Here is a 55,263-nt window from a genome sequence, read left to right as displayed (position 1 = left end):
TCGAAGATGCGCTCGGACTACGCGAGCGGCTCGGACCGGGTCGCCGCCTGGCCGTGGTCGGCGCGGGATTCCTCGGGGCTGAGGCGGCCGCCGTGGCCCGCGGGCTCGGATGCGGGGTCGTGCTGTTCGAACCCGCGCCGGTACCGCTGGCCCACGCGGTCGGCGAGCGGGTCGGGCGGATGCTCGCCACGGTCCACGAGGAACACGGCGTGGATCTGCGGACCGGCGTCACCGTCACGTCGGCCGAAGCCCTCGACGCCGACGAGGTGCTGGTCGCGATCGGCTCCCAGCCCAACACCGAGTGGCTGGACGGCAGCGGCCTGCGGATCGACGACGGCGTGGTCTGCGACGAGTACAGCGCGGCGGCCCCCGACATCTACGCCGCCGGCGATGTGGCCCGCTGGCGCAACCCGCTCTTCGGCGTCGACATGCGCGTCGAGCATCGCACCAACGCCACCGAACAGGGCATGGCCGCGGCCCGCAACCTTCTGCGCCCGTACGCCCGCAGGCCGTTCGCGCCGGTCCCGTACTTCTGGTCCGACCAGTACGACCTGAAACTCCACGCCTACGGCCACCTGCGAGCCCACGACGCCGTCGAGATCGTCGACGGTTCACTGGAGGACCGGCGCTTCCTGGCCGCCTACCGCCGGGGCGACCGGCTCGTCGGGGCGCTGGCCGTAGGCCTGCCACCCAAGGCCGTACGCCCGTGGCGGCAGGCCATCGCCGACTCGGCACTGTGGAAGGACGTGACATGACCGACGTCGTGGTGGTAACCGGGGCCGGCGGCATGGGCGTGGCCGTCGCCCGCCGCATCGGCAGCGGCCGCGCGGTGATCCTGGCCGACGCTTTCGCCGAGCCGCTCTCGCAGGCGACCGGGGCCCTGCGCGCCGAGGGCTACGCGGCCGAGGGCATTGTCACCGACATCGCCGACCCGGTTGCGGTGACCGCACTCGCCACCGCGGCGGCCGGCGCGGGCCGGATCGCCGCCGTCGTGCACACGGCCGGGGTGTCTGCGGCCACCGCGACGGTCCAGCAGATCCTGGAGGTCGACCTCGTCGGGACGGCCCACGTGATCGACGCGTTCCTGCCGTTCGTGTCACCGGGAACGTCCGTCGTGTGCATCGCCAGCATGGCCGGGCACCAGGCGCGCGCCGACAACTCGGCCCTGGCGACGGTGCCGGCGGACGAGTTGCTGTCGGTGGCCGGCGTCGGCGACGATCCGATAGCGGCGTACATCCTGGCCAAGCGGGCCAACCAGCTCCGCGTCCAGGCCGCCGCGCTCGCGTACAACCGGCGCGGTGCCCGGATCAACACCGTCAGCCCCGGCGTGGTGTCCACCGCGATGGCCCGCGCCGAAGCCGACTCGCCCAGCGGCGAGCACATGCTGGCAATGCTGGACGCCTGCGGGATCGGCCGCACCGCCACACCGGCCGAGATCGCCGAGGTGGTCGCGTTCCTGACCGGGCCGGGTTCGCTCTACATCACCGGCACCGACATCCTGATCGACGGTGGCCAGGCCGCCTGGCTCCGCTGGCACCAGTGACCGGCTGGTTCTCGGCGAACGCCCGCACCGCCACTTCCGGCGGGTGGCCGGGGTGGCCCCGGGACGCTACGGCCCCGGTCATACCCGCAAGGTATGACCGGGGCGGAACAGGTCTTGGACCCCGTACGGGGGAATGGGGTCCCATGGAGGCATGGCTCTTCTCTGGGTTGGCGTGGCGGCGGTCGTCGTCGCGGCAACGGTGATCACGATCAGGTCGTTCCGGCCCGCCCCGCTGCCCGCACCGCAAGCGTGGAGCGGGCCGCTGCCGCCCGCGTCGCCGCCGGACGGGATGGCGATCTACCGGCTGCCGACCGGCACCTACGAGAGCCGGGCGGGTCTGGCCTATCGGGGCGGCTCGCTGCGTGACAAACGGGACTTCGCGGCCACCGCCGTGCTCGTCCGGCACCCGGCGGGGGACCTGCTGATCGATGTGGGCTTCGGCGCGGACGTCGACGCTCATCTCGAACTGTTGCCGTCGTTCCAGCGGACCGCGCACACGCTCGGCACGCCCGTACGGCAGCAGCTCGACGAGGCCGGCTACGACCTGGGCCGGCTCCGCGGGGTGGTCATCACGCACGCACACTGGGACCACGTCAGCGGGCTCGACCGGCTGCCCGTGCCGGTCTGGATGAACGCCGACGAGGAACGCTACGTCGAGCGGGACAAGGGCGCCGCGGTGTTCCGGCGCGTGGTGCGTGATCGTGAGGTGCATCGTTACGCGTTCGACGGCCCCGAATATCTCGGGTTCCCGGCCAGCCACGACGTCTACGGCGACGGCTCGGTCGTCATCGCGGCGGCGGGCGGTCACACCGACGGTTCCGTAGTCGTGTTCGTGGCGCTTCCCGACGGGGACCGCTACGCGTTCATCGGTGACCTGACCTGGCAGCTCGAGGGCGTGACCCGGCGCGCGGAACGGCCCTGGCTGCTGCGGAGACTGGCCGACGTCGACCCGGACGAGGTGCGGACCGGGCTGCTGCGCGTCATCGCCCTGGCCGGCCGGATGCATGTGGTGCCGGCGCACGACGGCGGGGCGTTCGACGGTATTCCGCAGTGGACGGTCAGCGTGCCGACGCGAACAGATCGGTTCCCCGCGTAGGCCGGGCCGAGGAGGGTTCGACGAACCACTCGCGACCGGCGACCAGATGGAACAGCGGCATCGGGAGCCGGGCCAGCAGGGCGACCGTACGGATGCCGGGGCCGCGGGTCTGGCTGACGTGCGCGCGCAGGGCGGCCCGTTTCACGCGGGCGTAGCGGCGGACGTCGACGGTATGGGTGATCTGCTCGCGCGGGGTGTAGGCGATGGCCGCGCCCGCCAGTGGCAGCCTCGGCAGCAGCCGGCCGCCGGCGCGCAGGAGTCCGAGCACGGCCCGTAGGCGGTGCCGGTCGATCGTGGCCTCGAGCAGCAGGCGGGTGCCGGCCATCGCCGCAGCCCGGCGGACGACGTGGTGCACCTGCACGTGGTCGGGGTGGCCGTAGCCGCCCCGGGAGTCGTAGCCGATGACCACGTCCGCTTCCTCCGCGCGCAGGATCGCGGCCAGCCGAGCCGCCGCCTCCTCGACCGGCGTGTCCGCAAACCGTTGCGCCGCCGCATCAGCGGAGGCCGGCGCGTCGAGAAGCCGTTGAGCGGCCGCGTCATCGGGGGCCGGCGCGTCGGCGAACGGCCGGCGCGGAACGGTTTCCGCGTCGCCGTGCAGGCCGGAGTCGCGGTAGCCGAGCTCGGCCACCCGGGCGCATCCGAGCGTCACCGCGGCGGCGTGCAGCTCGGCCTGCCGGTCCGCGCCCGAGCCGCCGGCTTCGCCCAGGGTGGCGGTCACCAGCACGACCCGGTGCCCCTCGGCCGCGGCCCGGGCCAGGGTGCCGCCGGTGAGCAGGCTCTCGTCGTCCGGGTGGGCGTGTACGGCCACGATCGTCAGCGGTCGGGTCATCGGACCAGCCCGACGCCGTACGCGGAAGTCCGGATCGCCCGCTCGTACAGGGCATCGGTGGCGTCGAGCACCACCTGCCAGTCGACGCTGGGCGCGGTGCCGCGGTTGTGCCGGGCGACCGCGGCCAACCGGTCCGGGTCGTCCAGCAGCCCGTCGATCACCAGCCCCAGCGTCTGCTCGGAATCGGCCAGCCAGCCCTCGACACCGGGGCGGATGAAGTCGGCGACGCCGCTCTCGGCCCGGGCGAGGACCGGCACCCCTGCGCTGCGGGCCTCCAGTGCGGCGATCCCGAAGGATTCCCGGGGCGCCGGAGCCACGTACAGGGAAGCGGTGGAAAGCAGTCGCCGGATGGCCGGGCGCTCGAGCGCACCGGTCAGCCGGATGTCGGACCCGGCGCCGGCCGCGATGACGTGCTGCTGGAGGCGGGGCAGCAAGGGGCCGTCGCCGACCAGGACGGCACGGAACCGGCCGGGACGGTCGTGGCGCAGGTCGAGCAGGAGGTCGAGAAGTGCGTCGGGCCGCTTGCGCCGCACCATGCGCATGACGCTGATCAGCGTCGGCGGGCCGGGCCGGAGGAAGCCCGGGGGAGTGTGCCAGGCGGCCGGATCGATGCCGTTGGGCACCACGGCGACGCCGGTGCCGTCCAGCGCCTCCCGCACCACGGCGGCGGCCACGCTGCTCACGGCCGACCAGGACACCGGCCACTGCCGGGCGCGCTGCCAGCGGGCGTACCGGCGGACCAGCGGCAGGATGTCCGTCCACATCGAATGCACCGACACGACCGTGGGGACACCGGTCTCGGCCGCCAGTCGCGCGGCCGTCCAGGCCAACGGCGAGAACGCCGAGATGTGGGCGTGCACCAGCTGCACGTCGAGGCCGCGCAGGGTATCGGCCAGCGTCCGCCCGCGGACCATCCGGTACGGCCCGCCGTCGGTCGCCAGGCGCCGGGCCGGCACGTCCCCGGCGACCACGACCGGGCCGGAGGCGGTGGTGGTGACGACGATCGGGTCGTCGCCGCGGGCCTGCTGGCGGGCGGCCAGGTCGTGCACCTGAAGCTCGACGCCGCCGACCCGGGGCAGGTAGACGTCGGTGACGTGGGCTATGCGCATACCGGCGGCATCCCGTCCTGGTTACGGGCCCGGTAGCGGCGGATCGCCCACCACCACAGGGTCACGAGGGCGCCGGCCGGGATCTCGGCGGCGAACACGAAGGCGCGGAAGAGCACGACCCCGGCCAGCGATGCGGTCGGGTCGGCGCCGAGCGCGATCAGCGTGGTGACCATCGCGGCCTCGGCCGGTCCGGCCCCGCCGGGAGTGATCAGCAGCAGGGTCGCCGCGCGCTCGGCCACGAACGCCGCGAACACCACGGCCAGGGACGGCCGGAGCCCGACGGCGAGCAGGCAGCACCAGAGCAGGGCGCACTGGGCCACCCAGTAGCCGGCCATGCCGGTGATCAGCTCGGTGCGGCGCCGGCGGACCAGGTCCCGGGTGCCGGTGAGCAGGCCGGCCCAGGAGGCGTTCCGCCGGCCCACCCAGCGCAGCAGGAACTCCGCCCGCCCGGAGATCGCCGCCGCCACCAGCAGGCCGGCCGCGAGGGCACCGGCGGCGGGCAGCCACCAGACCGCGGCGGTGGCCGGCGTCAGTGCGCCGCCGAGCAGCAGCCAGACGACCGCGGCGATCGGCAGCACCAGCTTGGCGATGACGTCACACGCCTTGGAGACGACCACGAAGCGGGCGAAGTCGAGGTTGCTGTGGCCCCAGGCCCGGGTCATCGTGAGGTTGAGCGCGGTGCCCGCGACGCCGCCCAGCGGCAGGACGTTGGAGACCGCGCTGCCCGACAGGTTCAGCACCAGGGCCCGGCCGTGGGTCAGTCCCGGCATCGAGGCCGCGAGCACGACGGTGTGGATGACCAGCCCGAGCAGCCACACGACGGTGAGCCCGGCCACCTGGGCCCACGGCAAGTCGCTGACCAGCGCGAACGCGTCGGTAAAGGACGCACCCGCGCCCACCGCCCCGTATCCCGCCCAGACCGCGAGCGCGACCCCGGCCAGCACCAGGCCGGCCCGTCCCCACCGCTTCGCCATCGTGATCCTCTTCGCTGGTCACCGCATCGGACCAGCTGAAGATCACAAATGCCGTCTGAGAATCCGCTGAACGCCGAACCACCGGCGGTATGGTCGCGGCGTGGATCTCCGCTCGCTGAGCTACTTCGTGGCGGTGGCCGAGGAGCTCAGCGTGGGCCGGGCGGCGGCCCGGCTGCGCCTGTCCCAGCCGCCGCTGAGCCGGGCGATCAAACGGCTCGAGGACGAACTCGGCGCCGAGCTGTTCCTGCGGTCGGCCCGGGGGATGGAGCTGACCCCGGCCGGGCTGGCCCTGCTGCCCGAGGCGCGCGACGTGCTGGCCCGGGTCGAGGCGCTGCCGTCACTGGTGGCACAGGCCTCGGGCGAGCGGACCCTGACGATCGGCACGCTGGCCGACAGCCTGGACCACGCGGGCCGCTTCCTGATCGACACGTTCCAGCAGCGCCACCCCGGGGTGGAGATCCGCATCGTCGAGGGCGACCTGACCGATCCGTCGGCCGGCGTCGACCGGGGACTGGCCGACGTCGCGATCACCCGGGGACCGTTCCGGGCAGCCGGGATCGTGGTGGCCGAGATCCGCCGGGATCCGGTCGGGGTGCTCATGCGCGAGTCCGACCCGCTCGCCTCGCGCGACCGGGTGCGGCTCAGCGATCTGCGGGAGCGCCGCTGGTTCCGGCTGCCGGAGACGGCCGATCCGCTGTGGGCGGGCTTCTGGGCCGGGCACCGCGACGATCGCGAGGGCACCGACATCGTCGTACGGACCGTCCGGGAATGCGTGCAGGCCGTGCTCTGGTCGGATGCGGTCGGGCTGGCCCCGCTGACCATCAACCGCGCGCCCGGAATCGTGCTGGTCCCGGTCGAGGACGTGGCGCCGAGCCCGCTGCTGGTCGCCTGGCGCCGCCGGGACAGGCGTTCCCTCGTAAAGGATTTCGTCGACATCGCGCGCGGCTGAGGTCTCCGCGCGGCCCGTCAGCCGTTGGTCAGGCTGATCGCCTCGCCCAGCTCCTTCGCGGTGCGCTTGAGTTCGGTCACCAGCTCGGCCACCCGCTCGTCGTCGATCGGCTGGCGTTCGGCGACCCGCAGTGAGACGTTGATGGCGCCGACGACCGTGCCCTCGCGGTTGGGCACCGGCACGGCGATCGAGCGCAGCCCGATCTCGAACTCCTGGTCGACCAGGGCCCAGCCGGACTCCCGGGCCCGGTCGAGCTCGCGCCGCAGGGTGGCCTCGTCGGTGATCGTGCGCGGGGTGAGCTTCTCGAACCGGGCGTCGCGCAGGAAGTCGTCCAGCTCGTCGCCGCCCATCGCGGCCAGCATGACCCGGCCCATCGAGGTGACGATGGCCGGGAAGCGGGTGCCGATGGTGATGTCGACCCGGATGATGCTCTTGCGGTGCACCCGGTCGATGTAGAGGATCTCGGTTCCGCTGAGGACGGTCAACGACGTCGATTCGCCCGTACGGGCCGACAGATCCTCGAGGAACGGCCGCGCGATGCTCGACAGGCTCTGGCCCGACATGTACGAGTAGCCGAACTCCAGCACCTTGTGCGTGAGCTCGAAGTAGCCGTCGTCGGAGCGTACGTAGCCGAGCGTCTCGAGGGTCAGCACGCAGCGGCGGACGGTCGCCCGGCTCAGGCCGGTGCGGCTGGACAGCTCGGGCAGGCGCATCCGCTGGTGTTCCGCGTCGAAGGAGCGCATCACGGCCAGTCCCCGGGCCAGGCCCTGGATGAAGCGCTGCCCATCGGGAATTTCCTCGTTCACCACGTGAACAGGATGCCACATAGTGAACGCGGGGGATACCGCGGAGGCCGCCCGTAGTTTACTGTTCCAACTGTGAACGTGAGTTCACATAGTGAACAGTGGAGATGGGTATGGCACCGAGAATCGTCATCGTCGGAGCCGGCGTCGCCGGGCTCACGACCGCGCTGGAGTTACGGCGCCGCACCACGTCGGCGATCACCGTGCTCGACCGGGGCGGGCCGGGCTTCGGTTCGTCGAGCCGGTCGGCCGGCGTGGTCGAGACCCAGTACATGAGCGCCACCGACATCGCGACCCGTTCGTTCGGCCTGCGCTATTTCGAAGACTTCGCTACCCGGTACGGCACCACGCTGGTCCGGGACGGCTACCTGCGCCTGGGCGCCACCGAGGCCGACCTCGACCGGTTCCGCGACAGCGTGGCGCTGCAGGCCGAGCTGGGCATCACCGGTCCCGCGGTGCTCACTCGCGCGGAGGTCGAGCGGCGTTGGCCGCGGCTGCGCCTCGACGGCCGGGCCGGCGCCCTCTACGGGCCGGCCGACGGGCACGTCGACAGCTACGAGTTCTGCCTGCGCGCGGCGGCCGTGCTGGTGTCCCAGGGCGTGACCCTGCGCTCGGGCGTCACCGTCACCGCGGCCGACCACGACTCGTCGGGCTGGATCCTGCGGACCACGGCCGGGCCGATCGGGGCCGACCTGGTGATCAACGCAGCCGGGCCCTGGGCCACCCAGTTGGGCGAGCTGCTCGGGGCGCCGGTGCCGGTCGAGAACCAGCTGCGGCCCAAGGTCAAGCTGACCCACACCGAGGCGCTCGACCAGCTGGTCCCGTTCGTCATGGACTACGTGCCGGGCTCGGGCACCGACGGCGTCTACTTCCGGTCCGAGACCCCGCACGAGCTGTTCGTCGGCATCCACACCGAGGAGAACCTCGAGGACCCGTACGACCCGGACGCGCTGCTGCCCGAGGCGCCGGCCGCGTTCGTCGAGCGGGCGCTGAGCCTGCTGCCCGAGCGGTTGCGGGTGCCGGCCGGGCTCGAGGTCGGCCCGACGTGGACCGGCCTCTATCCGATGACCCCGGACGGCAACCCGATCGCCGGCCCGCACCCGGCCGACCCGACCGTCGGCCTGGTGATCGGCGGCGGTGGCAACGGCGTGCAGCTCGCCCCGGCGATGGCCCGGCATCTGGTCGACCAGATGGAAGGCGCCGAGCCCACGTTCCCCGACCTCGACTGGTCACTCACCCGGAAGGACCTCGCATGAGCACGATCAACTACAGCGCCTCGTCATTGCAGGACGCCGAGCTCGACGCCGCCTTCGAGGAATCGCTGCGGAGTGTCCGCGCCGAGGACGCACCGACCGAGCCGCTGCACATCGACGGCGCCGACGTCACCACCGCGCAGACCGTCGAGCGGCTCGACCCGTGCACGGGCGATGTGGTCGGGCGGGCCTCCGCGGCCGGCGAGGACGAGATCCGGCGGGCGGTCGCCGCGGCGAAGAGGGCGGCCGGACCGTGGCGTCGTACGGCGTACGGGGAACGCCTGGCTCTGATTCGAGCGGCCCGGGAGGCGTACGGGAAAAATCTCGCCCGGATCGCCGCCATCGTCTCGGCCGAGACCGGAAAGACCAGGCTGGAGGCGGTCGGCGAGACCCACGAGGTGCTCGACATGATCGAGCACTACTGCGCCCAGTTCGAGCGGGCCGACGGCTTCGCCACCCAGCAGCGGACGGTCAGTGAGGGGGAGCGGAACTTCGACATCCTTCGCCCGTACGGGGTCTTCGCGGTGATCGCTCCGTTCAACTTCCCGGTCGCGCTGTCGGTCAACATGACGGTCGCCGCACTGATCACCGGCAACACGGTCGTTATCAAGCCGTCGGACAAGACGCCGCGCTCGACCGCGGTGGTGATGAAGTTCCTGACCGAGGTGCTGCCCGCCGGAGTGCTCAACGTCGTGCACGGCGGCGCCACGACCGGGGCCCAGCTGGCGGCGACCGACGTGGACGGCATCGCGTTCACCGGCTCGGCCGAGGTCGGCTGGCAGCTCGCCGCCACGCCCTCGCCGTCCGGTCTGCCCCGGCCGCTGCTGGCCGAGATGGGCGGCCAGAATCCGGTCATCGTGACCGCGTCGGCCGACCTGACCGACGCCGCCTCCGGGATCGTGCGCTCGGCGATCGGGCTCTCCGGCCAGAAGTGCAGCGGGCTGCGGCGCATCGTCGTCGACCGCAGCGTCGCCGGGCCTCTGCGTGACCTGGTGGCGGAGAAGTTTGCCGCCGTACGGGTCGGCGATCCGCTCGACGCCTCCGTGGGGATGGGCCCGCTCATCGACGATGCGATCAGTAACCGGGTCGACGAGGCCCTGGCCGCCGCTCACCGCGACGGCAAGGTGCTCACCGGCGGCCGCGTCGCCGATGACAAGGGCAACTACTTCACCCCGGTGCTCGTCGCCGACCTGCCGAAGGACCACCCGCTCACCCGGCAGGAACTGTTCGCGCCGTTCGTCACCGTGATCGAGGTGGACTCGTTCGACGAGGCCCTGGACGAGGCCAACGCCGTCGAGTACGGGCTGTCGGCCGGCATCTTCAGCGCCGACCAGGCCGAGATCGACCGGTTCCTGGACGAGATCGAGGCCGGCATCACCTACGTCAACCGGCCCGCCGGGGCGACCACCGGGGCCTGGCCGGGCGTGCAGTCGTTCGCGGGCTGGAAGCGCAGCGGCTCGACCGGCAAGGGCGGCCTCGGCACCTGGTACCTGCAGGGCTTCATGCGGGAGCAGAACCGCACCATCGTCGGGGAGTAGCGATGGACAATTTGACCGTACGGGCCCGGGCCGTCATGCCCGCCGGGAACACGCGCTCGACGCTGTTCGTGCCGCCCGCACCGCCGTACGCCGTACGGGGAAGCGGGGCCTGCGTCACCGACGACCAGGGCCACCAGGTCATCGACGCCAACAACAATTACACGTCGCTGATCCACGGGCACGCCGACCCGCGCATCCTGGCCGCTGTCTCTCCCCTGGTGAACGACGGCACGGCGTTCGGACTGCCCACCGAGCACGAGATCGCCTTGGCCGAGCTGCTGCAACGGCGCTTCGGGCTCGAGCACTGGCGATTCTCCAACTCGGGCAGCGAGGCGGTGGCGACCGCGATCCGGGCCGCCCGCGCCTTCACCGGGCGGCCGCTGCTGGTGCGTTTCGCCGGCAGCTACCACGGCACGGCCGACGCGGTGGTCGACGTGTCCGCGCCGGGCATCCCGGGCGGCGTCGGGCACGACGTCCGCGTACTCCCGCAGGGTGATCGGGCCGCACTCGACGACCTGATGACCCGCGAAGGCGCGAGAGTGGCCGCGGTGCTCATCGACCTCATGCCCAACCGGGCCGGCCTGGTTCCGGCCGAACCCGAATTCGTCGCACACCTGCGCGAGCTCACCACCCGCCACGGTGCCCTGCTGATCGTCGACGAGGTCATCACGCTGCGGCTCGGCCCGGGCGGCCTGCACCGGCGCTACGACCTGCGGCCCGACCTGGTCACCACCGGCAAGGTGATCGGCGGCGGCTTCCCGGTCGGCGCCGTCGGCGGGCGGGCCGACGTGCTCGCCGTCTTCGACCCGCTGCGCGACTCCCCGGTCGGCTGGGGCGGCACGTTCAGCGCCAACCCGGTCAGCATGGTCGCCGGTCGGACCGCCCTCGAAGCCTTCGACGACGCCGCCGTCGACCGGCTCAACCGGCTGGGCGACGACCTGCGTACCGCCCTGACCGCGGCCGGGCTCGACGTCAGCGGGCTCGGCTCGCTGCTGCGCCTGCGCACCGTCCCCGACCTGCCCCGCCTGTGGTGGGCGGCCTACGAGAACGGCGTGCTGCTCGGCACCAACGGCCTGCTCGCCCTGTCCACCCCGATGACCACCGAGGACCTCACCAGCATCGAAAAAGCGATCGTCGCCGCCCATCGGGCCGCGAGCTGACCGAAGGAACCCCCATGAGCACATCCGCGAACCCGGCGCGCCGGGCCCTGACCGCGTCGTCGGTCGGCACCTTCATCGAGTTCTACGACTTCGCCATCTACGGCTACACCGCCGTCTACATCGCCAAGCTGTTCTTCCCGGCCGAGGACGCGTACGCGAGCCTGCTCTCCGCCCTCGCGGTCTACGGCCTGGCCTTCGTCGCCCGTCCCCTCGGCGGCATCTTCTTCGGCCGGATCGGCGACCGGATCGGCCGCAAACAGGTGCTGATGATCGTGCTGCTGCTCGTGGGCGTCTCGACCGCGCTGATCGGCTGTCTGCCCACCTTCGACAGCATCGGCTACCTCGCGCCGACCCTGCTGGTGCTGCTGCGACTGGTCCAGGGCTTCTCGGCCGGCGGCGAGGCGGTCGGCGCGATCAGCCTGGCCTACGAGCACGCCCCGGCCAACCGCCGTGGCTTCTACGCCACCACGACCATCGCCGTCGGCGCCGTGCCGTCCGTGTTCAGCGCGCTGATCGTCCTGCTGATCAGCAGCGTCATGTCGGACGACGCGTTCAGCTCGTGGGGCTGGCGGATCCCGTTCTGGATCGCGCTGCCGCTGTGCCTGTTCGCCCTGTGGGTCCGCAGCCGCACGCAGGAGAGCGACGAGTTCCTCGAGCAGGCCAAGGCGGCCGGCGACGAGCGTCCCCGCCTGGGTCAGGTGCTGGGCCGCAACTGGCGCAACATCGGCTGGGTCATCCTGATCGCCGGCCTGTCCTCGCTCGGCTACTACCTGCTGGTCGGCTACCTGGTGCCGTACTCGCAGGTGGTGCTCAAGCTGGACGCGCACACCGCGCTCATCGCCAACGCCATCGCGCTCGGCGTCTATGCCATCATGCTCAGCCTGGCCGGCCTGCTCGGCGACCTGTACGGCCGCAAGAAGATCATGGTGATCGGCGCGGTTCTGGTGGCGGCGCTCAGCATCCCGGCCTTCCTGCTGGTCAAGACCGGCACCTTCGGCGGGGCGATCGGCGGTCAGGTGCTGCTGTCGCTGACCATCCCGCTGATCGGCGCGGCCACCTACCCGTACGCGGTGGAACTGTTCCCGACCCTCGGCCGGTACACGGCCGGCGCGATCGGTTACAACGTCGGCTTCGCGCTCTTCGGCGGCACCGCGCCCTACGTCTCGCAGGCCATCATCGGGGCCACCGGCTTCACGCTCACGCCCGCGTTCCTGGTCGGCGGGTTCGCCGTCCTCGTCCTGCTGCTCTCGCCGTGGATCCCCAACTCCGAACAGGCCCGGCGCCGGTACGAGTCTTCTTCTTCGGAAAAGGCGACGGTATGAGCGTCACCCGCATCTTCCATCACGGCGTCGTGCACACGTTGGACGCGCAGTCGCGGGTGCATTCGGCCCTGGCGGTGGACGGCGAACGCGTCCTGGCCGTCGGGAGCGACGACGAGATCCTGGCCCTGGCCACCGAGTCGACCGAGCTGGTCGACCTCGCGGGCGGCGTGGTGTTCCCCGGTTTCATCGACGCCCACACGCATCTCGAGGTCGCCGCGTCGGTCCGCCGGCTGTGGATCAACGCGGCCCTCGAGACGCCCGAACGGGTCCTCGAGATCGTCGCCGAGGAGGTCGCCCAGCGGCCGGCCGGCACCTGGATCGTCATCGCCGGCGGCTTCCTGTCCCCGCTGCCCACCCTGGCCACCCTGGACGAGATCGCGCCCGAACATCCGGTCGTCATCCGGCGCACCATGCACGTGCAGGTCGCCAACTCGCGGGCCTTCGAGCTGAGCGGTCTGAGCCCGGACGACCCGCAACCCCTGCCCGGTTCCCGCATCGAGCTCGACGCCGACGGCTCGTTCACCGGGATGGTCGAGGACTGCTTCGACCTGTTCGCCGTCCGGGCGCCCGACGACGCCACGCTGGGCGCGGCCATCCAGGCCACCGCGACGGAGTTCTTCCTGGCCAACGGGATCACCACGATTCACGACATGCCCGCCTCACCACAGGGCACCCGGATGCTGCAGCAGATGCATCGGGACCATGCTTTGCCCGTACGGGTGGTGCTGTACCCGATCCTGCCGCCGGTGCACAGTTCCGGGCCCGACCTGGAGGCGTACGAAAGCGTAGGTTTCCAAACGGGCTTCGGTGACGACTGGTTGCGCTTCGGCGGCGTGAAGCTGTTCGTCGACGGGCACGAGCGGGGTGCGGCTCGTAGCGAAGAGATGGCGGCCGACGTCACCCGGCACCGGCAGCCCCTGTTCGGGCGCACGTACGAGCAGCTGGTGGCGACGGTGATCCGGGCGATGCGGAGCCGGATCCAGTTGCGGATGCACGCCTGGGGCGATTACGCGCAGCGCCAGGCGATCGACGCCGTGCGGGTGGCGGCCCGGGCCACCGGCCGCGACGACCACCGCACCCGGGTCGAGCACATGCTCAACGCCGGCTATTCGTCGATCGGCGTCGACGAGGTCCGCGACGCCGGCATCGTGCCCGTGCCGCAGGCGTCGTTCCTGATCAACGACGACCCGTCGGACTCGGTCGAGAAATATCCGTTCCGGCGGGCGATCGACGCCGGGCTGACGTTCGCCAACAGCTCGGACTGCACCGGCAGCCAGCCGACGCTGGTCAGCCCGTGGGTCGGCATTGCGGCCATGCTGGACCGCACCAACCGCAACGGCAAGGTCATCGACGCCGGGCAGCGGGTGACTCTGGACGAGGCGCTGCGGTCCTACACCCACGGGTCGGCGTGGGCGGCCTTCGAGGAGGGCGACAAGGGCTCCCTGGAACCGGGCAAGCTGGCCGACTTCGCCGTCGTCGAGGCCGATCCGTACGACCTCGATCCGGCCGGGATCGCCCGCCTGCGCACAACCATGACCGTGATCGGCGGCGAGATCCGCTACACCGCGGGCGGCTGACGATCGAGGTGGGCGCGGTGCTCGGCCGGCCGCGCCCGCCTGCCGTTGGTTCGCGCGGCGGGCGATGGTCAGCCCGCGGGCGGCCGGGCCGCGGCGACCAGGGTCAGCAGGGCGGTGTGGGTCGGCTCGTCCGCGGCGACCACGAGGCCGCCCCGGCCGGTGTGGACCGGGCCGCCGTCGAGTGCGGTGACCACGCAGCCGGCGGCCTGGCACAGGGCGATGCCGGCCGCGAAGTGGACGCTGTCGCGCAGGTCGCCGTCGGTGACGTAGGCCGCCCGGCGTCCGGCGGCGACCCAGGCCACGGCCAGGGTGGTGGAGACGACCCGGGGGCGGAACCGCCGGACGAACCGGTCGTCGGCCAGCATCCGGGCGGCCGAGAAGACCTCGCGGTTGGGAAACGGCGGGTCGAGATTGACGTCGACCAGCCGCGACCAGGCCGAGGGGACCAGGGTCTGGTCCTCGCCGGCGCGGCGCAGGGAGGCCGTCGAGCCGTCGGTCCAGAACACCTCATGGTGAACGGGTCGGCCGACGCGGCCGCCGTGACCTTCCCGTCGACTCGGAGCGCGACGTTGACCGAGGCCAGCAGGTTCCGAACGGCGAAGTTCAGCGTCCCGCACAACGGATCGACCAGCCACAGCCGATCGCCGGGGCCGTCGCCCGTACGGCCGCTCTCCTCGCCCAGCACCACGTCGTCCGGCCGGGCCGAGCGCAGGATCCGGACGATGATCCGCTCGGCCTCGAGGTCGGCCGTGGTCGCGAAGTCGTCGCCGGACTTCGCGAAGTGGGTCAGCGACGATCCATAGTGGGCGCGAACGGCGGCGGCCCCGGCGTCGGCGGCGTGTCGGGCCAGCTCGTGATCGGTGATCGGCATACCGGCACCGTAGAGTGCGGTGGCCGGCTGGTCAGCGCACCCGGAGACCAGTGGCGGCCAGCTGGTCGCGTATCTGCTCGGCGGGCACGTCGAAGGCCTCCCGGATGACCGCGCCCTCCGGGCCGACGTCGAAGACGGCGACGTCGGTGTAGACCCGGCTCACGCAGCCGGCGCCGGTCAGCGGGAAGGTGCACGACGGCACCAGTTTCGGGCGGCCCCGCTTGTCGAACAGGGTCATCATCACGAACACCTGCCTGGCCCCGATCGCGAGGTCCATCGCGCCGCCCACCGCCGGGATGGCGTCGGGCGCGCCGGTCGACCAGTTGGCCAGGTCGCCGGTCGCCGACACCTGGAAGGCGCCGAGCACGCAGACGTCGAGGTGGCCGCCGCGCATCATCGCGAACGAGTCGGCGTGGTGGAAGTAGGCGGCGCCGGGCAGTTCGGTCACCGGCTGCTTCCCGGCGTTGATCAGGTCGGGGTCGATCCGGTCGCCGGTCGCGGCCGGTCCCATGTTGAGCATCCCGTTCTCGGTGTGCAGCACGACGCCGCTCTCCGGGTTCAGGTGGTCGGCGACCCGGGTCGGCAGGCCGATGCCGAGGTTCACGTACGAGTGCGGCGGAATGTCCCGGGCCACCCGGGCCGCCAGCTGGTCCGGGTTCATGCCGGGCTCCCGTTCACGACGCGGTCGACGTAGATCCCGGGTGTGACCACCGCTTCCGGGTCGAGCGCGCCGACCTCGACCACCGCGCCGACCTCGACGATCGTGGTGGTGGCGGCGGTGGCCATGACCGGCCCGAAGTTGCGGGCGGTCTTGCGATAGACGAGATTGCCCATCCCGTCGGCGCGGTGGGCCTGGATCAGGGCGACGTCGCCGCGGATCGGGTACTCCAGCACGTGGTCGCGCCCGTCTATGGTCCGGCTCTCCTTGCCTTCGGCGAGCAGTGTGCCCGCCCCGGTCGGGCAGAAGAAGGCGCCGATCCCCGCGCCGGCCGCGCGCAGCCGTTCGGCCAGGGTGCCCTGCGGGACCACCTCGAGCTCGACCTGTCCGGCGCGGTAGAGCTGGTCGAACACGTACGAGTCGGTCTGCCGCGGGAAGGAACAGATCACCTTGGCCACCCGGCCCGCCTTGAGAAGCGCGGCCAGCCCGGTGTCCCCGTTGCCGGCGTTGTTGCTGACCACGGTGAGGCCCGTCGCGCCCTGCCGGATCAGGGCATCGATCAGCCCGTACGGCATCCCGGCCCGCCCGAATCCGCCGACCAGCACGGTGCTCCCGTCGGCGATGCCGGCCACCGCGTCGTCCGCACTCGCGACGATCATCGGGTCACCTCGAGGTTCTCGAGCACGACGGCCAGCCCCTGCCCGACACCGATGCAGATGGCCGCCACGCCCCACCGCTCGTGCCGCTCGCGCAGCACCTTGGCGAGCGTGCCGAGCACGCGCCCGCCGCTGGCGCCGAGCGGATGGCCGATCGCGATCGCGCCGCCGCGTACGTTGACGATCCCGGGGTCGATCTTCCACGCGTCGACGCAGACCAGCGACTGCACCGCGAACGCCTCGTTGAGCTCGACCGCGCCGACCTGGTCCCAGCCGATCCCGGCCCGGCGCAGGGCCCGGTTGGCCGCCTCGACCGGCGCGTAGCCGAACTCCCGCGGGTCGAGCGCGAACCCGCCCCGCCCGGCGATCGCGGCCAGCGGCTCACGCCCGATCAGCTCGGCCGCGGCGGCCGACCCGAGCAGCATCGCCGAGGCGCCGTCGGTCAACGGCGAGGCGTTGCCCGCGGTGATCGTGCCGTCGGTCCGGAAGCGGGGCTCGAGCGCGGCCAGCGCCGTGACCGACGAGCCGGGCCGGACGCCCTCGTCCCGGGTCAGGCCGGCCACCGGCGTGACCAGGTCGTCGTAAAAGCCGTCGTCCCAGGCCGCCGTGGCCAGCCGGTGCGAGCGGTCGGCGAACTCGTCCTGCCGTTCCCGGCTCACCCCGAACCGCTCACCCAGCTGTTCGTTGCATTCGCCGAGCGACACGGTCCACTCGGCCGGCATGCGCGGGTTGACCAGCCGCCAGCCGAGGGCGGTGGAAACGGGCTCGTCATCCGGTTTCGCCAGGACCCAGGGCGCCCGGGTCATCGACTCGACCCCGCCGGCCACGACGACCGTCGCGTCCCCGGTCTCGATGGCCCGCGATCCGATCATCGCCGCGTCCAGGCTCGAGCCGCACAGCCGGTTCACCGTGGTGCCGCCGACCGATGCCGGCAGCCCGGCCAGCAGGACGGCCATCCGGCCGACGTTGCGGTTGTCCTCGCCCGCGCCGTTGGCGTTGCCCCAGACCACGTCGTCGACGGCGGCCGGATCCAGCGCGGGCGTGGTGGCCAGCAGCGCCTGGATGACCGTGGCCGACAGATCGTCGGGCCGCACCCCGGCCAGGGCACCGTTGAGGCGTCCGAACGGGGTGCGTGTGGCGGCGTACAGGAAGGAACTCATGCTCCTCACGCTAGGGCCGCGGGTTGATAGGCTGAAGTATCTTTTTCCGGCCCTATTGATATCTGGAAAGTTTTAATGGAATTGCGGCAGCTTCGCTACTTCGTGGTCGTGGCCGAGGAGCGGCACTTCGGGCGCGCGGCGGCCCGGCTGCACATGGCGCAGCCGCCGCTGTCCCAGGCCATCCGCCGGCTCGAGACCGGGCTCGGGGTCGAGTTGCTGCACCGCACCACCCGCCGGGTCGAGCTCACCGAGGCCGGTCGCGCCTATCTGAGCCGGGCCCGGGCCATCCTGGCCGAGGTGGACGACGCCGGTGAGCAGGCCCGCCGGGTCGCCGCCGGGGTGGTCGGCCACCTGACCATCGGTTGCGTCGGCTCGGTCACCTACAGCCTGCTGCCCGCGCTGGCCCGCCACCTGACCGCCGAGATGCCCGGCGTCGACTTCTCGTTCCGCGGTGAGATGCTCGCCCCCGATCAGGCCGAAGCGCTGCGGTCCGGCGAGATCGACCTGGCCCTGCTGCGCCCGCCGGTCACCGACGAGTCGCTGCGGCTCACCCGGCTGCGGCGCGACCGTCTGGTGGTCGCGCTTCCGGCCGGCGACCGGCGGGCCGAACGCAGGCAGGTGCGGGTGACCGACCTGCGCGACACCCCGCTGATCGTGCACTCGGCCGGGCGGCGCTCGGCCATGTACGACGTCGTGCTCGGGCTGTTCCGCACGGCCGGCGTCGCCGCGCGGGTCCGGCACGAGGTCGGCGAGACGTCCACCTTGATCACGCTGGTGGCCGGCGGGCTCGGCGTGGCCGTCGTCCCGCAGCCGGTGACGGCGCTGGCCATCCCGGGCGTCGTCTACCGGCCGCTGGTCCGCCCGGCCGTCACCGTCGACCTCGTGCTGGCACACCGGGCGGGCCGTTCCGAACCCCACCTCACCCGTACGGTCGACCTGATCACCAACCTGAGTCAGACAACGTCGACGAAGATCGGGTTGGTGTAGAGCCAGGTGTCCAGCCACGGATCGCCGTCGCCCGGCGTGTGCGCGATCGGGGCGTGCGGATCGACGCGAGCGCCCAGCAGGCCGGTCCCGTGGCGGTTACCGTCCGAGCCGCGTACGCGGAAATAGCCCGGCCCGGCCACCGCGCCCAGCGGGATCCGCACGGTGTAGCGGCCACTGCGACGGGAGACGTCGACCGTCTCGGTCACGCGGGTGTCCGGGGCCCGCCACGAGTCCGGGTCGGCCGGGGCACGACCGGTGACCACGCCGCGGATCACGTCGAGGTGGGCGAGCCGGGGGAGGACCCCGTGGAAGTTGGGGCGGGACGCGCTCTGCACGGTGACGGTCAGCGTGAGCCGGTCGCCGCGCCGGGCCCGCAACCGGCCGCCGAGCGTGGCCGATCCGCCCCGCGCCGACGACAGGCGCACGTCGAGGCCGTCGACGAGCTGACCATGGTCGACCCAGACCCGCCCGGCGCGCAGACCGGCCATCACCTCGCGGTAGCCGTAACGGGTCACCCCGACGTGCGTACGGCTGAACTGTCCCGGCCAGAAATCGCTGCCCGGCTGGGCCACGCCCGTCTCGACCGGGTCGGGCACCTTGCCGAGGGTGTCGAACGTGGAGCCGGCCGGGAAGTCACCGTTGCGCAGGGTGTCCCGTACGGTGCGATGGTTGTCGGAATTGCTGGTGATCGAGAAGAGCCGGCCCTCGGCGAGCAGCGCGTCCCACATCCCGCCGACGGTGGCCGTCATCCAGTCGAAGCCGCCGTAGGTCACGTACGCCTCGATCGGATAGCCCGGATGCGACTGGGCCGACGGCTTGTTCTCGTACTCGCCGCGGATGCTGTTCGCCCCGCGCAGCCCCGGCAGGGCGGCCCCCTGGGCTCCGGGCGCGCCCTCCATCCCGATCATGATGTCGGGCGCCGCGTCCCGCCACGCGCGCAGCTCGTGCGGCGCGTCGATGCCCAGCCGCGACGGATGGTTGGCCAGCACCAGCGCGTCGTCGACGAAGCCCTCGCGACGGCGGGCGGACAGCCACCCGAGCGCGGCGACGGCCAGGGTCTCGTCAGAGCTGGAGAGAAGCTTTCCGTCGTACGCCCGCTCGAACTGTCGCAGGATCTCGGCCTCGTGGGGGCCGGGCGAGGTGAAGACGGTGGCGTGCTCGGCGCCCGGGATGTACCACTCCAGGCCCTGGAAGATGAGCAGGCGCGGGTTCTCGGCCCGGGCGGCCAGGATGTCGGTGTGCTCGAGAGCGGCCCCGGCGGTGTCGTGCCCGACGTTGCCGTGCTCGGTGCAGACCATCCAGTCGAGCCCGAACTGCGCACCGCGGCGGGCCGCCTGCCCGAGCGTGTACTTGGCGTCGTGGCTGTACTGCGTGTGGACGTGGTGGTCGCCGACCAGCCAGGCCAGCGGCGGATCGTCCGTGTCGTGCGCCGCCGCGGGGGCCGGGCCTGGCAGCGCGGTGGTCGCGGCGAACGCGGCCCCGAACAACCCGGCGCGCCGGAGGATGCCGCGGCGGCTCAACCCCTGCGGGTCGAGCGTGGCGTCGGGAACGGCGGGGTCGGCCCAGCGGGGCAGCGCGCTCATGGCCCAGGACCGTAGTGGTCCGCGGCGAACACCGTGTGTCAGATAGACGATCATCAAATGTCAGAGCGTGCGCAACGCCTCCGTGGGGGAGAGTCGCGCCGCGCGCAGGGCCGGATACACGCCGGCGCCCGCACCGATCAGCACCGCCGCGACCAGGCCCGCACCCACGGCGTAGGCGGGAATGAGGGTCGGCCATCCGCGGATCGTGGCCATGGCGAAGGTGACCGCGGTGCCGAGCAGCACCCCGGTTGTGCCGCCGCCCGCGCCGAGCAGCAGCGACTCGACCAGGAACTGGGCCCCGATGTGGCCGCGGGTGGCGCCCAGGGCGCGGCGCAACCCGACCTCGCCGCGTCGTTCCAGCACCGAGATGACCAGGACGTTGGCGATGCCCACGCCGCCGACCAGCAGCGCCACCCCGCCCAGCCCGAGCAGCAGCATCGTGGTGCCGCCGGTGACGGCGATCCGGGCGGTGAGGGCCTCGGACGGACGGCTCACGGCCACCTCCTCCGGGTGTTCGGGGGCGGCCGCCCGGGCCAGCAGGGCGGCGACCTCGCCGGTGTGGTCGGTCTGAGCCCGTACGAAGATCCGGGTGGGGTGGCCCTGATAACCGAACTGCGCGGTGGCGATCGGCTCGCCGATGAACGCGGCGGTATCCAGTTCGGGGGCCAGCTCGACCGGCGCCATCACGCCGACGACGGTGAACCAGCGGTCGCCCAGGAAGATCCGGGGGTGGTCGCTGAGGTCGCCGATGCCCAGGACCGTGGCGGCGTAGTGGCCCAGAACGACCACCGGGTACGAGGTCAGCCCCCGGTCCAGGAATCGTCCGTGCAGCAGCGTGCCGTCCACTGTGGTCAGAAGTTGCGGATCGGTGGCCCGGACGGCCAGCCCGCCGGTGCGCCCGGGCGGGATCTTGTCGCTGCGGTAGACCGACAGCGGCAGGACCGCGGTGGCCGCGGCGGAGACGACCCAGGACGTACGGGCCACCGCCGGCCCGGCCGTCTCGGGCAACTCGGCCTCACCGCCGCGCAGGGTCTTGCCGTTGGCCACGGTGAGCAGGTTGGTGCCGAGGCGGTCGATCCGGGCCAGCACGTCGGCCTGGCTGGACCGGGTCACGCCGAGCACGGCGACCATGGCGGCGATCCCGATCGCCACGCCCAGCACCGAGAGCGCCGCCCGGCCCGGCCGGGACCGCAGGCCGACCGTGCTGACCGGCAGCAGATCCGCAGCGCGCAACTTCGATCTCATGCGTCCTCCCCGATGAGCGAGGCCGCCCCGGCGATCCGGCCGTCGCGGATCTCGACCCGGCGCCGCATGGCCGCGGCGATCCGCTCGTCGTGGGTGATCACGACGATGGTCACGCCGCCGTCGTTGAGCTCGCGCAGCAGGGCCAGCACCCCGTCGCCGGAGGCCGAGTCGAGATTGCCGGTGGGTTCGTCGGCCAGCAGGACGGCGGGCCGGCCGACCAGCGCGCGAGCGATCGCCACCCGCTGGCGTTCTCCGCCGGACAGGTGGGCGGCCGGGAATCCGGCCCGGTGGGCCAGGCCGACCCGTTCCAGGGCCAGCGCGGCCGCGGCACGGCGCTCCCGGCCGGGAACATCGCGATAGAGCAGGCCGGTCGCGACGTTCTCGGCCGCGCTCAACCGGTCGAGCAGCATGAACTGCTGGAAGACCACGCCGAGCAGGTGCGCGCGGACGCCGGACAGCTGCCGGTCGCGGAGTCTCTCGACCGGGTGCCCGGCGATGCGCACCGATCCGGTCGACGGACGGTCGAGCCCGGCCGCCAGGTTGAGCAGGGTGGTCTTGCCCGAGCCGGACGGCCCGGAGACGGCGACCAGCTCCCCGGCGCCGACCGTCAGGGTGACGCCGCGCAGGGACTCCACCGGCGGCGGGCCGGGATGGACCTTGTGGACGTCGATCAGTTCGAGGACGGCGTTCATCCGGCGGGCACCTCCACCGGCTGGCCCTCGGTGAGACCGCGGACGATCTCGACCCGGCCCGTGCCCTCGTCGAAGCGGCCGGGCTCGACCGTCACCAGGCCGCCACCGGCCAGCCGCACCTGGTAGCCGCCGCCGGGCCGGGCCAGCAGCGCCGCGATCGGGGCGAGCAGCACGCCCGGGCGGCGGCCGGTGACGACGTCGACGGTGGCCGGGGCCTGATCCAGGGTGAAGCCGCGGGGCAGGCGGACCGTGACGGTGACCGGAACCGTGGCCGTGTTCTGGCCTTCTGCGGCACTGGTCGTGGCCACGGCACCGATCGAGGCGACCCGGCCGGGCACCGGGCCGGTGTCCGGGAGGGAGACCTCGACCTGGTCGTTGACGTGCAGCGTGCCGGCCTGGGCGGTGTCGACCTCGGCGACCACGGCGCGGGTGGCCGACGTGCCGGTCAGCACGGTGGTGCGGGGGGCCACGGCCGAGCCGAGACGGACCGGCACGTCGGCCACCCGTAGCGGTGACGGTAGGAACACGACCTGCCCCTGGGTGATCCGGCCGGTGCGCTGGTAGCTCCGGCGTCCCCACGAGGCCTCCCAGCGCCGGATCGCCGCGGTGGTGGCGGCGCTGAAGTGCCGGTCGACCGTGATCCGGTGGTGCGGGTCGAAGCCCAGGGCGACCAGGTTGCGCTCGAGCTGGCGGACGTCGGGGCCGTCGGTCATGCCGGAACGCAGATCGCGGTAGACCGGGACGGCGCCCAGCAACAGGCGCACCGGACGGTCGGAGACGCGGAAGAGGACCGCGCCGCGCCCGATCGTGGCCCCGGGCGCGGGTGCCGCGGTGAGCACGCCCGGCTCACCCGGATAGGCGACCGTGTACGCGCCGGTGTAGCGCAGGGAGCCGCTGAGCTGCACGGTCTGGGTGAGCGTGCCCCGGGTGACGACGGCCGTGCCGGTGGTGACGCCGGCCGGGGGAGTCGCGGTCGCCCCCGGCGCGGAACGGGCGGCGTAGGCGACCCCGGCCGCGAGCGGGGCGGCCACCGCGATCGCGACCACCGAGGCGCCGCGGCGGCGTCTCACTTCTTGCCTCCGGCGATGCCGAGCATTCTGACCTCGCCGCTCCAGATGCCCTTGCAGGCGTCGTTGGCCTGGTCCCACCGGTCCCCGGGGACGCCCTGGGCCAGTGGGGTGCCGGCGAGGTCGAACGCGCCCGCCTGGTTGGGGTCGGGGAACGCGGGCAGGCCGTGAGCGCGGATGCAGGTCGCGAACTCGGCGAGCTTGCGCAGGTCGCCGGCCGAAGGCTGGTCCTTGGGACGGAACGCGTTGGGCGGGTAGCGGTCCTCGATCGACTGGCAGGCCTCGATGATCGACCGGCGCTTGACCAGGTCGTCCTTCCAGTTGTAGCTGCGGTCCGGGACGAACTGGAGATAACCGTCCTGACTGAGCTGGGCGTCGGGCATCCGGGTCAATCCGTGGTCGCGCAGGCACTGCACCCACTCCTGGCCGAGGGCGAGCAACTGCTGCCGGCCGGGGGCCGACGATTCGGGTGTGGTGGGACTGCCGCCGCCACCGCCGCTGCATCCGGCGGTCAGCAGTCCGATCAGGAGCACTGTGGACATCGCTTTCCGGGTCATGGGTTCACGGTCGCGTCCGCGGCGTCCCGGTCTCGTCCCACCGGGGTGGGGACTTCGGAAACCGGCGGCACCGCCGATGTAGTACCTGAGTCGGACGCGTCGGGGCCCGGAGCTTCCTACGATGGGCGCATGTCCGGGTTCGCACCCCGAAAGCTGGCCGCCGACAGCGCGCTGGCCCTGGTCCTGCTGGCCGTGACCCTCGCACCGGCGCTGATCATGGCGGTGACGACGCCGCTGAAGCAGGGCGACCGGGCCGGCCTGCCGGTGGGTTCCGCCTGGTGGCTGTTCACCGCGATCGTGGTGGCCGGCCTGCTGATCCGGCAGCATCGGCCGGTGGCCGCGCTGGCGCTGATCGCGGCCGGGTCGTTCGGTCATCTGGCGCTGCAGACCAAGTTCTCGTTGCTCGACCTGGCCCTGCCGCTCGCGCTCTTCTCGCTGGCCGCGGCCGCGCGCCGGCGACGCACCGCGTTCGCCGTGCTGGCGCTCGTCATGGTGCTGACCTATCTGGCCATGCTGGCCGGCCGGATAGGCGTGCAAGAGAGCGAGAAGGCCGCCGCCAAGCAGGCCGCTGTGGCCGGGACGGCGACCAAGGTGATCCCGGCCGGTGTGCTGGCCGACACCGGCCAGGCGGTGCTGGAGATCTGGCTGCTGTCGGTCGCCGCCTTCGCGGTGGGTGACGGGCTGCGCAGCCGCCGGGCCCACCTGGCCGCCGTCGAGCAGCGCACCGCCGACCTGGCCCGCGAGGAACGGCAGCGGGCCGCCCTCGCGGTCGCCGCCGAGCGGAACCGGATCACCCGCGAACTGCACGACGTGGTGGCGCACGGGATGTCGGTGATGGTGGTGCAGGCCCAAGGGGCGGCGGCCGCGCTCGACCGGCACCCCGAACGGGCCGCCGGCGCGCTGCACCACGTGATCGAGGTCGGTCGCTCGTCGCTGGCCGAGATGCGCCGGCTCCTCGCCGCCGAGCGCACCGGTCCGGCCGGTGCTCCGCTCGCCCCATTGCCCGGGGTCGGGGCCGTGCCCGCCCTCGTCGACGATCTGCGCCGGACCGGCATGCCGATCGACCTGAGCATCGAGGGCACGCCCACGGCGGTGCCGGCCGCGGTCGACCTGTCGGCCTACCGCACCGTGCAGGAGGCGTTGACCAACACGCTCAAACACGCCGGTCCCGGGGCGCGGGCCCGGGTGCGGCTCGAGTTCCAGCCCGATCGCGTACGCGTCGAGGTCTCCGACGACGGTGCCGGGCCCACCGGCGGCGGGGGCGGCGGCAACGGCCTGCGCGGCATCGCCGAACGGGTGTCCACCCTGGGCGGCACCCTCGAGAGCGGGCCCGGCGCCGACGGCCGCGGATACCGGCTGGCCGCCACCCTGCCGCTGGCCGCGCTGGTGACCTCGTGAGTGTCCGGGTCGTGCTGGTCGACGACCAGACCCTGGTCCGCACGGGGTTCCGGCTCGTGCTCGACGCGACCGACGACATCGAGGTGGTGGGCGAGGCGGCCGACGGCTCGCACGCCCTCGACGTGGTCGCCCGCACCCGGCCCGACGTCGTGCTGATGGACGTCCGCATGCCCGGCCTCGACGGCATCGAGGCGACCCGGCGCATCCGTTGTGGCCCGAGCCCGGCCAAGGTGATCATCCTGACCACCTTCGACCTTGACGAGTACGTGCTGGCCGGGCTGCGCGCGGGGGCCAGCGGCTTCCTGCTCAAGGACGCCCTCGCGGCCGACCTGGTCACCGCCATCCGGGTGGTCGTGGCCGGCGAGGCGGTGGCCGCGCCCAGCGTGACCCGTCGTCTCTTCGCGCACTACCTGGGCCGGTCACCCGCCCCGCGACCGGCCGACGAGCGGCTCGCGACCCTGACCGGCCGGGAGCGGGAGGTGCTGACGCTGATCACGCACGGCTTGTCCAACGCCGAGATCGCGGTGTCACTGTCGCTCGCCGAGAGCACGGTGAAGACCCACCTCGGCCGGATCCTGACCAAGCTGAGCCTGCGCGACCGGGTCCAGGCGGTGATCCTGGGCTACGAGTGCGGGCTGGCCGCCTCTCAGGTCAGCGGGTAACCGGGGCCGGCCCGGTCGAGTCGCGGGTCACCAGGTGGGGATGGATCACCTGACGGGCGACGCGTTCGCCGGTGGTGATGCGCTCGGTCAGCATGCGGAAACCGGTCCGGCCCAGCTCGACGAAGTCCATCCAGACGGTCGTCAGCGGCGGGGCGAAATGGCGGGCGTCGGGCATGTCGTCGACCCCGGCGATCGAGTAGTCGTCCGGTGCCACCAGGCCGCGGCCCCGCAGCGCGTTCATGAAGCCCAGGGCCATCTGGTCGTTGCCGCTGAACACGGCGGAGAAGTCCCGGACGTCCACGGTGGATCCGGCCTGGTAGCCGGACTGGGCCGACCAGTCCCCGCGGACCACCGGCAGGGGAGCGGCGGCCACTTCGGAGAGGGCGTCGCGGTAGCCGCGTTCCCGGTCCTGGGCCTCGTTGATCTCCTCGGGGCCGGCGATGTGCAGGATCCGCCGGTGCCCCAGCCCGATCAGGTGCCGGGTGGCCAGCAGTGCCGCCTCGTACGAGTCGACCGTCGCCGAGTCCGCGTTCGGCCAGGCGTGCCCGCTCAGGATGACGACCGGCACGGTCTCCCAGACCCGTCGCAGGGTGTCCTCGATGCCGGGGTGCGGTGACGAGATGATGATGCCGTCGACCCGGGCCGACAGGAACCGGTCCAGAGCGTCGTGCAGCTCGCGAGGTGAGCCGGCGTCGTACGCGACCCAACTGCTGAACACCGCGTATCCGTCCCGGTGGGCGGCCTCGTTGAGGCCCTGGTGGATCGACCACGTGCCGTAGACCGAGGGGCCGGTGGTGAGCACGCCGACGGTCCGGGTCGCGTTCACCCGCAGGCTGCGGGCCGAGCCGTTGAACTGGTAGTTCAGCTCGTCGATGGCCGCCTCGATGCGGGCGCGGGTCTCGGCGCCGACGTATCCCTTGCCGGTGTAGTAGCGCGAGACCGTCTGGGCCGAGACACCGGCCAGCCGGCCGACGTCGACCATCTTGGGTCGCGACATGACTTCCTCTTTCGTTCGTGCCACGGGCCGCTGAAGTTCGTGCCACGGGCCGCTGAAGTATCGCGCAAGAGCAACTTCTTGTTACCAGCCTGTTACATAGCTACCTCTGTGCGGGGCGATGGGTTATCGATAACCTACCGCAAAGGTTATCGATAACTCACACGACGTTCACGCAGTCGTCATGAATAGATATGCCGCCCTGGATGGACATAAACCCGAGGAGTGCCGGTGCCCGAGGTATCCCGTCGCCGAGTCGTCATCGACACCGACGCCAAGAACGAGGCCGACGACCAGTTCGCGATCGTGCACGCGCTGCTCTCGCCGTCGCTCGACATCCGTGGGCTCGTCGCCGCGCATTTCGGACGTGAGCGCAGTGACCGCAGCATGGCCGAGTCACGCGAGGAGATCGACCTGCTGCTGCGGCTCACCGGACTCGAGGAGACGGTGGTGGCCGACGGTGCCGCCGAGGCCCTGCCCGACGAGCAGACGCCGCGGGACAGCCCGGGCGCGCGGCTGATCATCGAGGAGAGCCGCGGCGACGGCCCCCTCTACGTCGCCTTCCTCGGCCCGTTGACCGACATGGCGTCGGCGATCCTGCTCGACCCGGCGATCGTCGACCGCGACGTGGTGGTGATCTGGATCGGCGGGGTCGGCTACGGCGGCATCGACACCGCCTACCCGGGCATCGAGTTCAACCTGCGCAACGACATCGCGGCGGCCAACGTCGTCTTCGGTTCCGGCCTCCGGGTGTGGCAGGTGCCGTCGAACGTCTATTCGCAGGTCTCGGTGGGCTACGCCGAGCTCGAGGAGAAGATCGGCGGCACCTCGGAGCTGGCCGACTACCTGATCCGGCAACTGATCGAGTTCAACGACCAGCACCACGACGAGCCGATCGAGTCCCGCTCGCTCGGCGACTCGCCGGCGATCTCGCTGATGCTCTATCCGCGCGGCGCCCAGTTCCGCACCGTGCCGGCCCCCCGCTTCGGCGCCGAGGGCCATTACCTGCCGGGAACCGGCAATCCGATCCGGGTCGTCGAGACCGTCGACGTCCGGTACCTGCTCGAGGACATGTTCGCCAAGATCCGCCGTTTCGGAAATTCCCCGACAAGGAGATGACGATGAACGACAGCGTCCTGAACCGCCGCCGCTTCCTCACCCTGACCGGCGGCGCCACCCTCGCCGCCGGGCTCGCCGCGTGCACCGGCACGGGCGGCGACACGGCCGCCGCGCCGGCCGGCGGCTCCGGCAACGGCTCCAAGGAGCTCCGGCTCTTCACCTACGAGGACAACTCCACCATCGACCTCGTCAAGGCCCAGGTGAAAGCCTTCGACGCGCAGAACGGCACGACCACCACCGTCGACTCGCTGCCCGGCTCGGGGGCGGCCGTCTATCCCGACAAGCTGCGCACCGAGCTGCTCGGCGGCAAGGGCCCGGACGTGTGGCGCATCTGGGGCGGCCAGATCGGCGCCCCGTTCGTCAAGTCCAAGCAGGCGATGGACCTGAGCTCGTACTACACGAAGTTCGGCTGGGACACGCGGCTGAACCCGGCGGCGGTCCAGGGCATGACGTTCGACGGCGTCAAGGGCGGAGTGCCGTTCATCGTCAACGGGATCGGGGGTTGGTACAGCCAGGCCGCGTTCGCCAAGGCCAAGATCAGCGCGCCGCCGAAGTCGTACGCGGAACTCGAAGACATGAACGCCAAGCTGGTCGCGGCGGGTATCACCCCGCTCGGCGCCGGCGGCAAGTACGGCTGGCACGTCATGCGCCTGTTCGAATACCTGCTCGAGACGAGCGCCGGGCCCGAGCTGCACGACAAGCTGCTCACCGGCGACGAGAGCTGGGACCGCCCCGAGGTCGTCACCGCGTTCACCACCTTCAAGAAGTGGCAGGACCAGAAGTGGATGCCGGCCGGCGCGGTCGGACTCGACCCGGCCGACGTCGAGCTCTGGTACGTGCAGGGCAAGGCCGCCTACACCATCACCGGTTCGTGGACCGAGGCCCAGGGCATCCAGGCCGGCGGCAAGAAGTCGGCCGACTTCGGCGTCTTCACGCTGCCCACCGACCACGCGCCGGACCGGCACTCCGGGTTCGTCGAGGGCTACATGGTCAACGCCAAGGCCGGGAACCCGGACATGGCGGCGGCCCTGATCGACTTCATCGTCAAGCCGGACACCCAGAAGGCCCTCAAGGTCACCTCGTCCGCCGTCACCGGGGCCGAGCCCGACAAGTCCACTCTGCCGCTGTCGTACGAGTACTCCCAGGGCGCCGGCAAGCAGCCGTTCTACACGATCCAGGACCAGGCCTTCCCCAAGAAGCAGGCCGACCAGTACTTCGCGATCCAGAGCGACGTGCTGCAGGGCAAGACCGCGCCGGCCGAGGCGGCCAAGAAGATGCAGGACGTCATCAAGGGCTGGAAGAAGTGAAACGCCGGACCAGGCACGGGGGCCTGGTCGCCTGGGGTTTCGCCGCCCCGGCCCTGCTGGTCTACCTCGGGTTCCTGGTCTACCCGGCGCTGAACTCGCTGTGGTTCAGCTTCACCGACTGGGACGGGCTCAGCGCCTCCTACAACATCGTCGGCGTCGACAACTACACGTCGATGGTGGACGACCCGGTCGTCGCCCAGGCCGCGCTGAACAACCTGATCTGGGCCGTGGTCACCGTCGTCGTGCCGGTGGTCCTCGGTCTGGCCCTCGCCGTCGTGCTCAACGGCAAGGTGCGCGGTAAACCGGTGCTGCGGCTGATCTTCTACACCCCGGCCGTGCTGCCGCTGGTGTCGGTCGCCTCGATCTGGGGCTGGCTCTACAACCCGCAGTACGGCGCGATCAACGCGGGCCTGCGCGCGATCGGGCTGGACAGCCTGGCCCAGCCGTGGCTCGGGCAGGACTCGACGGCGCTGGGCGCGACCATGGTGGCGGCGATCTGGCTCCGCGTCGGCTTCCCGATGCTGCTCTATCTGGCCGCGCTGCAGGGCATCAACCAGGAGCTGTACGAGGCGGCGACGGTCGACGGCGCGGGCCGGTGGCAGCAGTTCTGGCACATCACGATGCCCGGGCTGCGGCCCGCGCACTACGTGGTGATCGCGCTGTCGGTCATCGACTCGTTCAAGGTGTTCGACCTGATCTACGCCATGACCTACGGCGGTCCGGGCACGGCGACCCAGGTGATGGGCACGTGGATGTACTTCAACGTCTTCCAGTACAACCAGGCCGGCTACGGCACGGCCATCGCCGTCGTCATCACCGTCGTGGCGATCGCGGTCAGCATTCCGTACGTCCGCTCCCAGACGAAGGAGGCGTCCGCGTGACGACCGTCGCCGCGCCGCCTGAAAAACTAAAACCCGGACCCAGAGGCGGTTTCGGTACGACCGTCGGCATGACAATCGCAGCTCTGGTGTGGATCTCCCCACTCGTGCTGCTGGTGATCACGGGCGTCCGCCCGCTCGCCGACTTCGTGTCGCACGGTCCGCTGTCCTGGCCCGGCACCTTCACCCTGGGCAACTTCGCCGACGCCTGGAACATCGGCAACTTCGCCACGACGTACCGCAACAGCACTGTTCTGCTGCTGCTCAAGGTCCCGCTCGGCGTCTTCGTGAGCGCGATGCTCGCGTACGCCCTGGCCAAACTGCGCATCCGGTTCGGCGCGGCCATCATGTACACGGTGTTCCTCGGGCTCACCATCCCGATCTACATCACGATCGTGCCGGTCTTCGTGATGGCCCGCAGCGCCGGCCTCACCGACAGCCTGATCGGCCTGGTCGGCCCCTACCTGGCCTTCGGCATCCCGTTCGAGGTGCTGGTGCTGCAGTCGTTCATCCGGCAGATCCCGGACGAGATCATCGAGGCCGCCAAGATCGACGGGGCCGGGCCGTGGCGCGTCTTCCTGACCATCGTGCTCCCGTTGTCCCTGCCCGCTCTGGTCACCGTGTTCATCCTGGACGCGGTGGCGACCTGGAACGAGTTCCTGTTCGCGCTGATCCTGCTCAACTCGGACGCCAGCAAGACGATCCCGGTCGGGCTGCTCAACTTCCAGGGCCAGTTCTCCAACAACAGCACCGGACTGGCCGCGGGCATCCTCATCGCCGTCGTGCCGATCCTGATCGCGTACACGTTCCTGCAACGCTGGATCGTCGGTGGGCTCACCGCCGGCGCCTCGAAGGGCTGAGCCGTGATCAGGCAGTGGCAGGAAGCGGAAGTCACCCTGTCCGGGGCGCATCACGAGGACCCGTACATGTCGGTCGACGTCTGGGTCACCTTCACCCACGACGACGGGACCGTGCTGCGCCGGCCCGCCTTCTACGACGGTGGTGCGATATGGCGGGTCCGGTTCGCCTCTCCGGTCCACCACGGCACCTGGCGGTGGGTCACGGCCGCGAACGTCGAGGACCCGGGTCTGCACGGCGTGACCGGCACCATGGACGTGCTGGAAGACCAGGTGCACCGGCCCGGTTTCTGGCGCATGTCACCCGGCGGCCGCAGTCTCGTGCACGCCGACGGCACCCCGGCCCTGCTGGTCGCCGACACGGCCTGGGCGCTGCCCTGGCGGGCCACCGAGGAGCAGGTCGGCGACTATGCCCGTGACCGGCAGGCCAAGGGTTTCAACGCCGTGCTGCTGATGACCGTGCAGCCCGACATGCGCGCCACCGGCCCGCGCGACCGCACCGCCGACGAGGGTTTCGACGTCGGCTTCGAAGATCTCCCGCAGGGCCGTCTGACCCGGCTCAACCCCGGATATTTCCAGTACCTCGACCGCCTGCTCGCCATCCTGATCGAGCACGGCATCGTCCCCGTCCTGCAGCCGGTCTTCCACGGGTTCGGCTGGAAGGGGCTCGACGTGGCCGGGACGGTGGTGCCGCCGGACGAGTACGCCCGCTACTGCCGTTACCTGGTCGCTCGCTACGGCGCCCGGCCGGCGATCTGGCTGGTCGGCGCGGACGGCTCCGGCACCGAGCCGCAGATCGAGGCGGGCGGGCGCGAGGTGCACGAGAGTGACTGCTACGGCCAGCCGACCGGCATCCACTACCGGCCGCACGCCCGGGCCGACGCGCATCAGGGCGCCGAATGGCTCGACTTCCAGTGGTGCCAGACCGGGCACGGTGGCGAGCACGTGCCCGAGCGGGTGGCCGACATGTGGCGCAACGAGCCCGTGCGTGCGGTGGCGAACGGCGAACCGACGTACGAGGGAACCGGAAGGGCCGATGTCGCGGCCGGCTGGTGGCAGGGGCACGAGGCGTGGAGCAATCTGTGTGCCGGGTCCACGATGGGCGTCGTCTACGGCGCCGCCAACATCTGGCAGTGGGTGCTGCGCGACGGCGAGCCCGGGCACGCGGCCTCCTTCGCCGGACCCGGCGGCAGCTGGCGGGACGCGCTGGACTACGAGGGCTCGGCCTATGTCGGGCTGGTCGGGCGGATCCTGGCCGGCCTGCCCACCACCGACATGCGGCCGGACTGGGAGGTCTTCATCGGCCCGCGCGGGCTGGTCGTGCCGGGGGAACTGGCGATCGTCTATCAGGAGACAGGCGGCCGGCTGCCGATGATGCAGGACGCCGGTACGCCGTCCGGCTACCGCATCGTCGACCCGCGCACCGGCGGGACGCGGTCGTCCGGCCACCTGAAACCCGGCGAGATCCTGGAGGCGGATCCGGCCGGGGAACCCCGGGTGATCATTTTTCAGCGCTGAGGAACCAGCCGGTGTGCCGGGACTTCGCCCGGTACATGGCCGTGTCCGCCGCACGGACCAGCACATCCGGGTCGGCGTCGGACGCGACGGCGACCCCGATGCTGGCCGAGACCACCAGCTCCCCGTGCGGGCGGCACAGCGTCGCCAGCAGTTGCCGGGCGATCGCCTCGGCGGTGTGGTGATCGTCGAGCGCGTCCAGCAGCACCAGGAACTCGTCGCCGCCGAAGCGGCCCGCGGTGCCGCGGCCGCCGAGCTCGGCCCGCAGCCGGTCGGCCACCTCGACCAGGACCTGGTCACCGACCGCGTGCCCGTACGTGTCGTTGATCTGCTTGAATCCGTCCAGGTCGACGAACAGCACCGCCACCCGCGGACCACGCCCGATCGCCTCGGCCAGCAACTGCAGGAAGTACGTCCGGTTCGGCAGTCCGGTCAGGTGGTCGTGCAGCGCACTGGCCCGCAACTGCTCCTCCTGCTCCCGCAGGGTGTGCAGCACGGCCTGGTAGTCGAGCGCACCGGTCAGCAACGCCGCCCACTGGTTGATCGCCTCGCGCCCGGTGGCCGACTTCAGGTCGACCCGGTCGACCGTGGCCAGCAGCCCCCAGTCACGGGCACCCACCCGCACCGGCACCACGAAGGTCAGCGTGCCCGGCTCGGCCCGGGCCGTCGCCAGCAGCGCGGCCGGCGGGAACCCGCTCACCGTGACCGGCGGAAGCGGAGCCGGCGCGGGCGCGGACCGGTCGAAGTGGCCGGCCGTCTCGAGCTGCGGCTCGCCGGGAGTCCACAAGCCGAGACACCCGGCCCGGGCCGAGGTGCGGCGCAGCCAGTTCAGCGACCGGGGATCCTCTTCGTGACTGCGCAACAGGTCGAGGCTGATGTCGTACTGGTTGCTGAGCGAGTGCTGCAGACGGATGCGCTCGCGGTACTGCGATTTCGCGCCGGCCCGCAGCGCCGCCTCGTCGAGCGCCGGGGGACACCCGCACGACTCCCGGACCACCAGCTCGGTCGCGACCTCGTGCCGCTCGGGCGACCCGCCGGTGCCGTCGATCGCGGCCAGCAGCACCCGCGCCGCGGTCACGCCGACCTGGAACAGCGGCTGCCGCACGGTGGTGAGCGGCGGGTCGGTGAACGACGCGTCGGACAGGTCGTCGAAGCCGATCACGGCCTGGTCGCCGGGCAACCGGCAGCCGGCTCCGGTCAGCACCCGCAGGATGCCGATCGCGTTGAGGTCGGTGCCGGCCACGACCGCGGTCGACGGCAGCCCGGCCGCGAGCATCGCGCGGGCCGCCCCCGCCCCGCCGGCCTCCTGGTTGTCGGCCGCCTCGAAGACCAGGTCCGGGTCCGGTTCGATGCCGTGGTCACGCAGCGTCCGCTGGTACGTGTCGTACCGCTCGAGCTGGTCCAACGCCCCCAGGAAGCCGGCGAAGGCGATCCGCCGGTGCCCGTGCCCGATCAGGTGCTCGACCGCGGCCCGCACCCCGACCCGGTTGTCCGGGAAGACGGTCGGACAGTCCACATCGGCGAACTCGTGGCTGACCACGACGACCGGCCGGCCGGTGGCCTGGAGCTCGCGCAGATATTTGGCGCTGGCCGCGTTCACGATGACCACGAACCCGGCCGCGTGATCCCAGGCCAGCGGGTGCGGCGGGTGCGGCGGTTCGGTCAGCTCGAGCTGCTCGGTGCCCGCGTCCAGCGTCTGGACGGCGACCACTGTGGCGGCGGCGTCGGCCGCGGCCCCCGCGATCCCTTCGAGCACCCCGCCGAAATACCACCCGCCCAGGAACGGGGAAAGCACTCCCAGGACGGTCATCAAGGGACCATACATCCGGAAACCGGAGTGAGCGCCTCTCCTAGGGAGATCCCCGGTCTTCACCCGGGACACGCGAAGATCATCGGATGCCCGACAGGGAACGGCCGCACGATGCCGCACCCTTCGACGCATGCGAATGATTCGAGGCGTTGTCGGGGTGCTCGCGGTGGTCGGTGCCGCGGTAGCTCTGGCACCGGCGCCTGCTTATGCCCTCGACGATCTGAAATGCGTCAAGGAGGACACCCGGGTGATCTCCACCCGGGACGAGTCCGGCTGGAACACTGTCCTCGTCGGCTTCTGTGCCCGCTACGAGTGGACCCCGCCCCCGGTCAGCGGCGGCACCCCGCCCAAGGACCAGCCCGGTGGCGGGAGCGGTGGCGGCGGCGGTGGCAACCCGCCGGCCGAATGCGACGACTACCAGGACAATCTGAAGCAGCTGGGCGAGTGGGTCGACCTGCTCAACTCGGAAATTCAGGCCGCCACCGCCGAGGCGGACCGGCTCGCCCGGGAGGCACAGGCCGCCCGCGACCGCAACAACCAGGCCCTGGCCGACTACGTCGCGGCCCAGCAGCACGCCCAGCAGCTGCTCGCCGACTACATCAACGACAACGCGCTCGACCCGATCGAGACGGAGCACAACGGTCACCCGATCGTCCGGCCGATCACCTACTCCGACGTGAAGACGTCGCTGCCCGGCGGCACGGCCGTGATCAACGCGAAGCGCGAGGCCGAGCAGCTCGGTCGTGAACAACGTGATCTGCAGGAGCAGTGGCTCGAGGTGCAGGCCAGGTCCGACCAGGCGAACGCCGCGCTCTACGACCTGCAGGCCCGTCTCCAGGCCGCGCTCGAGGCGGTCAAGCTCTATCAGGAACTGTCCAGCCGCTGCCGCTGACCGATGTGCCTCCCTCGCCTCGATCAGGCGGGGGAGGCATCAACGGATCGCGTAGACGGCCACGCCCGACGCCGTCCGGCCGTACAACCTCCCGTTGGCGACGATCGGCGCTCCCCGCAGCGTCGAGATCCGGGCGTCGAGCGGGAGCGTTTTTCCCGTACGGGCGGAAAGCCCCACAACCGCACGCCCGCTGTCCCGCCATCCGTAGACCACGCCGCCCCCGATCGACACCTCGATCGGCGCCTCCTCGGCGAAGCCGGCCGTCCACACCCGGCGACCCGTGCGCGCGTCGATCGCGATCAGCTGGTTGGCGAACGTGTGCAGATAGACGCGCTCGCCGTCGGTGGCGAACCCGGACGTCGAACCCGGGCTCGGAAAGGTCGCGAGCACCCGTCCGGTGGCCGCGTCGACCCGGCTGATCGGCCCGTCGGGATCGCAGCGCATGTAGAACGCGCCGCCGTCCGGTGAAGCGCCGATCGGCGTCCAGCACCCCGCACCGGGCGACCACAGTGTCTTGCCCGTGGCGAGGTCGACCGCGCTGGTCGAGTCGTCGCCGGCCACCAGAACCCGTCCCGCGGCGGCGATCGTCTCCCCGCCGATCGATCCGACCCGGGCCCACGCGCGCGAGCCGTCGGCGATCCGGTACGCCCGTACGCCGTACTTGCTGATCGCCGTGTCCCAGACCCCGCCGGCCACGATGCCGTTGTCGACGACCAGCCCGTACATGGGCTCGGGAATGGGTCTGGTGTAGAGCACCTGGCCGGTGGTCACGTCGAGGGCGGTGAGCGACGTCTTGCCCGAGCGGCAGTCGCGTGACTGGGCGACCAGCCGGGTGCCGACGATCGCGGCCAGGCTGATGCTCGTCCTCCGGGTGGTCGCGGGCGTCTGCCAGGTGAGCTTGCCGGTGGTCGCGTCGTGGCCGCTGATCCGGTACGACGCGGCGGTGACGAGCCGGTTCGCGGCGACCAGGGGAGTGGCCGGATCGGCACACTTCGCCGCCGCCAGCGGAACCGTCCAGCTCGCCCGCAACCGGCCCACGGTCGCCGGGGTCAGCCGGGTCTCGCCCGGGTTGAACCAGTCGCCGGTGGCGTGGGCCGCGGCTTGTCCCCAGGCGTCGGGCGGCGGCGCGGCCGCGGCCGGGGACGGCACGGCGAGGACACCGATCGCGGCGACCACCAGCTGAAGACGATTCAAGGCGACTCCTCGTAACGGCACAGAAGATCACCGTAGGGAGGAAGATCGCGCGTGGACGGTTGCCGGGCGGACGGCTCACCCGGTCGGGCTACGCGAGATCGCCAGGAACTCGTCGACCAGCCGGGCCGTGCTGACGTCCTGGTTCGTGCGGCCCAGCACTCGCGGCTGCCGCACCGGCCCGGGGATGGTGTGCCCGCCACCGTGCACCGTGTAGAGCACCGCCGGCGCGTGCCCGTCCTGCCGGTAGTCGGTGCGCTCGACCGAGGTCGCCGCGTCGGCAGCCGGCAGCCGGGTGCCGGCCGGCGACGCGGTGATGCCGTTGCGGGCCGCGAAATACGCCGCAGTCTCGGGCATCGACAGGCTGCGGCCGCTCACCTTGAACGCGGCACGGGCCCACCAGCTGAACTCCCCGCCCGCGTACCTGCTGATCGGATCCTTCGTCCCGTGCACCAGCAGGACCGGCACCGGCACCGGCGGCGCCTCCGCGGCCAGGAAGTTCTCCGGTGCGGGCATGGTCGCCGCGATCACCGCCGCCCCCGCGAGCAGGCCGGGGATCTCGTGGACCAGGCGCATCACGAGCTGGCCGCCGTTCGAGTAGCCGACCACGAAGACCCGCTCCGGCGCCAGCTTCCCGATCAGCGCACGGGTGAACCCGACGTCGTCGACGTTGTCGGTGCGGGCCGGGAAGGTGCTTCCCCGCCGAGCGTCGTTCCAGTTGCCCTGGTAGCCGTCCGGGTAGACGACGGCCGAGCCCAGCCCGTCGAAGGCCCGCCCGGTGAACTCGCGGTGCTTGGCGCCGTTCTGCTTGGACCCGTGAAACACGATCACCAGGTCTGGGCCGGGTGTCCCGACGATCTCGTACGTCCGGCGGGTCGCCCCCACCTGAATGCTGTCGCGCATGGTCGTCCCCTCCACCACAAGAAATGGATAAGCCATCCGCTTCAACGCAGCAGAAGTGGATGGCTTATCCGGTACGCTTGTGGGCGTGACCACTGCCCCACTGCGCAAAGACGCCGCCCGCAACTGGCAGCGCATCCTCGACGTCGGCCGCCGCCTGGTCGACGACGAGGCCCCGATCCAGCTCAACGAGGTCGCCCGCTCCGCCGAGGTCGGCGTGGCCACCGTCTACCGCCATTTCCCGACCCCCGAGGCCCTGGTCGAGACGATCGCCACGCCCGGCCTGGAGGCGCTGGCCGACCGGCCGCCGACCGGCGACCCGTGGGAGGCGCTGCGCGATTTCCTGCACGCGGCCATCGAGGCGCAGACGTCCGATCCGGCGATCGCCACCACCCTGGCCGCCCCGCACGACGCCCTGCCCCACACGACGGAACTCAAGCAGCGCCTGCACGCCCGTTTCGCCGAACTCCTCGACCGCGCCCACAAGGCCGGCGTGATCGACCCGGCCGTCACGGCGGCCGACATCGCCCCGCTGATGTGCGGAGTGGCCTTCGCGGCCAAGGTCCACCCCGGCGACCGCGCCGCCACCGCCCGCCGCTACCTCGACATCCTGTTCGACGGCCTCCGCTCCCGGGTCAGTTGACCGGGGAGATCATGCCGCCGTGACCGCCATTCGCCGTCAGATGAGGACGGCGCCGCCGTCGACGAGGATCGAGGTTCCTGTCGCCATCGGCTGTTCCATGGCATAGACGTAGGCCAGGGCCACGTCCTCGGGTTCGGCGATGCGGCCGACCGGCAGGGCGGCCGCGACGCCGTCGTAGAGGGCGGTCTGCTCGTCGGCGGTCAGGGCCGACCACAACGGGCTTCTGGTCACGCCGGGGGCGACGTTGTTGACCCGGATCGGGGCCAGTTCGAGGGCGAGCTGGCGGGTGAGCGCGTCGACGGCACCGCAGACACTCGCACCCAGGGCCCAACCCGGCCCGGGTCGTTGCGCGGCGTTACCGCTGGTGAGCACGATCGAGCCGCCGGGGCGGATGGCCCGCTCGCCGGTCAGCACCCGGATGGTGGTGAGCGCGCCGATGTAGCGGGTCATCCAGAACTCGCGGATCCGGTCGGCGGTGAGGTCGGCGACCAAAGCCATCCGCAGGGGTTCGCCGGCGCTGTAGACGAGGTGGTCGACCGGGCCCTCGGCCTTGACCAGGGCGGTCAGGGAGCCGTCGTCCTGCACGTCGACGGTGTGGCCGGCGGCGCCGGGGCCGAGATGGTGCAGCGCCGCCTCGACACTGCTGCGGCGGCGGGAGGCGACGACGGCGGAGCCGCCGCGGTCGAGGACGGCGCGGGCGACCGCCAGGCCCAGGCCCGAGGTTCCGCCGATGATGAGGACGCGTTGATCGGTAAGTGGCACGTCTCGACGATCGCGCCGGGGCGGGGTTCGCGTCCAAGACCTTCTGGCGCTCGCCGCGATACCGTGCGGGTATGACCGCTGATCTCGACCTGCGCAAGCTGCGGTATTTCGTGGTCACCGCCGAGACTTTGCACTTCGGGCGCGCGGCCGAACTGCTGCACATCGCCCAGCCGGTGCTGACCCGGCAGATCCGGGCCCTGGAGAGCGAGCTGGGCGCCGCTCTGTTCGACCGGTCGTCGCGCGGCACCGAGCTCAGCGAAGCCGGCGCCGCGCTGCTGCCCGAAGCGCGGGCCCTGCTGCGGTCGGCGCGGGCGTTGCAGCGGCATGCCCGCCGCGGCACGAGAATCGTCGTCGGCTTCATGCCCGGCCTGGCTCCGGCGCCGCTGATCCGGGCGTTGCGGGAGCGGTTTCCCGACCTCGAGGTCGACGTGATCCGCACGTCGTGGGACGACCAGGTCGAGGTGGTGCACGACGGTCGCGCCGAGCTCAGCCTGGTGCGCCTGCCGATCGACCGGGCCGGGGTGACGGTGGTGCCGGTGCTCTCCGAGCCGCGGGTGGCCGTGCTGTCGCGCGACCATCACCTGGCCGGGCGCGACGTGGTGACGCTGGATGACCTGGCTGGGCTGCCGTTGCTGCAGGATCCGATGGCAGTGCCGGAGCTGCTCGGCACGCGGACAGCGGCCGAGGCCCGGCCGCAGCCGAATGTGGAGGAGAAGCTGGAGCGTGTCGTCATCGACAGCGGCTTCGTCATCCTCCCGCGCTCGACCGCGCTGGCCTACCCGCGACCCGACGTGGTGCTGCGCCCGGTCGACGGGCTCGCGCCCTCCGAGGTGGCTCTCATCCGGGCCGAGTCGGCGAGCTCGGAGGTGCTCGACACGGCGATGAAGATCGCGGGCTCATGCCTGCTCACGGCAGGGTGTGGTTAGGGCCCGGAAGCGCGCTGATACTCGGACCATGGACAGCAAACGGCGGCTCGGGGAGTTTCTTCAAGCCCGCCGATCACAGATCCGGCCCGAGGACGTCGGGCTGGCCGGGCACCTCGGTCGCCGGCGGGTGCCGGGGCTGCGGCGTGAGGAACTGGCCCAGCTCGCCGGTGTCAGCTCCTCCTACTACGCCCGCCTCGAGCAGGGCTTCTCGCTGAACGCCTCGCCGCAGGTGCTCGACGCGATCGGGCGGGCGCTGCGGCTGGACGAGGCCGAGCTGCGCCACCTGCACGAGCTCGCGGGTGGCGGCCGGGCCAGGACCGCACCGCGCCGGTCGCCGCCCGAGCGGATGACCGTCGCCCTGGCCCGGATGCTGGAGGCGATGGGGGAGACCCCGGCGGTGGTGCTCGGGCGGTTCAGCGACGTGCTGGCCTGGAACCCGGCCGGGCACGCCCTGTTCGCGGGCCACCTCGACGTCACCGGTCCGGAGCGGCCCCGGGAGCGGCCGAACATGGCCCGGCTGGTCTTCCTCGACCCGCACACCCGGGAGCTGTACGCGGACTGGCCGGTCAAGGCGAAGGCGGTGGTCGGGTCGCTGCGCCGGGCCGCCGGGCAGCACCCGTCCGACGCCGCGCTCTCCGCGCTGATCGGCGAACTCACGGTCTCCAGCGCGGAGTTCGCCGAGATGTGGGCGACCTACCGGGTCAAGGGCCGGGGCAGTCTCGCCTACGCGATGCGGCACCCGCTGGTCGGCGCACTGACGGTGACCCAGCACGCGCTGCAGACCGAGGACGGCCCGTCGGTCGTCATCGCCACCACCGAGCCCGGATCGCCGTCGCGGGCCGCGATGGCTCTGCTGATCCACAGCCTCACCGGCACCGCCACGCTCGCGCGGGCCTGATCACGGAAACAAGACGCTGCCGCGTGGATGCCGTGCGCCCTCATTTCGACGAAAGGATTCCCCACCATGAACGACATCAAGCTCGGTGCGATCACCGTGACCCGGGTGGAGGAGATGCACGGGCCGATCATGCCGCCCGCCGCCTTCTTCCCGACCATCCCGGACGCGTCCTGGCAGCAGGACGAGGACACGCTCACCCCGGACCACCTCGGCGACGGATTCGTCCACGTGGCCATGCAGACCTGGGTGCTGCGCAGCGAGGGCCGGACGATCCTGATCGACACCGGCGTCGGCAACGACAAGGCGCGGCCGGCCGTCGAGGCCTGGGACCACCTCGACCTGGATTTCCTGGGCAACCTGGCCCGGGCCGGGGTGCGCCCGGAAGACGTCGACCTGGTCGTCAACACGCACCTGCACGTCGACCACGTGGGCTGGAACACCCGGCTGGTGGACGGCGAATGGGTGCCCACGTTTCCGAACGCCACCTATCTGATGCCGCGGGCCGACTTCGAGTTCTGGCACCCGGACAACCACCCCGGCCTGGCCGGTGGCGTCAACGAGAACGTGTTCACCGACAGCGTCGCCCCGGTCCACGCGGCCGGTCAGGTGCGGCTGTGGGAGGACAGCCACGCCATCGACGCCGCACTGCGGCTGGAGGCGGCGCCCGGGCACACACCGGGTTCGAGCGTGCTCAAGTTGTCCAGCGAGGGCGACCGGGCGTTGTTCGCCGGGGACCTCATCCACACCCCGCTCCAGGTGCGGGAATGGGGGCACAACAGCTGCTTCTGCGAGGACCCGGCGGCCGCGGTCCGCACCCGTCACGAGCTGCTCGGCTGGGCCGCCGACCACAACGCGCTCGTTCTGCCGGCACATCTGAGCGGCCCGGGCGCACTGGAGGTCGAGCGGTCGGGGGACACGTTCGCCCTCAAGCAGTGGGGTCCCTTTGATCGTCTCTGAGACCGAGTCGGGCCCGATCCGGGGCCGGCCCACCGCGTACGGCACGGTCTTTCTGGGCGTGCCGTACGCGGCCGGGCCGGTGGGCGCCGGCCGGTTCCGGGCGCCGGAACCGCACGAGCGGTGGACCGCGGTCCGCGACGCCACCCGGCCCGGGCCCACCGCGCCCCAACCGAAGCGCGATGCGTTCGGGCGGCTCGACATGGCGCCGTATTTCGGGCCGGGCTGGGTGCGCGGCACCGACTACCTGACCGTGAACATCTGGGCCCCACCGGCCGGCGATCGGGCCGTCCCGGTGATGGTCTTCGTGCACGGCGGCGGGTTCGTGGCCGGTTCCACCAACGCTTCCCTGTACGACGGTTCGGCGTTCGCGCGCGACGGGGTCATCCTGGTGACGGTCAACTACCGCCTCGGCATACCCGGCTGGCTGCACCTCCCCGGCGCCCCGGACAACCGCGGGCTGCTCGACGTCCGGGCCGCGCTGCGCTGGGTGCGTGACAACATCGCCGGTTTCGGCGGCGACCCGGGAAACGTCACGGTGTTCGGTCAGTCGGCCGGCGCCGTGATCGTCGGTGGTCTGCTGGCCGATCCCGCGTCGGCCGGGCTCATGCGGCGCGCGATCGTCCAGAGTGGCAACGGCCTCGCCGCGCTCACGCCCGAGCAGGCGGCGACGGTCGCCGCGGGGCTGGGCGGGTCACCCACTCTGGCGACGGTCAGCGACGAGCAGCTCGTCGCCTGGCTGCCCCGGCTCTCCGGCCGGGGACTGCGGGCGCCGCTCAGCAGCATCACGCCGTTCAGTCTCGTGCTCGACGAGCAGCCGGCGGACACCGTTGCGGCCGGGCGGGGAGCAGACGTCGACCTGCTGATCGGAAGCAATCGCGACGAGGGTGCCCTCTATCTGGCCCTGCGCGACGGCACCACTGAGGTCGATGTCCACGCCACGGCCGCGCTGTTCCACGCGGACCCGGACGAGGCGGTCCGGGCCTGCCGCGCGCTCGATCCGGGCGCGTCGCTCGCCCAGCTGCGCACGGCTCTGCTCAGCGACGGGCTGTTCGGTACGGGTACGCGGGCGTTGGCCGACGCTCACGCGAAGCGCGGGCGCACGTGGAGGTACGAGTTCGCCTGGCGCTCCACCACTCTGGGCGCTGCCCACGTCGTGGAGCTGCCGTTCGTCTTCGACCGGCTGGATGTACCGGCCCTGCACGGCCCCTCGGGACTGCTGGGCAACGGCAACGGCGGAAGCAATAGCAAAGACGGAAGCAATAGCAAAAATGGAAGCAATAGCAAAAGCGGAAGCAACAGCAAGGGCGGAAGCGACAGCGAAGAGCCACGCGACCTGGCCGCACGTATGCACAGTGCCTGGATCCGTTTCGCGGCGACCGGTGACCCGGGCTGGCCGCGACACCCGGAAACCCAGCGCTTCGCATGACTTTGTGTACGATCGTACACATGAGCGATCTCGACCCCGCCGCGGGAGATCCGCGCACCATGCGCGAACGGATGCTGGCCGGCGACCTCTATCGCGGCGCCGACCCGGAGCTGGAGGCCGAGATGCTCCAGGCGATGGTGCTGACCAAGGCGTTCAACGACAGCGATCCGCGCGACGGCGAGGGCCGCCGCAAGGTGCTGCGCGAACTGCTCGGCTCGATCGGCGTGGACGTCGACATCCGGCCTCCGCTGCACGTCGACTACGGCAGCCACCTGCACATCGGTGACCGCACGTTCATCAACTTCGGGCTGATGGCGCTCGACGTGGCCGAGATCCGGATCGGGCAGGACGTGCTGATGGGCCCGAACGTGCAGCTGCTGACACCGACGCACCCGGTCGACCCGGAGCCGCGCCGCGCCAAGTGGGAGGCCGCCCTGCCGATCACGATCGGCGACAACGTGTGGATCGGCGGGATGGCGGTGATCTGCCCGGGCGTCACCATCGGCGCCAACTCGGTGATCGGGGCCGGGGCCGTCGTCACCAAGGACATCCCGGCCGACGTGGTCGCCGTGGGCAATCCGGCCCGGGTGATCCGCTCGGTCCACGCCAACTGACGCCCAGTCCACGCCAACTGACGCTCGGTCTGCGACAACGACGCTTGGTCTGCGACAACGACGCTTGGTCTGCGGCGACGACGCTCGGTCTACGGCAACTGGCCGGCCTGGTCGATCATCGGCTGGAGCAGGGCGGACATGGTGGCGGCGGCCCGCTCGGGGTCGCCGTCGACGATCGCCTCGACCAGGTCGGCGTGCAGCTGGGCCAGGTCGTCGGTCTCGCCCGCCACGTCGTGCAGTGCCACCTCCTCGAACACGTCGAGCAGTCCCTCGTAGACGTCCAGCATCAAGGCGTTGCCGGTGGCGGCGACCACCGCACGATGCAGGGCGGAGTCGGCCCGTACGCGGGAACGGGTGTCACCGGTGCTCCAGGCGTCGCGGCGCTCGTGCAGCAGCGTGACCAGGCGTTCGGCGTCGGACTCGGTGCGCCGGGACGCGGCGAGACGGGCACACGCGGCGTCGAGGGCCAGGCGCATCTCCAGGCTGTCGCGGCGTGACGTGCCGGCCGCCCGGCGCGACACCGACGAGCTGAGGTCGGAGGTCGACACCACGAAGGTGCCCCGCCCCTGCTCCCGCCGCAGGATCCCGGCCTGCACGAGCGACCCGACGGCTTCCCGTACGGTGTTGCGCCCGGCCCCGCTCCACTCGACCAGCTCGGGCTCGGTCGGGATCTTGCTGCCGAGCGGCCAGTGGCCCTCGGTGACCTGAGCCCGGAACAGCTCGGTCACGCGGGTGCCGAGGCCGGTGTGGTCAAGCATCGGATCAGCCTAGACCGGCCGGCAGGCGGCCCAGCCGGCCCCCAGGGTGACCAGCAGGGTGGCCGCGAGCAGCCCGTACGGCAGGTTCCAGCCCCCGCTGGCCTGGTGGATCACGCCGAGCGCGAGCGGCCCGACGCAGCCGATGCCGTAGCCGACGCCCTGCACCACGCCGGACAGCCGCGACGCGGTCTGCGGGTTCTCCGACCGGGCGGCGATCAGGGTCAGGACGAGCGGGAAGGTGCTCACCCCGAGCCCGAACGCGGTCGCCCACACGAACGCCCCGGCGGCCGGCGCGGCGATCATGCCCGCGTATCCGGCTCCCATCAGCGCCACGCAGACCACCACGATCGGGTACGGGTTGCGCAGGCGCTTGGTCAGCGGTGGTACCACGAACGCGGCGATCAGCCCGAGCCCGGCGAACCACGACAGCAGCAGCGCGCTCGCGGTCGGGCTCAGCCCCGCGGCCTCGAGCATGGCCGGGAACCACGTCACCAGCGCGTAGACGTGCAGTGCGGTCATCGCCATCAGTCCGATCAGCCCGAGCACCAGCGGGGTACGCCAGGAGACGCGCGGCGACGGCGGGACCGGCGCGGCGTGCCCGGTCGGCCGGGGCATGGTGGCGAACCACAGCACCGCGGCCACGGCCGTCACGGCGGCCCAGGCCCCCGCCGCCGTACGCCATCCGTAGGCCTGGGCCAGCGGCAGTGCGAGCAGCGGCGCCGCCAGTTGGCCGACCTGCAGCAGCACCATGTACATCGTGCTGACCGCGTGCAGCCGCTGCGGGAAGTGTTGCTTGACGATCGGGATCAGGATGACGTTGGCCGCGCCGACCCCGGCGAACGCGATGATCGTGGCCACGATCAGCACGGTCGGCGACCACGCCACGGCCCGCAGCAGGATGCCGGCCGTGGTGGCGGTGACCGCGAGCGCGGCCGTGCGTTCCAGGCCGAGCCGGCGGGCCAGCGGCGGGGCGGCGAACGCGGCCACCGCGAAGCAGGCGGTCACGATCGTGCCGATGGCGCCCGCGACGACCGGCCCGAAGTGCAGCTCGTCGCCGGCGTCACCGGTCAGCACGCTGAACCCGGTGACCGCGGTGCGCAGGTTGAGGGCGGTCAGCGCGACCGCGAGCAGGATGCCGCGGTGCAGCCGGGCGGGGGCGATCGTCGTCACCGCCGCAGTCAATCATGGGATGATGGGATGAATCCAGTCCCGGCTCTTCCCCTGCGACCCCGGACAGTCATAGTCTTCGATTCCAGGAGGAGGGGAGAAGCAATGAAGATCCTGGTCCGATTCATGGTGATGATGCTGGTGGCCGCGGGGCTGGCCGTCCCGGCGACGGCGGCCGCGGCGGGCGGGCACGCCCGGTTCAGTGCCCTGGTGTTCTCCAGGACAGCGGCGTTCCGGCACGACTCGATCCCAGCCGGGGTGGCCGCGATCCGGCAGCTCGGCGCGCGGAACCACTTCCGCGTCGACGCGACCGAGGACGCTGCCGCGTTCACCGACCGGAACCTCGCCCGCTACGACGTCGTGGTTTTCCTGAGCACTACCGGCGACGTCCTCGACGACACCCAGCAGGGCGCGTTCGAGCGGTACATCCGGGCCGGCGGCGGTTACGCGGGCATCCACGCCGCGTCCGACACCGAATACGACTGGGCCTGGTACGGCGGCCTGGTCGGCGCCTACTTCCGCGACCACCCGGGCGCCGTGAACGACCAGTTCCAGGTGGCCACGGTCAACGTGCTCGACCGCACCACCGCGGCGACCCGTCCGCTGCCGCGCCGGTGGCAGCGCGAGGAGGAGTGGTACAACTTCCGGACCAACCCCCGGGGCACCGTACGGGTCCTGGCCGAGGTCGACGAGCGCACCTACGACCCGCGGGGCTACAGCGTTCCCGAGGGCTCGCCGGGAATGGGCCCGCACCACCCGATCTCGTGGTGCCACCCGTACGACGGGGGCCGCTCGTTCTACACCGCGATGGGTCACAAGGCCGAGTACTTCAGCGACCCGCTGCTGCTGGCCCACATCCTCGGCGGGCTCCGGATGGCGGCCGGCGTCGAGCGCTTCGGATGCGGCCGCCCGAACTGACGAAAGTCAGGAACACCGGGGCCGGGCACAGTGGTCGTTCGAGTTTTCTCCACCCATTCGGGGGAGTTTGGGCGTGGGGCGGAGGTGGGCACTAACCACCCCCGGAGTCGCCGATCTTGGCGCGCGGCCCACGATCGAGGAGTTGTCTCATGACGGTTGCGGTTGCTGCTCAGGACACCGCGACGACCGACCGGGCGAGCGACCTGATCGCCGCCCTGGCCGCGCTACCGGCCGGGCACCCGTCCCGGCCGGAGCTGCGGGCCCGCACGATCGAGGCGTGGATGCCGATGGCCCGGCACCTGGCCAACCGTTACGCCGGGCGCGGCGAGCCGGCCGACGACCTGTTCCAGGTGGCGCTGGTCGGGCTGATCAAGGCGGTGGACCGGTTCCAGGCCGACCGGGGCGTCGAGTTCGCCGGGTTCGCCATCCCGACCATCGTGGGCGAGCTCAAGCGGCACTTCCGCGACCGCACCTGGTCGATCCGGGTGCCGCGCCGGCTGCAGGAGCTGCGGCTCGCCATCACCGGCGCCAACACCACGCTGACCCACACGCTGGGCCGCTCGCCGACGGTCGCCGACATCGCGGCCTATCTCGAGGTGTCCGAGGAGGACGTGCTCGAGGGACTCGAGGGGTCCCGCGCCTACAACGCCACCAGTCTGTCCACCCCGGTCGGGGCCGAGGGCAGCAGCGAACTGGGGGAGACGCTCGGCGGCGACGACCACGAGTTCGAGGTGGCCGAGAACCGGATCGCGCTCGCGCCCGCCCTGGCCAGCCTGGACGAGCGCGAGCAGAAGATCGTGGCGCTGCGGTTCTACGGCAACCTGACCCAGTCGCAGATCGCCGAGGAGATCGGGATCTCGCAGATGCACGTGTCGCGGCTGCTGGCCAAGGCGCTGGGCAAGATGCGCCGCCGGCTCGACGCCTGAGTTTGCATCGCTTGCCGTGGGGCAACTAAAGCCCCGTCACACGCCATTGAGGAGATACCGATCATGAAGATTGTGAAGCTGGCGGCCGGGTTCGCCATCGGGTACGTGCTGGGCAGCCGGGCCGGTCGCGACACGTACCAGAAGATCGTCGCCAACACCCAGCAGCTGCGCGAGCATCCGACTGTGCAGCAGGCCAAGTCTTTGCTGGCCGGTAGCGCTGACAAGGCGACGGCCAAGCTGCACCAGGCCGCGATCGACCTCGAGCCGACCCCGGCCCCGACCCCCGCCTCTGTCCGGCCGAAGCCGAGGCCGCGCACCAACGGGGCGCCGCTCGACCCGGCCGCCGCCAAGCCCCTGAGCTGACCTCAGAGAAGTTTGCGCAGGCGGGGCTCGAACGCCGCCGGGTCCTGGGCGAAGCCGATGTGCCCGCCCGGGAACATCACCGGCTCCCCGCCCAGCATCGCGGCCAGGGCCCGGGACGTGCGGTCGCACAGCTCACCGGCCGAGTCCTCGCCCAGCCCGACCAGCACCCGCGCCGGCCCCGACGTCAGCCGCTCGACGTCGGGGCGGAAGCCGACCGTGCCCCGGTACATGTTCCGATATTGGAACGCCTCGTCGGCCCGCTCCTGCTCGGTCGGCTCGCCGCCGGCCATCATCTCGACGACCTCGTCCGGCAGTTGCAGGTTGGCGATCTCCATGAATCTGCGGAAGGTCGCCCGCCGGTCTCCGGTCTCGAAGATCGCCAGCATCTCCTCGGTGGCCGCCCACAGTTCGTCGCGGTCGGGCAGCACCTCCAGCAGCGGCGGCTCGTGGGCGACCACCGTCTCGACCACGCCCGGGTGGGCCTCGGCCAGCGCGAGCACGCTCACCGCCCCGCCGCTCGAACCGAGCGCCAGCTTGGCCCGGCCCCGGCCGGCGTGCTCGATCAGGGCGGCCAGGTCGTCGGCGCGCTGCCCCGGGGTCGAGGGCTCCTCTCGATCGCGCACCGAGCTGCGGTTGATGCCGCGGGGATCGGTGGTCAGCACGCTGTGGTCGACCGCCAGCATCTCGGCCAGCGCGGTGAACGCGTCGGCGGTCATCGGCGCACCGGCCAGCACCACGAGCGGCCCGTCACCGCGCAGTTCGTAGTACAGGTCGGCGTCGGGGCGGCTGAGCTGTGTCATCGGATCTCTCCCTGGTCGTCATCATCTCGTCGACAGTCCGACGGACGGCAACGGCCGGAATCGACAAGCACCCCCAAAGATTTTTCCCGTACGCCGTGAGCGCGCTCGGGTCCTAGCCTGAGGCCATGAGAATCGTGGTCATCGGCGGCAGCGGGCACATCGGCACGTTCCTGGTCCCACGGCTGGTCCGCGCCGGGCACGAGGTGATCAACCTCAGCCGTGGGCAGAGCGCGCGCTACGCCGACGATCCGGCCTGGTCGCAGGTGCGGCAGGTGTCCGCCGACCGCGCGGCCGAAGACAGTGCCGGGACGTTCGGCGACCGCGTGGCCGGCCTGCGACCCGACGTCGTCGTCGACCTGATCTGCTTCACCGTCGACTCGGCGACCGCGCTGGTCGGACGGCTGCGCGGCCACACCGGGCATCTGCTGCACTGCGGTTCGATCTGGCGGGCCGGCCCGAGCGCGCGACTGCCGATCACCGAGGACAACGCCGAACCGCCGATCGGCGACTACGGCCTCGCCAAGGCCGCCATCGCCGACCTGCTGCGCGCCGAGACCCGTTCGGGCGGCCTGGTCACCACCACGCTGCACCCCGGCCACATCGTCGGACCCGGCTGGCATCCGATCGGCCCGCTCGGCAACAACGACCCCGAGGTGTGGCGCAAGCTCTCGGCCGGCGAACCCCTCGAGATCCCCGGCCTCGGCACCGAGTTCCTGCACCACGTGCACGCCGACGACGTCGCGCAGGCCTTTGAACTGGCCGTCACCCACCGCGAGGCCGCCGCCGGCGAGGACTTCAGCGTGGTCGCGGCGTCCGCGCTCAACGTGCGCGGCTACGCCCGGATCGGCGCCTCCTGGTTCGGCCGCAGCGCCGACCTGCGGACGGTCTCGTGGGACGAGTTCCGCCGCACCAGCCCCGAAGCCGAGGCCAGCTGGGAACACCTCGTGCGCAACCACTACTTCAGCATCGACAAGGCCCGCCGCCGGCTCGGTTACGCGCCGCGCTACCAGCCCGACGAGGCCGTGCTCGAATCGGTGCGCTGGTTGATCGAGCACGACCAGCTCACAGTCGGCAGCCCGCTACTCGGTGCCGCGTAGGTCGGCGTACGCGACGACGTTGTCGACGTAGTGGCCGGTGCGGTTGTCGAAATCGCCGCCGCAGGTGATCAGGCGCAGGCCGGCGTGGTCGATGGCGCCGTAGACGGCGTCGGCCGGGAACTTGTCCTTGGCGTAACGGTCGACGCGGGTGACGGCGAAGACGGCGGTGACCCCGTCCCGCCGGGTCACCTTCACCTCGTCGCCCGGGCGCAGCGTGGACAGGCGCGCGAACGTGCCGTCGGTTCCCCTGTAGTTGACATGTCCGGCGAGCACGGCCGGTCCGAGCGAGCCGGGTGTGGGCGCCTTGGTGTACCAGCCGACCGTGCGTGCGTCGGTGGGCACCTGCATGGAGCCGTCCGGGTTCTGGCCGAGCCCGGTCACGGATTCGTCGACGGCGAGCGCCGGGATCCGTACGCGGGAAGGAACTGAGGTCTTCAAAAGCTCGCCCCGCGTGAGCACATCGTGGACCGACGACGGCGTGACCGCGGACGGCACGGACGGCGGCGCACTCAAGGGCGGCTCGGCCGCGGGCTCGTCGTGGCGGCCGACGGCGATCGCGGCCACCCCGGCGATCGCCAGCAGCACGGCCAGGATGCGGAAGCGGGTCATCGCTCGATGCGGCGACGGGTGAACGCGACCACGGCGACGGCCATGAGCAGAGCGGCTCCACCGGCGTAGTACCAGACGGCGGCACGGTCGCGGGTGCTGCCGTCACCGGTGGCCACGCCGCCCACCGGCACCGATCCGACCGCCGCGCCGGACACCATGCCGCAGGTGGCCGGGTCGGTCGCCTCCTCGGGGATGCCGCTCAGCCCGGCCGACTTGGCCAGCGTGGATTCGCCCAGCCCGTCCAGGTCGTACTTGTTGTTGCCGTTGGCGTCGACCCCGTGCTCGACGATGTGCAGATCCTTGAGGTGCTCGACAGTGCCCGGAGGCAGGTCGGCTCCGGCGATCGTCCGGTCGTACTTCAGGTTGCCTTTGGCGTCGGCCACGGGCATCCGGTCGACCGCGAGTCCGCTCGCCTTGGAGGTGTCACCCTTGGTGGTCAGCGAGACGAAGATGTCCCCGTAGACCGGCATGCCCTCCTCGGTGCTGACGTAGCCGTTGCCGTTCTTGTCGGCCGACATGTCGGGGCAGTGGAAGTCCATGCCGCCGGTCGAGCCGTGCAGGTGCTGGGCGTGCGGTGAGTTCGGCACCAGGCCGGTCGAGCGGATGCTGACCTTGAGGTCGCCGTTGCCGGTGACGGTGAGCGTGGCGTTGCCGCTCGCCCCCGAGTTGTTGAGCGCGAGCAGTTTGACGTGCACGCTCTCGTCGGCCAGGGCCGCGGACGGGGTGGCCAGCAGCAGCGCGGCCACGGCGGGAAAGGCAAACAGGATTCTCTTCACGGGGGGTCCTTTGCTATCGGGCGGAGGCGAACAGATCCACAAGCTGCTTCTGTACGGGCAGAGCCCGCACCCAGTCGGCGTCAGTGGTGGTCCAGCGGAGCAGGTAGGACCGATCGCTCGAGGTGGCGACCAGCACCCGGCGCTCGTGCAGCGTGGTGTCCGAGTCGGGGCGCCACGTGTACTCCCAGTCGGCGCCGCCGCGCTTGAGCAGCAGGACGCCCATGCTGATCCGCTGGTAGCCCGGCAGCCCGCCGTCCTTCTCGCGCGCCTGCCAATAGGCGAGGGGCTGCTGCGTCCGTACGGGCGACTGGTTGACCTTGAATGCCCGCTTCCCGGCCGGGTCGCCGAAGCAGACCTCGTTGCCCGCGGCCGACCGCTGCCACCCGGACGGCACGGCCAGCGCGAACCCGGCCGGGTCCCGCGACCAGATCCAGCCCTTCGGCAGGCCGGCCGGCACGCGGGTGGTCGCGGCGGTGACCGGCTGCCGATCGGCACCGACCCCGCACAGGTCATCGGCCGGGATCGTCGGCTTTGTCGCGGGAGCACTTGCTTCCACCGCGGCCGGGCGGGCCTGATACGACCGCGCCGCGTAGGCGCCGCCGCCCGTGACCAGCAACGCCAGCGACAGGCCGGCGACCAGCAGCGTCCGGGGGCGGCGTCGCGGCGCCACCGAGGCGATGCCCCGGGCGATCGGAGCGAATCCGTTGGCGCCCGCACTGGCCGCCTCCAGCCGGGTTGTGGTCTGCGCGCCGTCCGGGCGGCGGTCCGGGTTCTTGTCGAGCAGGTCGAGCAGCAGCGGAGCGAGCGGACCGGCCTGGCGAGGCGGATCGGGATCTTCGTGGCGCAGCGCGTGCAGGGACGACTCGACGTCGTCGCGGAGGAACGGCGGCCGTCCCTCGACCGCGGTGTAGAGGGTGGCGCCCAGCGAATACAGGTCGGCCGGGGTGCCGGTCTCCTGCGAGCTCAGCCGTTCCGGCGCCACGTAGTGCGGCGAGCCCAGCAGCGGGTCGGGTGCCCCGTTCTCGCGGTCGCCGATGATGGCCAGGCCGAAGTCGGTGAGCACGATCCGGCCGTCCGCCGCGAGCAGGATGTTGCCCGGCTTGACGTCCCGGTGCAGCACCCCGGCGGCGTGCGCGCTGCGCAGGGCGGAGAGCACGCGCAGGCCGAGCCGGGCGGCCTGGACGGGTGAGAGCGGCCCGTCGGTCTGGACCACCTCCTGCAGCGACCGGCCCTCGATGAACTCCATCACCAGCCAGGACCGCTCCTGCTGCCAGACCACGTCGAAGACGGTGATGACGCCCGGGTGGTCGAGGCGGGCGGCGGCCCGGGCCTCCCGCATGGTCTGCGAGGCCTCCAGAGCGGTGGACGGCACGGTGATCTCCTTGACCGCCACCACGCGCTGCAACAGCTCGTCCTGCGCCCGCCAGACCCGGCCCATACCGCCCGAGCCGACGAGTTCGAGCAACCGGTACCGGCCGCCTATCAGCTCGTTCATGACAGGAATTCGGAACCGATGATGTTGCGGATGGGTCGTGATCTAGCCGACGGTGACGGTGATGGTGTGCTGACCGGTGGCACCGCTCGGGAACGGTGTGGCGCGGTCCGCGGTCTGCACCTGCCCGGTGCCGTCGGTGGCCCGCACCGACAGCGAGTGCGGCCCGGGGGTGGCGTTCCAGGTCAGGCGCCACTGCACCCAGGTGTCGATCGACGGGACCGGCAGCATCTCGGCCGCCTTCCACGGGCCGCCGTCGACGCTGATCTCGACCTTGTCGATGCCGCGGCGCTGCGCCCAGGCCACTCCGGCGACCGTCACCGGCCCGGCGGCCGGCCGCGCGAACGGGCGGGGCTTGTCGATCCGGGAGGCGGTCTTGACCGTGCCGGGGCGGGCCCAGCCGCGTTTGACCCAGTACGCGTCGAACGCGGCGAACGTGGTCAGCTCGAGTTCGGTGACCCACTTGCACGCGCCCGCGTAGCCGTACAGGCCGGGAGTCAGCATGCGTACGGGAAAGCCGTGCTCGGGCCGCAGCGGCTCGCCGTTCATGGCGACCGCGAGCATGGTGTCCCGGCCGTCCAGGGCGGTCGCGACGGGCGTGCCGATGGTCATCCCCTCGACCGACCGGGCGACGATCTGGTCGGCCTCCGGGCGCAGGCCGGCCTCGCGCAGCAGCGGTGCGAGAGGGACGCCGAGCCAGCGCGCCGTGCCGATGTAGGGGCCGCCGACCTCGTTGGAGACGCAGTTGAGGGTGATGTCGCGCTCGATCAGCGGTCGTTTCAGCAGGTCGTCGAGGGACAGCTTGAGTTCGGTGCCGACCATGCCGTGGATGCGCAGCTCCCAAGTGTCGGGGTCGACGCGGGGGATGGTCAGCGCGGTGTCGACCCGATAGAAGGTCGCGCTCGGGGTCGTGAAATCAGGGGCGATGCCGGCGGGGAGGGGCTTGGCCGGTTCGGCGGGGGCGGGCAGGGCGAGAGTGGTGCGGACCTTTCCCACCGTACGGATGAGGAGCTGCGCGCCGGACTCGAAGAGCACCGCGGCCCCGGCGACGAGCAGCGCGCCCCGCAGGAACGCCCGCCGGTTGCTGGTCGGGACGATTGCGGTGCGGTCGTTGGCGGCGGCGACGTCCGTCCGGTCGTTCGCGGGACCGACGGCGGTTCGCAGCAGCCACCACAGGGTTGCTCCGGCGATCGCGGCGGCGAGCAGGGACGGGACGGGGGAGAACCACGATGCGGTGGGCCGGGTCAGGGCGGCGGTGGCGCCGGCCGCCCCGAGGACGACCGCGCCCACCACGACCAGGTTCCGCCGCCGGCGGCCGACGACGCCGAGCGTGGCGGCGAACAGGGCCAGCACCAGACCGACCGAGGCGAGCAGCACGGGTTTGTCGTTGGTGCCGAGTTCGCGTACGGCAAACTCTTTGACCGGTGTCGGGGTGGCATCGATGATCGCGCCACCGACCGCGATCAGGGGCGCCGCGTCGGGCCGGGTCACGGCGGCGAAAAGTTCCGCGACCGCGATCCCGAGCCCGGCGGCGAGTACCCCTGCGGCGGCGTCGCGCAGCAGGTTGCGCATCAGCTCTTCGGCATGAGCACGGTGTCGACGATGTAGACGGTGGCGTTGGCCGTCTGCACGTTGCCGCAGATGACCGACGAGGTGCCGTCGACCTTGAACATCTCGCCCGAGCCCGCGACGGTCAGGTCCTTGCCCTCGAGGGTCTTGTGGGTGCCGGAGAGGTCGGCCGGGGTGAGCTTTCCGGGCACGACGTGGTAGGTCAGGATGTCGGTCAGCGTCTTCTTGTCGGCCAGCACCTTCTTGAGGTCGGCGGCCGGGATCTTCTTGAAGGCGTCGTTGGTCGGCGCGAAGACGGTGATGCCGTCGGCCGAGTTGAGCGAGTCGACCAGCCCGGCCTGCTTGACTGCGCTGACCAGCGTCGAGAGCAGCGGGTTGCCCGAGGCCGCGGTCGCCACCGGCACCTGGGCCATGGCCTGGAAGCTGCCCTTGTTCGACGCGTCGGTCGGCACGGCCGCGCAGCCGGCGCCGAAGTTCTCCATGGCCGGGGCGGCGCTCGACATCATCGGGGCCGCGCTGGTCATGGTCGGGGCCGCGGCCGGTTGATCACTGCTGGTGCTCGAGTCGCTGCTACCGCAGGCGGCCATCGAGAGGGAGAACAGCGAGACGGCGGCGAGGGTGGTGAGTCGGGAAGTGCGCATGAGCTTTCCTCCGGTTTTGTGGGCCTTTACACCCATGATTCGGAGGTGCTTCCCGTACGGATGGGTCGGATCTCAGCGGATTTTCCCGAGCGCGTGGATCGGACCCGTTCGAGTGACGGAACCCGGCGCAGGTTCGCGGGTCACGCCCGCTCCCGACCCGGCCCGCTGGTCCCGAGCTGTGTGGACCGTGGTGCTGGTTCCCGTTGTGGGACGGTTCCGATCGCGGTGACGAGTACGGCGATCATTACGACGGCCGGTCCGGGCCGGCGCGGCGGCCGGTTCTGCCGGGTGTTCGTGGCGGCCGTCAGCACGGTGTGGCGTAGGCGGCCCGGGGGCGGCGACCAGGCGTCGTCGGCGAGGCGGGCCGCGGCCTCGCGCAGTTCTGCGCATTCGGCCCGGCAGCCGTCGCAGTCGCGCATGTGCCGTTCGAACGCCGCACGTTCCAGGTCGTCGACCGCGTCCAACGCGTACGCGCCGACCAGGGCATGCGTGCGACCGTTCCGACCCATGGTCGCCCGCCCTTCTTGAGGCATTTGCCGCTCCGGTCATGATTCGGTGCCGGGTCGGTCGCGGATGGGCGGGCGGACCGCCAAAGTGGCCCGTGAACCCGGAAAGGCCTGAGGAAAGCGCTTGCCTATATAGATGAGCGTTGATTGAATGAGGGCATGTCACTGGACCGGAGAACGCTGCTGCGGGCCGCACTCGGCGGGACGATCGCCTCGGCGTACGGGATGGAACCGGCTTCCGCCGCCGGTGGACATCGCCGCAC

General features: G+C 71.8%; 55 protein-coding genes and 1 pseudogene (2 of these 56 only partly in view). 29 read left to right on the top strand and 27 right to left on the bottom strand.

The annotated features are described in order from the left end of the window. From KOI35_RS31710 to KOI35_RS31700, 3 genes are all read left to right on the top strand, one after another. Positions 1-755, top strand: partial view of an NAD(P)/FAD-dependent oxidoreductase gene (locus KOI35_RS31710; RefSeq protein WP_215792334.1) — the 3' portion only. Its footprint begins 370 nt before the window's first position; the window shows 755 of its 1,125 coding nt (coding positions 371-1,125); its start codon lies off the left edge, out of view; it ends in the stop codon at positions 753-755. Further along, the gene (locus KOI35_RS31705) at positions 752-1,543 is read left to right on the top strand and encodes an SDR family oxidoreductase (RefSeq protein WP_215792333.1); all 792 of its coding nucleotides are present in this window, start codon (positions 752-754) and stop codon (positions 1,541-1,543) included. The genes KOI35_RS31710 and KOI35_RS31705 overlap by 4 nt, the downstream gene beginning before the upstream one ends. Positions 1,544-1,694: 151 nt before the next feature. Beyond that, the gene (locus KOI35_RS31700; protein WP_215792332.1) at positions 1,695-2,639 is read left to right on the top strand and encodes an MBL fold metallo-hydrolase; all 945 of its coding nucleotides are present in this window, start codon (positions 1,695-1,697) and stop codon (positions 2,637-2,639) included. Here KOI35_RS31700 and KOI35_RS31695 read toward each other — a convergent pair. The 3 genes from KOI35_RS31695 to KOI35_RS31685 are packed head-to-tail and all read right to left on the bottom strand — an operon-like array spanning position 2,602 to position 5,551. Continuing rightward, entirely contained in the window at positions 2,602-3,468 is an 867-nt protein-coding gene (locus tag KOI35_RS31695; RefSeq protein ID WP_215792331.1) for a PIG-L family deacetylase, read from the bottom strand. The genes KOI35_RS31700 and KOI35_RS31695 overlap by 38 nt on opposite strands. After that, positions 3,465-4,577 (bottom strand): glycosyltransferase, encoded by a 1,113-nt coding sequence (locus tag KOI35_RS31690; RefSeq protein WP_215792330.1) that lies wholly within the window; start codon positions 4,575-4,577, stop codon positions 3,465-3,467. The genes KOI35_RS31695 and KOI35_RS31690 overlap by 4 nt, the downstream gene beginning before the upstream one ends. Next, positions 4,568-5,551: a lysylphosphatidylglycerol synthase transmembrane domain-containing protein gene (locus tag KOI35_RS31685; RefSeq protein WP_215792329.1), complete on the bottom strand. Its 984-nt coding sequence runs from the start codon at positions 5,549-5,551 to the stop codon at positions 4,568-4,570. Before KOI35_RS31685 ends, KOI35_RS31690 begins: the two co-directional genes overlap by 10 nt. 100 nt (positions 5,552-5,651) lie before the next feature. Here KOI35_RS31685 and KOI35_RS31680 point away from each other — a divergent pair, with 100 nt between their 5' ends. Next, entirely contained in the window at positions 5,652-6,500 is an 849-nt protein-coding gene (locus KOI35_RS31680) for a LysR family transcriptional regulator (RefSeq protein ID WP_215792328.1), read from the top strand. Between the two features lie 17 nt (positions 6,501-6,517). On the opposite strand, the gene KOI35_RS31675 is transcribed toward KOI35_RS31680, so the two are convergent. Next, entirely contained in the window at positions 6,518-7,309 is a 792-nt protein-coding gene (locus KOI35_RS31675) for an IclR family transcriptional regulator domain-containing protein (RefSeq protein WP_215792327.1), read from the bottom strand. Between the two features lie 107 nt (positions 7,310-7,416). Between KOI35_RS31675 and KOI35_RS31670 the strand changes: the two genes are divergently transcribed. Genes KOI35_RS31670 through KOI35_RS31650 form a run of 5 tightly spaced genes read left to right on the top strand, consistent with a single transcriptional unit; the run spans position 7,417 to position 14,153 of the window. Continuing rightward, positions 7,417-8,559 carry an NAD(P)/FAD-dependent oxidoreductase gene (locus tag KOI35_RS31670; protein WP_215792326.1) on the top strand — a complete coding sequence of 381 codons (1,143 nt, stop codon included), beginning with the start codon at positions 7,417-7,419 and terminating at the stop codon, positions 8,557-8,559. Continuing rightward, entirely contained in the window at positions 8,556-10,094 is a 1,539-nt protein-coding gene (locus tag KOI35_RS31665) for an aldehyde dehydrogenase family protein (RefSeq protein WP_215792325.1), read from the top strand. The genes KOI35_RS31670 and KOI35_RS31665 overlap by 4 nt, the downstream gene beginning before the upstream one ends. Positions 10,095-10,096: 2 nt before the next feature. After that, entirely contained in the window at positions 10,097-11,254 is a 1,158-nt protein-coding gene (locus KOI35_RS31660; protein WP_215792324.1) for an aspartate aminotransferase family protein, read from the top strand. A 14-nt stretch (positions 11,255-11,268) separates the two neighbouring features. Then, positions 11,269-12,576 (top strand): MFS transporter, encoded by a 1,308-nt coding sequence (locus KOI35_RS31655; protein ID WP_215792323.1) that lies wholly within the window; start codon positions 11,269-11,271, stop codon positions 12,574-12,576. Next, on the top strand, positions 12,573-14,153 hold the full coding sequence (locus tag KOI35_RS31650) for an amidohydrolase (RefSeq protein ID WP_215792322.1): 1,581 nt from the start codon (positions 12,573-12,575) through the stop codon (positions 14,151-14,153). Before KOI35_RS31655 ends, KOI35_RS31650 begins: the two co-directional genes overlap by 4 nt. A gap of 68 nt (positions 14,154-14,221) precedes the next feature. On the opposite strand, the pseudogene KOI35_RS31645 reads toward KOI35_RS31650, so the two are convergent. From KOI35_RS31645 to KOI35_RS31630, 4 genes and pseudogenes are all read right to left on the bottom strand, one after another. Next, positions 14,222-15,024, bottom strand: a pseudogene (locus KOI35_RS31645) (inositol monophosphatase family protein). 31 nt (positions 15,025-15,055) lie between these two features. Beyond that, entirely contained in the window at positions 15,056-15,685 is a 630-nt protein-coding gene (locus tag KOI35_RS31640) for a 3-oxoacid CoA-transferase subunit B (protein WP_215792321.1), read from the bottom strand. Then, a complete protein-coding gene (locus KOI35_RS31635; protein ID WP_215792320.1) occupies positions 15,682-16,341 on the bottom strand; it encodes a 3-oxoacid CoA-transferase subunit A in 660 nt (219 codons plus the stop codon). The genes KOI35_RS31640 and KOI35_RS31635 overlap by 4 nt, the downstream gene beginning before the upstream one ends. Next, positions 16,338-17,498, bottom strand: coding sequence for a thiolase family protein (locus KOI35_RS31630; RefSeq protein WP_215792319.1), 1,161 nt, complete (start codon positions 17,496-17,498; stop codon positions 16,338-16,340). Before KOI35_RS31630 ends, KOI35_RS31635 begins: the two co-directional genes overlap by 4 nt. A gap of 75 nt (positions 17,499-17,573) precedes the next feature. Here KOI35_RS31630 and KOI35_RS31625 point away from each other — a divergent pair, with 75 nt between their 5' ends. Beyond that, positions 17,574-18,485 (top strand): LysR substrate-binding domain-containing protein, encoded by a 912-nt coding sequence (locus KOI35_RS31625; protein WP_215792318.1) that lies wholly within the window; start codon positions 17,574-17,576, stop codon positions 18,483-18,485. Here the strand turns inward: KOI35_RS31625 and KOI35_RS31620 are convergent. The 5 genes from KOI35_RS31620 to KOI35_RS31600 are packed head-to-tail and all read right to left on the bottom strand — an operon-like array spanning position 18,452 to position 23,629. Beyond that, the gene (locus KOI35_RS31620; RefSeq protein WP_215792317.1) at positions 18,452-20,068 is read right to left on the bottom strand and encodes a PHP domain-containing protein; all 1,617 of its coding nucleotides are present in this window, start codon (positions 20,066-20,068) and stop codon (positions 18,452-18,454) included. The genes KOI35_RS31625 and KOI35_RS31620 overlap by 34 nt on opposite strands. Positions 20,069-20,128: 60 nt before the next feature. After that, complete coding sequence (locus KOI35_RS31615; protein ID WP_215792316.1) at positions 20,129-21,313, bottom strand: ABC transporter permease; 1,185 nt, start codon at positions 21,311-21,313, stop codon at positions 20,129-20,131. Next, positions 21,310-22,005 carry an ABC transporter ATP-binding protein gene (locus KOI35_RS31610; RefSeq protein ID WP_215792315.1) on the bottom strand — a complete coding sequence of 232 codons (696 nt, stop codon included), beginning with the start codon at positions 22,003-22,005 and terminating at the stop codon, positions 21,310-21,312. The genes KOI35_RS31615 and KOI35_RS31610 overlap by 4 nt, the downstream gene beginning before the upstream one ends. After that, complete coding sequence (locus tag KOI35_RS31605) at positions 22,002-23,075, bottom strand: peptidoglycan-binding protein (protein ID WP_215792314.1); 1,074 nt, start codon at positions 23,073-23,075, stop codon at positions 22,002-22,004. The genes KOI35_RS31610 and KOI35_RS31605 overlap by 4 nt, the downstream gene beginning before the upstream one ends. Then, a complete protein-coding gene (locus KOI35_RS31600; RefSeq protein ID WP_215792313.1) occupies positions 23,072-23,629 on the bottom strand; it encodes a hypothetical protein in 558 nt (185 codons plus the stop codon). Before KOI35_RS31600 ends, KOI35_RS31605 begins: the two co-directional genes overlap by 4 nt. Before the next feature lie 129 nt (positions 23,630-23,758). Here KOI35_RS31600 and KOI35_RS31595 point away from each other — a divergent pair, with 129 nt between their 5' ends. Together KOI35_RS31595 and KOI35_RS31590 are read left to right on the top strand one after the other, a co-directional pair. Beyond that, positions 23,759-25,027, top strand: coding sequence for a sensor histidine kinase (locus KOI35_RS31595; RefSeq protein WP_215792312.1), 1,269 nt, complete (start codon positions 23,759-23,761; stop codon positions 25,025-25,027). Then, entirely contained in the window at positions 25,024-25,689 is a 666-nt protein-coding gene (locus KOI35_RS31590) for a response regulator (RefSeq protein ID WP_215792311.1), read from the top strand. Before KOI35_RS31595 ends, KOI35_RS31590 begins: the two co-directional genes overlap by 4 nt. On the opposite strand, the gene KOI35_RS31585 is transcribed toward KOI35_RS31590, so the two are convergent. Beyond that, on the bottom strand, positions 25,679-26,686 hold the full coding sequence (locus KOI35_RS31585) for a LacI family DNA-binding transcriptional regulator (RefSeq protein WP_215792310.1): 1,008 nt from the start codon (positions 26,684-26,686) through the stop codon (positions 25,679-25,681). The two genes, KOI35_RS31590 and KOI35_RS31585, sit on opposite strands and share 11 nt — an antisense overlap. 228 nt (positions 26,687-26,914) lie before the next feature. Here KOI35_RS31585 and KOI35_RS31580 point away from each other — a divergent pair, with 228 nt between their 5' ends. From KOI35_RS31580 to KOI35_RS31560, 5 genes are all read left to right on the top strand, one after another. Beyond that, a complete protein-coding gene (locus KOI35_RS31580; RefSeq protein WP_215792309.1) occupies positions 26,915-27,802 on the top strand; it encodes a nucleoside hydrolase in 888 nt (295 codons plus the stop codon). A 2-nt stretch (positions 27,803-27,804) separates the two neighbouring features. After that, positions 27,805-29,109, top strand: a complete 1,305-nt coding sequence (locus KOI35_RS31575; RefSeq protein WP_215792308.1) for an ABC transporter substrate-binding protein — start codon at positions 27,805-27,807, stop codon at positions 29,107-29,109. Then, complete coding sequence (locus tag KOI35_RS31570) at positions 29,106-29,990, top strand: carbohydrate ABC transporter permease (protein ID WP_308121235.1); 885 nt, start codon at positions 29,106-29,108, stop codon at positions 29,988-29,990. The genes KOI35_RS31575 and KOI35_RS31570 overlap by 4 nt, the downstream gene beginning before the upstream one ends. A gap of 68 nt (positions 29,991-30,058) precedes the next feature. Beyond that, positions 30,059-30,847 (top strand): carbohydrate ABC transporter permease, encoded by a 789-nt coding sequence (locus tag KOI35_RS31565; RefSeq protein ID WP_215792307.1) that lies wholly within the window; start codon positions 30,059-30,061, stop codon positions 30,845-30,847. Between the two features lie 3 nt (positions 30,848-30,850). Next, positions 30,851-32,362, top strand: coding sequence for a glycoside hydrolase family 140 protein (locus KOI35_RS31560; RefSeq protein WP_308121234.1), 1,512 nt, complete (start codon positions 30,851-30,853; stop codon positions 32,360-32,362). On the opposite strand, the gene KOI35_RS31555 is transcribed toward KOI35_RS31560, so the two are convergent. Further along, positions 32,346-34,169, bottom strand: coding sequence for a substrate-binding and GGDEF domain-containing protein (locus KOI35_RS31555; RefSeq protein ID WP_215792306.1), 1,824 nt, complete (start codon positions 34,167-34,169; stop codon positions 32,346-32,348). The genes KOI35_RS31560 and KOI35_RS31555 overlap by 17 nt on opposite strands. Before the next feature lie 130 nt (positions 34,170-34,299). Between KOI35_RS31555 and KOI35_RS31550 the strand changes: the two genes are divergently transcribed. Beyond that, entirely contained in the window at positions 34,300-35,061 is a 762-nt protein-coding gene (locus tag KOI35_RS31550; protein WP_215792305.1) for a hypothetical protein, read from the top strand. A gap of 39 nt (positions 35,062-35,100) precedes the next feature. Here the strand turns inward: KOI35_RS31550 and KOI35_RS31545 are convergent, their stop codons facing one another. Then, positions 35,101-36,255, bottom strand: coding sequence for an outer membrane protein assembly factor BamB family protein (locus KOI35_RS31545; RefSeq protein WP_215792304.1), 1,155 nt, complete (start codon positions 36,253-36,255; stop codon positions 35,101-35,103). A 75-nt stretch (positions 36,256-36,330) separates the two neighbouring features. Then, positions 36,331-37,155: a CE1 family esterase gene (locus KOI35_RS31540; protein WP_215792303.1), complete on the bottom strand. Its 825-nt coding sequence runs from the start codon at positions 37,153-37,155 to the stop codon at positions 36,331-36,333. 85 nt (positions 37,156-37,240) lie between these two features. Between KOI35_RS31540 and KOI35_RS31535 the strand changes: the two genes are divergently transcribed. After that, the gene (locus tag KOI35_RS31535; protein WP_308121233.1) at positions 37,241-37,795 is read left to right on the top strand and encodes a TetR/AcrR family transcriptional regulator; all 555 of its coding nucleotides are present in this window, start codon (positions 37,241-37,243) and stop codon (positions 37,793-37,795) included. Positions 37,796-37,831: 36 nt separating this feature from the next. Here KOI35_RS31535 and KOI35_RS31530 read toward each other — a convergent pair whose 3' ends face one another. Next, positions 37,832-38,557 (bottom strand): SDR family oxidoreductase, encoded by a 726-nt coding sequence (locus KOI35_RS31530; RefSeq protein WP_215792301.1) that lies wholly within the window; start codon positions 38,555-38,557, stop codon positions 37,832-37,834. Between the two features lie 71 nt (positions 38,558-38,628). Between KOI35_RS31530 and KOI35_RS31525 the strand changes: the two genes are divergently transcribed. The 5 genes from KOI35_RS31525 to KOI35_RS31505 all read left to right on the top strand — a co-directional run bounded on the left by KOI35_RS31525 (position 38,629) and on the right by KOI35_RS31505 (position 43,378). Then, the gene (locus KOI35_RS31525) at positions 38,629-39,483 is read left to right on the top strand and encodes a LysR family transcriptional regulator (protein WP_215792300.1); all 855 of its coding nucleotides are present in this window, start codon (positions 38,629-38,631) and stop codon (positions 39,481-39,483) included. A gap of 28 nt (positions 39,484-39,511) precedes the next feature. Continuing rightward, positions 39,512-40,381 (top strand): helix-turn-helix domain-containing protein, encoded by an 870-nt coding sequence (locus KOI35_RS31520; RefSeq protein WP_215792299.1) that lies wholly within the window; start codon positions 39,512-39,514, stop codon positions 40,379-40,381. A 66-nt stretch (positions 40,382-40,447) separates the two neighbouring features. Next, positions 40,448-41,338, top strand: a complete 891-nt coding sequence (locus KOI35_RS31515; protein WP_215792298.1) for an MBL fold metallo-hydrolase — start codon at positions 40,448-40,450, stop codon at positions 41,336-41,338. Then, the gene (locus tag KOI35_RS31510; protein WP_215792297.1) at positions 41,325-42,764 is read left to right on the top strand and encodes a carboxylesterase/lipase family protein; all 1,440 of its coding nucleotides are present in this window, start codon (positions 41,325-41,327) and stop codon (positions 42,762-42,764) included. The genes KOI35_RS31515 and KOI35_RS31510 overlap by 14 nt, the downstream gene beginning before the upstream one ends. A 20-nt stretch (positions 42,765-42,784) precedes the next feature. Then, positions 42,785-43,378, top strand: a complete 594-nt coding sequence (locus KOI35_RS31505) for a sugar O-acetyltransferase (RefSeq protein ID WP_246614066.1) — start codon at positions 42,785-42,787, stop codon at positions 43,376-43,378. Between the two features lie 89 nt (positions 43,379-43,467). Here the strand turns inward: KOI35_RS31505 and KOI35_RS31500 are convergent, their stop codons facing one another. Then, positions 43,468-44,136 (bottom strand): FadR/GntR family transcriptional regulator, encoded by a 669-nt coding sequence (locus tag KOI35_RS31500; protein ID WP_215792296.1) that lies wholly within the window; start codon positions 44,134-44,136, stop codon positions 43,468-43,470. A gap of 9 nt (positions 44,137-44,145) precedes the next feature. Continuing rightward, a complete protein-coding gene (locus tag KOI35_RS31495; protein WP_215792295.1) occupies positions 44,146-45,306 on the bottom strand; it encodes an MFS transporter in 1,161 nt (386 codons plus the stop codon). Between the two features lie 102 nt (positions 45,307-45,408). On the opposite strand from KOI35_RS31495, the gene KOI35_RS31490 reads away from it, so the two are divergent. The 3 genes from KOI35_RS31490 to KOI35_RS31480 all read left to right on the top strand — a co-directional run bounded on the left by KOI35_RS31490 (position 45,409) and on the right by KOI35_RS31480 (position 47,510). Continuing rightward, the gene (locus KOI35_RS31490) at positions 45,409-46,221 is read left to right on the top strand and encodes a ThuA domain-containing protein (RefSeq protein ID WP_246614064.1); all 813 of its coding nucleotides are present in this window, start codon (positions 45,409-45,411) and stop codon (positions 46,219-46,221) included. 149 nt (positions 46,222-46,370) lie between these two features. After that, entirely contained in the window at positions 46,371-47,147 is a 777-nt protein-coding gene (locus KOI35_RS31485; protein WP_215792294.1) for an RNA polymerase sigma factor SigF, read from the top strand. A 63-nt stretch (positions 47,148-47,210) separates the two neighbouring features. Continuing rightward, positions 47,211-47,510, top strand: a complete 300-nt coding sequence (locus KOI35_RS31480; RefSeq protein WP_215792293.1) for a hypothetical protein — start codon at positions 47,211-47,213, stop codon at positions 47,508-47,510. Between the two features lie 2 nt (positions 47,511-47,512). Here KOI35_RS31480 and KOI35_RS31475 read toward each other — a convergent pair whose 3' ends face one another. Beyond that, positions 47,513-48,310: an alpha/beta fold hydrolase gene (locus KOI35_RS31475; RefSeq protein WP_215792292.1), complete on the bottom strand. Its 798-nt coding sequence runs from the start codon at positions 48,308-48,310 to the stop codon at positions 47,513-47,515. Between the two features lie 125 nt (positions 48,311-48,435). Here KOI35_RS31475 and KOI35_RS31470 point away from each other — a divergent pair, with 125 nt between their 5' ends. After that, positions 48,436-49,407: an NAD-dependent epimerase/dehydratase family protein gene (locus tag KOI35_RS31470; RefSeq protein ID WP_215792291.1), complete on the top strand. Its 972-nt coding sequence runs from the start codon at positions 48,436-48,438 to the stop codon at positions 49,405-49,407. On the opposite strand, the gene KOI35_RS31465 is transcribed toward KOI35_RS31470, so the two are convergent. From KOI35_RS31465 to KOI35_RS31440, 6 genes are all read right to left on the bottom strand, one after another. Further along, a complete protein-coding gene (locus KOI35_RS31465) occupies positions 49,390-50,016 on the bottom strand; it encodes a class F sortase (protein WP_215792290.1) in 627 nt (208 codons plus the stop codon). The genes KOI35_RS31470 and KOI35_RS31465 overlap by 18 nt on opposite strands. Next, positions 50,013-50,792, bottom strand: a complete 780-nt coding sequence (locus KOI35_RS31460) for a GVDTG sorting domain-containing protein (RefSeq protein ID WP_215792289.1) — start codon at positions 50,790-50,792, stop codon at positions 50,013-50,015. Before KOI35_RS31460 ends, KOI35_RS31465 begins: the two co-directional genes overlap by 4 nt. 13 nt (positions 50,793-50,805) lie before the next feature. Then, positions 50,806-52,287, bottom strand: coding sequence for a protein kinase domain-containing protein (locus KOI35_RS31455; protein WP_215792288.1), 1,482 nt, complete (start codon positions 52,285-52,287; stop codon positions 50,806-50,808). A 42-nt stretch (positions 52,288-52,329) separates the two neighbouring features. Continuing rightward, complete coding sequence (locus KOI35_RS31450; protein WP_215792287.1) at positions 52,330-53,856, bottom strand: molybdopterin-dependent oxidoreductase; 1,527 nt, start codon at positions 53,854-53,856, stop codon at positions 52,330-52,332. Then, positions 53,856-54,494 (bottom strand): fasciclin domain-containing protein, encoded by a 639-nt coding sequence (locus KOI35_RS31445; RefSeq protein WP_215792286.1) that lies wholly within the window; start codon positions 54,492-54,494, stop codon positions 53,856-53,858. Before KOI35_RS31445 ends, KOI35_RS31450 begins: the two co-directional genes overlap by 1 nt. A 140-nt stretch (positions 54,495-54,634) precedes the next feature. Next, complete coding sequence (locus tag KOI35_RS31440) at positions 54,635-55,003, bottom strand: zf-HC2 domain-containing protein (protein WP_215792285.1); 369 nt, start codon at positions 55,001-55,003, stop codon at positions 54,635-54,637. 156 nt (positions 55,004-55,159) lie between these two features. Between KOI35_RS31440 and KOI35_RS31435 the strand changes: the two genes are divergently transcribed. After that, on the top strand, positions 55,160-55,263 hold the 5' end (the start) of the coding sequence (locus KOI35_RS31435; RefSeq protein WP_215792284.1) for a rhamnogalacturonan acetylesterase. 703 nt of this gene lie beyond the right edge of the window; only the first 104 of its 807 coding nucleotides appear in the window; it begins with the start codon at positions 55,160-55,162; its stop codon lies off the right edge, out of view.

Origin of the sequence: Paractinoplanes bogorensis (genome assembly GCF_018829635.1) — a bacterium.
GTDB lineage: Bacteria > Actinomycetota > Actinomycetes > Mycobacteriales > Micromonosporaceae > Actinoplanes > Actinoplanes bogorensis.
The sequence above is the reverse complement of the archived record's forward strand: the minus strand, read 5'-3'. Positions and strand labels throughout refer to the sequence as shown.

Coding starts and splice junctions, on each gene's coding strand:
- KOI35_RS31705 (WP_215792333.1), top strand. CDS start 752: ATGACCGACGTCGTGGTGGTAACCGGGGCCGGCGGCATGGGCGTGGCC.
- KOI35_RS31700 (WP_215792332.1), top strand. CDS start 1,695: ATGGCTCTTCTCTGGGTTGGCGTGGCGGCGGTCGTCGTCGCGGCAACG.
- KOI35_RS31695 (WP_215792331.1), bottom strand. CDS start 3,468: ATGACCCGACCGCTGACGATCGTGGCCGTACACGCCCACCCGGACGAC.
- KOI35_RS31690 (WP_215792330.1), bottom strand. CDS start 4,577: ATGCGCATAGCCCACGTCACCGACGTCTACCTGCCCCGGGTCGGCGGC.
- KOI35_RS31685 (WP_215792329.1), bottom strand. CDS start 5,551: ATGGCGAAGCGGTGGGGACGGGCCGGCCTGGTGCTGGCCGGGGTCGCG.
- KOI35_RS31670 (WP_215792326.1), top strand. CDS start 7,417: ATGGCACCGAGAATCGTCATCGTCGGAGCCGGCGTCGCCGGGCTCACG.
- KOI35_RS31665 (WP_215792325.1), top strand. CDS start 8,556: ATGAGCACGATCAACTACAGCGCCTCGTCATTGCAGGACGCCGAGCTC.
- KOI35_RS31660 (WP_215792324.1), top strand. CDS start 10,097: ATGGACAATTTGACCGTACGGGCCCGGGCCGTCATGCCCGCCGGGAAC.
- KOI35_RS31655 (WP_215792323.1), top strand. CDS start 11,269: ATGAGCACATCCGCGAACCCGGCGCGCCGGGCCCTGACCGCGTCGTCG.
- KOI35_RS31650 (WP_215792322.1), top strand. CDS start 12,573: ATGAGCGTCACCCGCATCTTCCATCACGGCGTCGTGCACACGTTGGAC.
- KOI35_RS31640 (WP_215792321.1), bottom strand. CDS start 15,685: ATGAACCCGGACCAGCTGGCGGCCCGGGTGGCCCGGGACATTCCGCCG.
- KOI35_RS31635 (WP_215792320.1), bottom strand. CDS start 16,341: ATGATCGTCGCGAGTGCGGACGACGCGGTGGCCGGCATCGCCGACGGG.
- KOI35_RS31630 (WP_215792319.1), bottom strand. CDS start 17,498: ATGAGTTCCTTCCTGTACGCCGCCACACGCACCCCGTTCGGACGCCTC.
- KOI35_RS31625 (WP_215792318.1), top strand. CDS start 17,574: ATGGAATTGCGGCAGCTTCGCTACTTCGTGGTCGTGGCCGAGGAGCGG.
- KOI35_RS31620 (WP_215792317.1), bottom strand. CDS start 20,068: ATGAGCGCGCTGCCCCGCTGGGCCGACCCCGCCGTTCCCGACGCCACG.
- KOI35_RS31615 (WP_215792316.1), bottom strand. CDS start 21,313: ATGAGATCGAAGTTGCGCGCTGCGGATCTGCTGCCGGTCAGCACGGTC.
- KOI35_RS31610 (WP_215792315.1), bottom strand. CDS start 22,005: ATGAACGCCGTCCTCGAACTGATCGACGTCCACAAGGTCCATCCCGGC.
- KOI35_RS31600 (WP_215792313.1), bottom strand. CDS start 23,629: ATGACCCGGAAAGCGATGTCCACAGTGCTCCTGATCGGACTGCTGACC.
- KOI35_RS31595 (WP_215792312.1), top strand. CDS start 23,759: ATGTCCGGGTTCGCACCCCGAAAGCTGGCCGCCGACAGCGCGCTGGCC.
- KOI35_RS31585 (WP_215792310.1), bottom strand. CDS start 26,686: ATGTCGCGACCCAAGATGGTCGACGTCGGCCGGCTGGCCGGTGTCTCG.
- KOI35_RS31575 (WP_215792308.1), top strand. CDS start 27,805: ATGAACGACAGCGTCCTGAACCGCCGCCGCTTCCTCACCCTGACCGGC.
- KOI35_RS31565 (WP_215792307.1), top strand. CDS start 30,059: ATGACAATCGCAGCTCTGGTGTGGATCTCCCCACTCGTGCTGCTGGTG.
- KOI35_RS31555 (WP_215792306.1), bottom strand. CDS start 34,169: ATGACCGTCCTGGGAGTGCTTTCCCCGTTCCTGGGCGGGTGGTATTTC.
- KOI35_RS31550 (WP_215792305.1), top strand. CDS start 34,300: ATGCGAATGATTCGAGGCGTTGTCGGGGTGCTCGCGGTGGTCGGTGCC.
- KOI35_RS31540 (WP_215792303.1), bottom strand. CDS start 37,155: ATGCGCGACAGCATTCAGGTGGGGGCGACCCGCCGGACGTACGAGATC.
- KOI35_RS31525 (WP_215792300.1), top strand. CDS start 38,629: ATGACCGCTGATCTCGACCTGCGCAAGCTGCGGTATTTCGTGGTCACC.
- KOI35_RS31520 (WP_215792299.1), top strand. CDS start 39,512: ATGGACAGCAAACGGCGGCTCGGGGAGTTTCTTCAAGCCCGCCGATCA.
- KOI35_RS31515 (WP_215792298.1), top strand. CDS start 40,448: ATGAACGACATCAAGCTCGGTGCGATCACCGTGACCCGGGTGGAGGAG.
- KOI35_RS31505 (WP_246614066.1), top strand. CDS start 42,785: ATGAGCGATCTCGACCCCGCCGCGGGAGATCCGCGCACCATGCGCGAA.
- KOI35_RS31500 (WP_215792296.1), bottom strand. CDS start 44,136: ATGCTTGACCACACCGGCCTCGGCACCCGCGTGACCGAGCTGTTCCGG.
- KOI35_RS31490 (WP_246614064.1), top strand. CDS start 45,409: ATGAAGATCCTGGTCCGATTCATGGTGATGATGCTGGTGGCCGCGGGG.
- KOI35_RS31485 (WP_215792294.1), top strand. CDS start 46,371: ATGACGGTTGCGGTTGCTGCTCAGGACACCGCGACGACCGACCGGGCG.
- KOI35_RS31480 (WP_215792293.1), top strand. CDS start 47,211: ATGAAGATTGTGAAGCTGGCGGCCGGGTTCGCCATCGGGTACGTGCTG.
- KOI35_RS31475 (WP_215792292.1), bottom strand. CDS start 48,310: ATGACACAGCTCAGCCGCCCCGACGCCGACCTGTACTACGAACTGCGC.
- KOI35_RS31470 (WP_215792291.1), top strand. CDS start 48,436: ATGAGAATCGTGGTCATCGGCGGCAGCGGGCACATCGGCACGTTCCTG.
- KOI35_RS31465 (WP_215792290.1), bottom strand. CDS start 50,016: ATGACCCGCTTCCGCATCCTGGCCGTGCTGCTGGCGATCGCCGGGGTG.
- KOI35_RS31455 (WP_215792288.1), bottom strand. CDS start 52,287: ATGAACGAGCTGATAGGCGGCCGGTACCGGTTGCTCGAACTCGTCGGC.
- KOI35_RS31450 (WP_215792287.1), bottom strand. CDS start 53,856: ATGCGCAACCTGCTGCGCGACGCCGCCGCAGGGGTACTCGCCGCCGGG.
- KOI35_RS31445 (WP_215792286.1), bottom strand. CDS start 54,494: ATGCGCACTTCCCGACTCACCACCCTCGCCGCCGTCTCGCTGTTCTCC.
- KOI35_RS31440 (WP_215792285.1), bottom strand. CDS start 55,003: ATGGGTCGGAACGGTCGCACGCATGCCCTGGTCGGCGCGTACGCGTTG.